54 protein-coding genes (1 of these 54 only partly in view) are annotated in these 56,265 nt (G+C 57.3%); 35 read left to right on the top strand and 19 right to left on the bottom strand.

All coding sequences use genetic code 11. The features are described 5' to 3' along the window. Window positions 1–1,028, top strand: the 3' portion of a protein-coding gene (locus ACK4FF_RS09600) for a hypothetical protein (protein ID WP_409708061.1). The gene continues 7 nt to the left of window position 1, outside the view; 1,028 of the gene's 1,035 nt are visible here — the last part of the coding sequence; its start codon lies off the left edge, out of view; its stop codon occupies window positions 1,026–1,028. Window positions 1,029–1,049: 21 nt separating this feature from the next. Here ACK4FF_RS09600 and ACK4FF_RS09595 read toward each other — a convergent pair whose 3' ends face one another. Next, the gene (locus ACK4FF_RS09595; RefSeq protein ID WP_409708058.1) at window positions 1,050–3,473 is read right to left on the bottom strand and encodes a neutral/alkaline non-lysosomal ceramidase N-terminal domain-containing protein; all 2,424 of its coding nucleotides are present in this window, start codon (window positions 3,471–3,473) and stop codon (window positions 1,050–1,052) included. Between the two features lie 228 nt (window positions 3,474–3,701). Between ACK4FF_RS09595 and ACK4FF_RS09590 the strand changes: the two genes are divergently transcribed. Beyond that, window positions 3,702–4,079 carry a hypothetical protein gene (locus tag ACK4FF_RS09590; RefSeq protein WP_409708056.1) on the top strand — a complete coding sequence of 126 codons (378 nt, stop codon included), beginning with the start codon at window positions 3,702–3,704 and terminating at the stop codon, window positions 4,077–4,079. Window positions 4,080–4,207: 128 nt separating this feature from the next. Here the strand turns inward: ACK4FF_RS09590 and ACK4FF_RS09585 are convergent, their stop codons facing one another. From ACK4FF_RS09585 to ACK4FF_RS09575, 3 genes are all read right to left on the bottom strand, one after another. Then, the gene (locus ACK4FF_RS09585) at window positions 4,208–5,209 is read right to left on the bottom strand and encodes a catalase family peroxidase (RefSeq protein ID WP_409708053.1); all 1,002 of its coding nucleotides are present in this window, start codon (window positions 5,207–5,209) and stop codon (window positions 4,208–4,210) included. Window positions 5,210–5,406: 197 nt separating this feature from the next. Then, window positions 5,407–5,766, bottom strand: a complete 360-nt coding sequence (locus ACK4FF_RS09580; RefSeq protein WP_409708050.1) for a hypothetical protein — start codon at window positions 5,764–5,766, stop codon at window positions 5,407–5,409. A gap of 115 nt (window positions 5,767–5,881) precedes the next feature. Further along, window positions 5,882–7,096, bottom strand: a complete 1,215-nt coding sequence (locus tag ACK4FF_RS09575; RefSeq protein WP_409708047.1) for an iron-containing alcohol dehydrogenase — start codon at window positions 7,094–7,096, stop codon at window positions 5,882–5,884. 250 nt (window positions 7,097–7,346) lie between these two features. Here ACK4FF_RS09575 and ACK4FF_RS09570 point away from each other — a divergent pair, with 250 nt between their 5' ends. From ACK4FF_RS09570 to ACK4FF_RS09545, 6 genes are all read left to right on the top strand, one after another. Continuing rightward, window positions 7,347–8,456, top strand: coding sequence for an alpha/beta fold hydrolase (locus tag ACK4FF_RS09570; protein ID WP_409708044.1), 1,110 nt, complete (start codon window positions 7,347–7,349; stop codon window positions 8,454–8,456). Between the two features lie 41 nt (window positions 8,457–8,497). Beyond that, window positions 8,498–9,139 (top strand): hypothetical protein, encoded by a 642-nt coding sequence (locus ACK4FF_RS09565; protein WP_409708041.1) that lies wholly within the window; start codon window positions 8,498–8,500, stop codon window positions 9,137–9,139. A 98-nt stretch (window positions 9,140–9,237) separates the two neighbouring features. Further along, entirely contained in the window at window positions 9,238–10,134 is an 897-nt protein-coding gene (locus tag ACK4FF_RS09560; RefSeq protein ID WP_409708038.1) for a dienelactone hydrolase family protein, read from the top strand. Window positions 10,135–10,188: 54 nt separating this feature from the next. After that, window positions 10,189–10,641: a MarR family winged helix-turn-helix transcriptional regulator gene (locus tag ACK4FF_RS09555; protein WP_409708035.1), complete on the top strand. Its 453-nt coding sequence runs from the start codon at window positions 10,189–10,191 to the stop codon at window positions 10,639–10,641. 127 nt (window positions 10,642–10,768) lie between these two features. Beyond that, window positions 10,769–11,191, top strand: coding sequence for an organic hydroperoxide resistance protein (locus tag ACK4FF_RS09550; protein ID WP_409708032.1), 423 nt, complete (start codon window positions 10,769–10,771; stop codon window positions 11,189–11,191). Window positions 11,192–11,260: 69 nt separating this feature from the next. Further along, window positions 11,261–11,698 (top strand): YqaA family protein, encoded by a 438-nt coding sequence (locus tag ACK4FF_RS09545; RefSeq protein ID WP_409708029.1) that lies wholly within the window; start codon window positions 11,261–11,263, stop codon window positions 11,696–11,698. Between the two features lie 23 nt (window positions 11,699–11,721). Here ACK4FF_RS09545 and ACK4FF_RS09540 read toward each other — a convergent pair whose 3' ends face one another. From ACK4FF_RS09540 to ACK4FF_RS09530, 3 genes are read right to left on the bottom strand one after another with little or no spacing between them, the layout of a single operon-like run. Further along, window positions 11,722–12,123 carry an ExbD/TolR family protein gene (locus ACK4FF_RS09540; protein ID WP_409708026.1) on the bottom strand — a complete coding sequence of 134 codons (402 nt, stop codon included), beginning with the start codon at window positions 12,121–12,123 and terminating at the stop codon, window positions 11,722–11,724. Window positions 12,124–12,137: 14 nt separating this feature from the next. Beyond that, entirely contained in the window at window positions 12,138–12,863 is a 726-nt protein-coding gene (locus ACK4FF_RS09535; RefSeq protein WP_409708023.1) for a MotA/TolQ/ExbB proton channel family protein, read from the bottom strand. Window positions 12,864–12,881: 18 nt separating this feature from the next. Next, window positions 12,882–13,571 (bottom strand): TonB family protein, encoded by a 690-nt coding sequence (locus tag ACK4FF_RS09530; RefSeq protein WP_409708020.1) that lies wholly within the window; start codon window positions 13,569–13,571, stop codon window positions 12,882–12,884. Window positions 13,572–13,988: 417 nt separating this feature from the next. On the opposite strand from ACK4FF_RS09530, the gene bfr reads away from it, so the two are divergent. The 3 genes from bfr (at window position 13,989) to ACK4FF_RS09515 (ending at window position 15,085) form a co-directional block, all read left to right on the top strand. Next, entirely contained in the window at window positions 13,989–14,459 is a 471-nt protein-coding gene (gene bfr, locus ACK4FF_RS09525; RefSeq protein ID WP_409708017.1) for a bacterioferritin, read from the top strand. A gap of 131 nt (window positions 14,460–14,590) precedes the next feature. After that, window positions 14,591–14,806 (top strand): bacterioferritin-associated ferredoxin, encoded by a 216-nt coding sequence (locus tag ACK4FF_RS09520; protein WP_409708015.1) that lies wholly within the window; start codon window positions 14,591–14,593, stop codon window positions 14,804–14,806. Window positions 14,807–14,917: 111 nt separating this feature from the next. Next, window positions 14,918–15,085, top strand: a complete 168-nt coding sequence (locus ACK4FF_RS09515; RefSeq protein ID WP_409708012.1) for a hypothetical protein — start codon at window positions 14,918–14,920, stop codon at window positions 15,083–15,085. Here ACK4FF_RS09515 and ACK4FF_RS09510 read toward each other — a convergent pair. Both ACK4FF_RS09510 and ACK4FF_RS09505 read right to left on the bottom strand, forming a co-directional pair. Next, complete coding sequence (locus ACK4FF_RS09510) at window positions 15,076–16,287, bottom strand: MFS transporter (RefSeq protein ID WP_409708010.1); 1,212 nt, start codon at window positions 16,285–16,287, stop codon at window positions 15,076–15,078. The genes ACK4FF_RS09515 and ACK4FF_RS09510 overlap by 10 nt on opposite strands. A gap of 64 nt (window positions 16,288–16,351) precedes the next feature. After that, the gene (locus ACK4FF_RS09505) at window positions 16,352–17,287 is read right to left on the bottom strand and encodes an AEC family transporter (protein ID WP_409708007.1); all 936 of its coding nucleotides are present in this window, start codon (window positions 17,285–17,287) and stop codon (window positions 16,352–16,354) included. Between the two features lie 294 nt (window positions 17,288–17,581). On the opposite strand from ACK4FF_RS09505, the gene ACK4FF_RS09500 reads away from it, so the two are divergent. From ACK4FF_RS09500 to ACK4FF_RS09490, 3 genes are read left to right on the top strand one after another with little or no spacing between them, the layout of a single operon-like run. Then, on the top strand, window positions 17,582–18,604 hold the full coding sequence (locus tag ACK4FF_RS09500; RefSeq protein ID WP_409708004.1) for a TRAP transporter substrate-binding protein: 1,023 nt from the start codon (window positions 17,582–17,584) through the stop codon (window positions 18,602–18,604). Between the two features lie 24 nt (window positions 18,605–18,628). Beyond that, on the top strand, window positions 18,629–19,246 hold the full coding sequence (locus ACK4FF_RS09495) for a TRAP transporter small permease (RefSeq protein ID WP_409708001.1): 618 nt from the start codon (window positions 18,629–18,631) through the stop codon (window positions 19,244–19,246). After that, window positions 19,243–20,526, top strand: coding sequence for a TRAP transporter large permease (locus tag ACK4FF_RS09490; RefSeq protein ID WP_409707998.1), 1,284 nt, complete (start codon window positions 19,243–19,245; stop codon window positions 20,524–20,526). Before ACK4FF_RS09495 ends, ACK4FF_RS09490 begins: the two co-directional genes overlap by 4 nt. Window positions 20,527–20,918: 392 nt before the next feature. Here ACK4FF_RS09490 and aroQ read toward each other — a convergent pair whose 3' ends face one another. Continuing rightward, complete coding sequence (gene aroQ / locus ACK4FF_RS09485; RefSeq protein ID WP_409707995.1) at window positions 20,919–21,350, bottom strand: type II 3-dehydroquinate dehydratase; 432 nt, start codon at window positions 21,348–21,350, stop codon at window positions 20,919–20,921. A 166-nt stretch (window positions 21,351–21,516) separates the two neighbouring features. On the opposite strand from aroQ, the gene ACK4FF_RS09480 reads away from it, so the two are divergent. The 3 genes from ACK4FF_RS09480 to ACK4FF_RS09470 all read left to right on the top strand — a co-directional run bounded on the left by ACK4FF_RS09480 (window position 21,517) and on the right by ACK4FF_RS09470 (window position 25,449). Then, window positions 21,517–22,290: a glutathione S-transferase N-terminal domain-containing protein gene (locus tag ACK4FF_RS09480; protein WP_409707992.1), complete on the top strand. Its 774-nt coding sequence runs from the start codon at window positions 21,517–21,519 to the stop codon at window positions 22,288–22,290. Between the two features lie 133 nt (window positions 22,291–22,423). Next, window positions 22,424–23,860 (top strand): DUF5666 domain-containing protein, encoded by a 1,437-nt coding sequence (locus ACK4FF_RS09475; RefSeq protein WP_409707989.1) that lies wholly within the window; start codon window positions 22,424–22,426, stop codon window positions 23,858–23,860. 14 nt (window positions 23,861–23,874) lie between these two features. After that, window positions 23,875–25,449 carry a phosphoethanolamine transferase gene (locus tag ACK4FF_RS09470; RefSeq protein ID WP_409707986.1) on the top strand — a complete coding sequence of 525 codons (1,575 nt, stop codon included), beginning with the start codon at window positions 23,875–23,877 and terminating at the stop codon, window positions 25,447–25,449. A 7-nt stretch (window positions 25,450–25,456) separates the two neighbouring features. On the opposite strand, the gene ACK4FF_RS09465 is transcribed toward ACK4FF_RS09470, so the two are convergent. The 3 genes from ACK4FF_RS09465 to ACK4FF_RS09455 are packed head-to-tail and all read right to left on the bottom strand — an operon-like array spanning window position 25,457 to window position 31,009. Continuing rightward, window positions 25,457–26,794 (bottom strand): TolC family protein, encoded by a 1,338-nt coding sequence (locus ACK4FF_RS09465; protein WP_409707983.1) that lies wholly within the window; start codon window positions 26,792–26,794, stop codon window positions 25,457–25,459. Further along, the gene (locus ACK4FF_RS09460; RefSeq protein ID WP_409707980.1) at window positions 26,791–29,862 is read right to left on the bottom strand and encodes an efflux RND transporter permease subunit; all 3,072 of its coding nucleotides are present in this window, start codon (window positions 29,860–29,862) and stop codon (window positions 26,791–26,793) included. The genes ACK4FF_RS09465 and ACK4FF_RS09460 overlap by 4 nt, the downstream gene beginning before the upstream one ends. 13 nt (window positions 29,863–29,875) lie before the next feature. After that, complete coding sequence (locus ACK4FF_RS09455; protein WP_409707977.1) at window positions 29,876–31,009, bottom strand: efflux RND transporter periplasmic adaptor subunit; 1,134 nt, start codon at window positions 31,007–31,009, stop codon at window positions 29,876–29,878. A gap of 124 nt (window positions 31,010–31,133) precedes the next feature. On the opposite strand from ACK4FF_RS09455, the gene ACK4FF_RS09450 reads away from it, so the two are divergent. Beyond that, the gene (locus tag ACK4FF_RS09450) at window positions 31,134–31,793 is read left to right on the top strand and encodes a response regulator (RefSeq protein ID WP_409707974.1); all 660 of its coding nucleotides are present in this window, start codon (window positions 31,134–31,136) and stop codon (window positions 31,791–31,793) included. Window positions 31,794–31,816: 23 nt separating this feature from the next. Then, entirely contained in the window at window positions 31,817–33,184 is a 1,368-nt protein-coding gene (locus tag ACK4FF_RS09445; RefSeq protein WP_409707972.1) for an ATP-binding protein, read from the top strand. A gap of 3 nt (window positions 33,185–33,187) precedes the next feature. Here ACK4FF_RS09445 and ACK4FF_RS09440 read toward each other — a convergent pair whose 3' ends face one another. From ACK4FF_RS09440 to ACK4FF_RS09425, 4 genes are all read right to left on the bottom strand, one after another. Then, window positions 33,188–34,312, bottom strand: a complete 1,125-nt coding sequence (locus ACK4FF_RS09440) for a beta-ketoacyl-ACP synthase III (protein ID WP_409707969.1) — start codon at window positions 34,310–34,312, stop codon at window positions 33,188–33,190. A 158-nt stretch (window positions 34,313–34,470) separates the two neighbouring features. After that, on the bottom strand, window positions 34,471–34,701 hold the full coding sequence (locus ACK4FF_RS09435; RefSeq protein ID WP_409707966.1) for a hypothetical protein: 231 nt from the start codon (window positions 34,699–34,701) through the stop codon (window positions 34,471–34,473). 284 nt (window positions 34,702–34,985) lie between these two features. Beyond that, window positions 34,986–35,765 carry a hypothetical protein gene (locus tag ACK4FF_RS09430; protein WP_409707963.1) on the bottom strand — a complete coding sequence of 260 codons (780 nt, stop codon included), beginning with the start codon at window positions 35,763–35,765 and terminating at the stop codon, window positions 34,986–34,988. Window positions 35,766–35,767: 2 nt separating this feature from the next. Then, window positions 35,768–35,980 (bottom strand): hypothetical protein, encoded by a 213-nt coding sequence (locus ACK4FF_RS09425; RefSeq protein WP_409707960.1) that lies wholly within the window; start codon window positions 35,978–35,980, stop codon window positions 35,768–35,770. Window positions 35,981–36,149: 169 nt separating this feature from the next. On the opposite strand from ACK4FF_RS09425, the gene ACK4FF_RS09420 reads away from it, so the two are divergent. Together ACK4FF_RS09420 and ACK4FF_RS09415 are read left to right on the top strand one after the other, a co-directional pair. After that, window positions 36,150–37,118 carry an alpha/beta fold hydrolase gene (locus tag ACK4FF_RS09420; RefSeq protein WP_409707957.1) on the top strand — a complete coding sequence of 323 codons (969 nt, stop codon included), beginning with the start codon at window positions 36,150–36,152 and terminating at the stop codon, window positions 37,116–37,118. A gap of 220 nt (window positions 37,119–37,338) precedes the next feature. Next, window positions 37,339–37,725, top strand: a complete 387-nt coding sequence (locus ACK4FF_RS09415) for a 5-carboxymethyl-2-hydroxymuconate Delta-isomerase (protein WP_409707954.1) — start codon at window positions 37,339–37,341, stop codon at window positions 37,723–37,725. A gap of 60 nt (window positions 37,726–37,785) precedes the next feature. Here the strand turns inward: ACK4FF_RS09415 and ACK4FF_RS09410 are convergent, their stop codons facing one another. Next, window positions 37,786–39,057, bottom strand: a complete 1,272-nt coding sequence (locus ACK4FF_RS09410) for an NAD(P)/FAD-dependent oxidoreductase (RefSeq protein ID WP_409707951.1) — start codon at window positions 39,055–39,057, stop codon at window positions 37,786–37,788. A gap of 12 nt (window positions 39,058–39,069) precedes the next feature. Next, window positions 39,070–39,414 carry a c-type cytochrome gene (locus ACK4FF_RS09405; RefSeq protein ID WP_409707948.1) on the bottom strand — a complete coding sequence of 115 codons (345 nt, stop codon included), beginning with the start codon at window positions 39,412–39,414 and terminating at the stop codon, window positions 39,070–39,072. Between the two features lie 211 nt (window positions 39,415–39,625). On the opposite strand from ACK4FF_RS09405, the gene ACK4FF_RS09400 reads away from it, so the two are divergent. From ACK4FF_RS09400 to ACK4FF_RS09335, 14 genes are all read left to right on the top strand, one after another. Beyond that, the gene (locus ACK4FF_RS09400; protein WP_409707945.1) at window positions 39,626–42,682 is read left to right on the top strand and encodes a parallel beta-helix domain-containing protein; all 3,057 of its coding nucleotides are present in this window, start codon (window positions 39,626–39,628) and stop codon (window positions 42,680–42,682) included. Between the two features lie 106 nt (window positions 42,683–42,788). Continuing rightward, window positions 42,789–43,343, top strand: coding sequence for a DUF2796 domain-containing protein (locus ACK4FF_RS09395; protein ID WP_409707942.1), 555 nt, complete (start codon window positions 42,789–42,791; stop codon window positions 43,341–43,343). 13 nt (window positions 43,344–43,356) lie between these two features. After that, window positions 43,357–44,055 (top strand): ABC transporter ATP-binding protein, encoded by a 699-nt coding sequence (locus ACK4FF_RS09390; RefSeq protein WP_409707939.1) that lies wholly within the window; start codon window positions 43,357–43,359, stop codon window positions 44,053–44,055. After that, window positions 44,052–45,347 carry an ABC transporter permease gene (locus ACK4FF_RS09385; RefSeq protein ID WP_409707936.1) on the top strand — a complete coding sequence of 432 codons (1,296 nt, stop codon included), beginning with the start codon at window positions 44,052–44,054 and terminating at the stop codon, window positions 45,345–45,347. The genes ACK4FF_RS09390 and ACK4FF_RS09385 overlap by 4 nt, the downstream gene beginning before the upstream one ends. Before the next feature lie 3 nt (window positions 45,348–45,350). Then, entirely contained in the window at window positions 45,351–46,052 is a 702-nt protein-coding gene (locus ACK4FF_RS09380; protein ID WP_409707933.1) for a DUF3299 domain-containing protein, read from the top strand. Window positions 46,053–46,232: 180 nt separating this feature from the next. Then, window positions 46,233–47,240: an alpha/beta fold hydrolase gene (locus ACK4FF_RS09375; RefSeq protein ID WP_409707930.1), complete on the top strand. Its 1,008-nt coding sequence runs from the start codon at window positions 46,233–46,235 to the stop codon at window positions 47,238–47,240. 377 nt (window positions 47,241–47,617) lie between these two features. Further along, a complete protein-coding gene (locus ACK4FF_RS09370) occupies window positions 47,618–48,799 on the top strand; it encodes a methyl-accepting chemotaxis protein (RefSeq protein ID WP_409707927.1) in 1,182 nt (393 codons plus the stop codon). A gap of 28 nt (window positions 48,800–48,827) precedes the next feature. Next, window positions 48,828–49,193 carry a response regulator gene (locus ACK4FF_RS09365; RefSeq protein WP_409707924.1) on the top strand — a complete coding sequence of 122 codons (366 nt, stop codon included), beginning with the start codon at window positions 48,828–48,830 and terminating at the stop codon, window positions 49,191–49,193. Window positions 49,194–49,218: 25 nt separating this feature from the next. Beyond that, window positions 49,219–49,569: a lipid asymmetry maintenance protein MlaB gene (locus tag ACK4FF_RS09360; protein WP_409707921.1), complete on the top strand. Its 351-nt coding sequence runs from the start codon at window positions 49,219–49,221 to the stop codon at window positions 49,567–49,569. Then, window positions 49,559–51,688, top strand: coding sequence for a chemotaxis protein CheA (locus tag ACK4FF_RS09355; protein WP_409707918.1), 2,130 nt, complete (start codon window positions 49,559–49,561; stop codon window positions 51,686–51,688). Before ACK4FF_RS09360 ends, ACK4FF_RS09355 begins: the two co-directional genes overlap by 11 nt. Window positions 51,689–51,715: 27 nt before the next feature. Next, window positions 51,716–53,905 carry a methyl-accepting chemotaxis protein gene (locus ACK4FF_RS09350; RefSeq protein WP_409707915.1) on the top strand — a complete coding sequence of 730 codons (2,190 nt, stop codon included), beginning with the start codon at window positions 51,716–51,718 and terminating at the stop codon, window positions 53,903–53,905. A 14-nt stretch (window positions 53,906–53,919) separates the two neighbouring features. Then, a complete protein-coding gene (locus tag ACK4FF_RS09345) occupies window positions 53,920–54,435 on the top strand; it encodes a chemotaxis protein CheW (RefSeq protein WP_409707912.1) in 516 nt (171 codons plus the stop codon). A gap of 208 nt (window positions 54,436–54,643) precedes the next feature. Continuing rightward, window positions 54,644–55,132, top strand: coding sequence for a hypothetical protein (locus tag ACK4FF_RS09340; protein ID WP_409707909.1), 489 nt, complete (start codon window positions 54,644–54,646; stop codon window positions 55,130–55,132). Between the two features lie 39 nt (window positions 55,133–55,171). Then, the coding region (locus ACK4FF_RS09335) for a HAMP domain-containing protein (RefSeq protein ID WP_409707906.1) at window positions 55,172–56,265 on the top strand (1,094 nt) is incomplete at its 3' end.

Here is a 56,265-nt window from a genome sequence, read left to right as displayed (position 1 = left end):
AAACCCGCCCTGATCCCCAAACCCTGGCCCAGCAACTCCTTGAAGCTGAAGTGGCTTTTTGGCTTGCCAACCTCAAAGGCAAAAAGCTGGAGAAGCTGGTGCGTGATGAGTTGCAAATTGTGGTTGAACGCCTGGACGAGGTCACGCTTGACCAAGCCGTGGCCCGCGAGAAGGTGAAAGCAACCGCGCGCCGCTACGCCGTGGACATGGAAATTGGCGGGGCCATTCCCGAATTGTTTGGCGAGATTGCCCGGGTCATTTTTGAATTCAGGGCCAGCACCAGCACTACTTTGGGCGAGGTGGTGCCGGACCAGGTGGCCACCGAATTTATCGAGAAGATTTTTGAACCGGACGGCATGCTTGCCCACGTGCTGGACAACCTGCGCAACAGCGACGCCTTTCAGCAGTTTCTGGGCGATGTGGTATTCACCGTACTGAAGGGCTATTTGCTGGAGCAGAACAACCTGATGAAATGGAACACCGTGGCCACAGGCACGCGGAAGGTTCGTCAATGGTTGAGCAGCAAGGCCCCCGAGTTGTCGGACACCCTTGAGGAACGGGCGCGTCAGTGGCTGGATTCCGGTGTGGCCAGCTCGCTGGCGATGGTCAATGAAGCGCTCGATCACGACCATTACCGCGAAACCGCGCTCAACAGCGCCTTGGCGTTCTGGGATGTGGCACGGCAATGGCCCTTGTCGCAGTACCGAAATTACCTCAGCGAACAGGACTTGCAGGAGTTCATGGTTATGGGGTACGAGTTCTGGTTGTCATTCCGTGACACCGATTACCTCAAGGCCTGTATCGACCTCGGTGTGGATTTCTTCTTCGACAAATACGGCCCCGTGTCCCTGCGTGAGTTGTTGGATGACCTCGGCGTCAGCGACGACATGATCATCGATGAGATTGAGCAGTACGCCCCTGACTTGGCTGGCCTGCTGACCCGTCTGGGCCTGACTGAAGCATTCCTGCGCAGGCACTTGGGGCGTTTTTACGCCAGCAAACCTGTGCTGACGATACTCTCAGCCTGAACCCGTCGTTCTTGCCCGCGTTCAGCGGGCGCAGGGCTGTCCGCCGCCACTGACGGTGAACGCATTGCTCACGGCCTCAAAGGGCGTGGCTGAGTTGCCAGTCACGGCCACCCCCCTGTGGCGGATTCGGTATTGGCCAGCCGGCGTGGTTTTTGGCACCGCCCATTCCACCAAGGCAGTGGACCTTAAGCCTGGCAAGGGCAGGGGGGTGTTGTACAGGGTGGCCTCGGGCGCCTGCCAGCGAACAATCAGTTCGGGCATGCGGTCATGGGTGTGTGCCACCCACTGCCCGGCGGTATTCAATTGCTCTACTTCGGCCAAGGCCAGTCCGCGTTCTGCCCGCAGGGTCATGTTTCGTGGGTGAGCGCTCAGAAACTGCGCGCTGGCGGTTTGCCCAGCCTGCACACTGCCTGCGGGTTGCGTCAGCACATCGCCAAACTGGCCGCCTCCTGCCAAGTCCAGGGGAATGTAAGGTGGGCGAGGAATCGGGTTGCTGGTCACTGTGCGTGGCGGGCCAGACGGGGGCGCTGACAGGCTGGCCAGTGATTTCGCCAACCGCCGGCTTTCCTGTTGAACGGCCGCCAGAGTCCATGGGCCAAACTGGGTCGAAGCCCCTTCGTACTGTTGGATGGAATACTCTTCGCGCGTGGTCAGGTAGTTCACATAGTCGTTGCTCAGCCCGCTGATGATGACTTGGTCCACACCCTGTGGGGCCAGCACCTCCAAAACGGTGTCGCGAATGCGGCGGCCCGCCATGGTGGTCACCTCCCAGGGCAGGCCCAGAATGGCCATGTTGCCGATGGTGAACAACTGGAAAGGCACCACATTGTTACTGAAGTTCAGGGGCGGGCCCAGCACAAACAGCACCGGTTTTTCAGCCTGACAACTCAGGTTGGTGCCCGCAGGCACCGGGTCAAAGGGCAGGTCGTTGAGGTTACACAGTACGGCTGAGGCCAGCACCTCGGGTGGAATCTTTCCGGCCTGTAGCGCGGCCAGGTCACGTTGTAATCGGCCAGGGTCTAGCCTGTTGGTGCATTTGGCCCCTTCCACGGTTGGCCCGGGCCCATCTTCGGCACCTGCACCAAATGAAACCCCCATGGCCGCCGTACAGGTTTTTTTCACCGCAGTGTCCAGTGCAGAAGGGTGCTTCAGGCTGGCCAGCACGGTGGGGTCGGTCACTGTCACCTCATCCATCTTCACGTGGAACTGGGCAAAATTCACGCCGCCGCGCAGGGGCGTGGTGGCATCCCGGTACAGGGTCAGCGCCTTGGCCAGTTGCTTGGAGCCATTGATGGCCACGGATTCAAGCTCATTCAGTGAGCCCCCGCGTTCTGCAAACGGCTTTTCCAGAAAGAATATGTTTGGGCTGCTGTCGCCTTCATCGGTTTGTGCAAACGCCGCCACGAATGTGTCTTCACCACTTTTGCCGCTGTAGTTGGTGCCCATGATGCGTTCGAACATCAGGCTGGCCCACCCTTTGTTGTCCGAGGACACCAAAGGATTGGTGTTGCCCGTGGTGGTGGGGTGTACGCCAAACCAGTTGATCTGGCCCACCGCTTTGCCATTGGCACGTTCAAGGCGCAACAGGCTCATCAGTTTGTTGACGTTCTGCTCCTGGCCTTTGGTGGTCAGGTATTGCTTGCGTTCTGCTTCCGTGTTCTGTGCATAGGCCACTGCCGACCGGTTGATGTTGGCATTCAGCAGTTCCCCTGCGTTGGCCAGAATGCGGCCAGGTTCCGGGTTGGCCACCAAGTTGGCGTGCGCTTTTGAGATGGCCAACACAATGCCCTCAACGATGTAGTTGTACACCTGCTCATCGTGCCCCAGCCGAAAGGCATTGAAAGCGGTGAAGTGGGCATAGCCCCCGGGCCCGGCGTGGGTGTGGGTGGCGTTAAGCATGATGTTTTGTTCGTTGTAGAACTTGGACAGCACCGGGTCGGCGGCCACCTTGTTCAACACGCCTTGCCGCACGGCGTGGAAGATCATACCCAGGTCGTTGCTGACATACACCACCCGCTTGCCGTTGCAGGGCGAACCGATGATGAAGGCCCGGGAATACTGGCGGGTGTGAAGCCCGCTGGAGGTGTGGGTCGGGGACTCATAGCCCATCATCACCGAACCGGCTGCCGGGCCGGTGATGTCCACCAGCGCGGTACCCAATTCAAAAGCGGTGCTGTTGGCGCAAGCCCCGCTGTTCAGGCCCGAAGCAGCGGGGCTGCTGTTGAAACGGGGCGCCAGTGTTTGGCTCGCGCTGTCCCGCCCCTCACCAATCTGAATCAAGGGGTCGTTCAGCGCGCATTGCGAGGCGTTGCTGTCGGTGAATTCAGTGGCGGTGGTGCGGCCATCGCCAGCCGTCAAGGCGGTGGTGCTGCCCGAGTTACAGGCGCTCAGGGCGACGGCGAACAGCATTACACACGCGGTGCGCAGGGTGGGGTGGTTGGGCATGGTGTCCTAGGCGCGGGGGTTCGTTGTTGTTGGGGCTCCTTCTGTATTACGCAGGGTTTGCACCGTTCGGATTCAGCAGCCCCGCAAACTGCGGTGCAGGGATTCTTTTTGGTCCGGCTTTTGATACATTGTGTGCAGGGCTGAGTTTGGCTGACCGTCAAAGCAGTCCTGCTGTGTTGGAGACGCACCGCTGAACTGTCAACGTATTGATTATTCTAAGGACACACCATGAAAAAACTCGCGATCATCGTGGCCCTCGCCTTTGGGCTGGCAGGCTGTTCTTCCGGGCCCGGCGATGCCGATGTGCAAACTGCTTTGCAAACCAAGTTGCGTGACCAGGTTCAGGAACAGATGAATGTGATGAACGCCCTGGGCGGTAAGTCAGCCACCGAGGCTGCACAGGCCCTGCTGGGGATGCCCAAGCCAGAGGACATCGAGATTCAGAACATGGATGTGGACGAAGCAACCAAGCAGGACAATGGCGACTATGTGGTGAAAGCCACCTTCAAAACCAAGGTTGGTGACAAAGTTGAGCCATCTGCGGCCCGCCTGACCCTGACCAAATTGAACAACGAGTGGAAAGTGGTTGCCATTGAAAAGTTGTAATCACCCTTGCATAAGGCTGTAGGGCTTTGTGCATCGAACCCAAAACAAAAGGGGCCCCGGTTGAGGCCCCTTTTGTTTTGCCAAACCCCTTGGGGCTTGGCGCACTTACCGTTGACCGGTTTGTGCAGTTACTTGCTCAGACGGCGTGACTGGGACACTGCGTAGGCACCGGGGCGGGCCAGCAGCACTGGGTCATCCGACGCTTCAATGCCCTTGGGCAACACCAGCGGGTTGAAGTTGATGCTGTTGCACACTTCGGCGGGTTCCACCGAGGTCACTTCCAGGTTACCCGCCACCACGGTTTTGCGTTCCGCAGGCCACAGCACTGTGGGGTTGTTGGTGGGGTCGCCTTTTTCAGCCAACTGGAACTTCAGGGTGAAGTTCACGGGAATTTGGCCCACACGGCCTTTCAACTCGTCGGCAAGGAACACTGTTGGGCGGTCAGCCGCAGTGGCCGCAGGCATCAGCTCTTCGCCACCCACGGGTTCATACACCCAGCGAACGAAATTGCTCTGGCCTTTCTTGTTGGTCACTTTGAATGCGTTAACACCCCAGTAATTCACCGCGCCATAGCTGGTGGGCACACCGCGGCCTTTCAGGAATTCAGGTTGGGCTTTCTGGTCAGGGTTGGCCGCAGTGGCGGCTGCCACTTTTGCGGGGTCTGCCTTGCCGGTGGCGGGGTCAATTTTGCGGGCGTCCAGGAAGGCTTGCATGCTCTCGGGGGTGGCCGCTGTGAACACAGGCGTGGAAATGTTGGCTTGCAGCCATTGCTCACCGCCGGGCAGGTCCAATTGAACAGCCAAGCCACGCACGCTGCTGACGTTTTCAGGCGCATTGGGGTTACCACCACCGACCGAGAAGCGCAGAATGGCGGGCACAGGCTTGCCACTGAAGGCGCTGGCTGAGCTGAGGGCAGCACCCTCTTTGGCGCCGGTGAATACGCCTTTGGCACAGACGCCCTTGGCGCCAGAACGGCGGAAACCGTCACGCTTGCCAAAAACACCTTCAAAAGCGTCTACCAGAGTTACTGCATTTACATCAGCCGCCTTGGGCGTGCCTTGGGCGTGCGCAGGTTGCGCAGCGATAGCGGCCACAGTGGCCAGTGTTGCCAAACCAATAGTCTTATTCATGAATAAACGTCCTCCCGTTACTGCGTGAAAATGGCCCCCTTCGCGCAAGGCCATAGCGATCCTAAAGGAACTTAGGTAATTCAGTCTATCGGTAAAGACGTGAAGCTGTGATGAAGTCTGCCCATGGGCCCATGACTTTCAGTCATAGTGGCCGCACTGGTTTCGGTCTGCTTGCTTGTTTGGGCGGGTTCAGCCCTTCAGCCCAGGTGCTCACGCAGCAGCCGAAGGTGTTCCTTGGCCTTGTCCAGGCTCTGGCTGCTTTCGTCCAGCAACAGGTGAATGTCGTGTTTCAAGGCGGGGTAATCCAACGCTTGGGCCAGCGCCTCGGTGTCTGGTTGTGCTTTGGCTTGGGCCAGTTCCTGTCGACAGGCTTCCAGCAGGGTCAGCAGGTCGTCCACATGGGCCCGCAGGTTGGCCATGTTGGCACTGGCAAAGCCCACCGGGTTACCCAACTGCTGAACCACCCGCTTGGCCAAAGAGTCCACCAAGGCCTGGTGTTCATGGTCGGCACGCGTGGCGCCGCTGGCCGTGCCTGGGGTGTCGGTGGAAAAATGCATGGTCGGTCTCTGCCTGTTGATAAGGCTTTAACGGCGACCTCGCCAGAAACTTGAGCGTGCTTTGCCCATAAAAAAAGCCCTCTGAAGAGGGCTTTTTGCGTGGGTTGGTGTGCCGTTAATTCGCGGGCAACATGTGGCGAATCACGCCCTTGGCCACATCAGTGTTCATGTAGCGGGGCACGGCGTAGGTGAAGCGTGCCTCGCCAATCGCAGCCTTTGCAATTTCGGGAATGTCCTCAGCCTTCAGGGCGGCCAGGGTTCGGGGAATGCCGAATTTGTCGTTCATGTCCCGAATGCGCTGCACAAAGGCTTGGGCCACATGCAGGTCGTCGCCGTTGGCTGGGCCAATGCCACAGTGGCGGGCCAGTTCGGCCAGGCGTGGTGCGCAGTTGGGCAGGGAATAATCCAGCACATAGGGCATCACAATCGCGTTCGCCAGCCCGTGTGGGGTGTGGTACAGCGCACCAAACTTGTGGGCGATGGCGTGCACATAACCCACACCCGCCTGCGTGAAGGCAATGCCAGCCAGGTGCGAGGCACGGGCCATTTTCTGGCGGGCTACGACATCACTGCCGTTGGTCACCGCCGTGTCCAGGTACTTCATGATCAGTTGGGTGGCTTCAATGCCCCGAACATCGGTCTTGTGCATCGCGTTGCGGGAAATGAACGCTTCCACGGCGTGGGTCAGTGCGTCCATGCCGGTGGCGGCGGTGATGTGGGGGGGCAGGCCGGTCATCAAGGCACCGTCCAGCGCGCAGGCGGTGGGCATCAGGCGCAGGTCCATCGCGGCCAGTTTTCGTTTGTTGGCAGTGTCAGTCACCACAGCCGCAATCGTACATTCCGAGCCAGTGCCAGCCGTAGTGGGCACCGCGTACAGAGGCAACATGCCTTTCCAGACGCGCAGCAGGCCGGTCATTTTAATGATGGGCTTTTTGTTTTTGGCCAGTGCACCAATCATTTTGGCGGCGTCGATGGGCGAGCCACCACCGATGGCCAGAATGGCTTCGCAGTTGTTCTGGCGCAATACCCCGTAACCGGCTTCAATCTGGGCGACTGTGGGGTTGGGTTCCACGCCGTCATACACCGCGTACGCCACGCCCAGTTTGTCCAGTTCAGCTTTCATGCGGTCAATCAGGCCCAGCTTCACCAGCACCGCGTCGGTGACAATCAGCACCCTTTTGTGGCCTTGCTGGGCCATGTGGCGCACCAGTTCGAGGGAAGAATCGGCCCCTTCAAACACTTTGGGCCATTTGAACGGCATCAAGAAAGTGACGACCTTGAAAATGGCCATGTAAATGCGCAAAAACAGCACTTCAAGTGCGTGCAGCATGTCTGTCTCCAGTCAGTGTGGTTGTAATGGTTTTATTCGATTGTACAAACAGGCGCAGGCCTAAACCAGCCTTCGCGGGTGGAATGTCCTAAAACCTGTGGAGGCGATCCTCCACAAAACCCAGATCATGTAACCCGTTGGTAACTTTAGAGCGCCCCCCCCATTGCCACAGCGAAAAATCTGCAACAATCAGTCCCCGTTAGCCTGGGCAAACCGCCCACGGCCTGTTTCCAAGTGCAGGTTACACAGCATGGCCAATTCACTCAGTCTTCGCCGCATCAGCACCATGTCCAGCAATGGCTGGGACCGTTTGTTCAAAACCAGCTCGATGGTTCGGGCCGGGTTGCAGCCTTACGACATCATTCACGATGCGGGCCTCTACTCAGTACGCCATTACCCGGCACTGACAGAGGACACCATTCAAGTGGGCGACGACACGGTTCAGGTGGCCAAACAACGCCACGCCATTCCCTTGGTGTTGATTGCGCCGCTGGCTGTGAACATGTATGTGTACGACCTGCTGCCCGAGCGCAGCTTTGTGCGTTACCTGCTGGCCCAGGGCTTTGATGTGTATCTGATTGATTGGGGCAAACCCACGCGCAAACACGCCGGGTTGAACCTGGAAGACTACATTGCCCGGTTTGTGCCCGAATGCCTGGAAGCGGTGCGCAATCACAGTGGTTCCAAAGCCTTGCATTTGCAGGGTTGGAGCATGGGTGGCGGCATGGCCCTGGCCTACACCGCCCTGAAGAAAGACGCCGACATTGCCAGCATCGTCACTTACGGCACGCCCATTGACGGCCACGCCAACGGTGCCATTGGCAAGCAGTACCAGAAGCTGGGCCACCTGCTGAAAACCGCACGCCTGAATTTCCGCAAAGTGCCTGCCAAATTGCTGTACACCCCCGGCTGGGCCAATGTGATTGGCTTCAAATTGCTGGACCCTGTTGGCAGCCTGAAAGGCTACTGGAACCTGTTCACCCAGTTGGACAACCGCGAGTACGTGACCCAGCACGCCAACCAGGCCGCGTTCATTGACAACCTGGAAGCCTACCCCGGTGGGGCCATCCGTGACTGGTTTTGCAGCATTTGGCTTGAAAACGAAACAGCCCGAGGCCAATTCAAAGTGGGCAAGCAGGTGGCACATTTCAGCGACATTCACTGCCCCGTGCTGGCCGTGGCCGGCAAGTCCGACAACCTGGCCAACGTACCCTGCTGCAAGGGTATTTTGAAGGTGCTTAAGCCAGAAACCACCGAGTTTTTCATCGGCCCGGGTGGCCATATTGCTATCATGAGCGGCAAAGACGCGCCCAACACCATTTGGGCCAAAACAGCGGGCTGGCTCAAAGCGCGCGGCTGACCATTCAGCCCCCAAGGGCCGCCTGAATTACAGGGGGCACCTTGCCAAAACACTGGTTATTCACGCTTGGGCTGGCCATTTGGCCGGCCCTTGCCTTACCCAACGGCTTTGAAGACTTCGAAGATGCCCGCTTGATCGACCATGTGGCAGGCTCTGTGGCCCGCGGCTATGCCCGCATGCACGGTTTCAAAGTCGAATTCAAAATGCTGCCCGAAAGCCAGCAACAGGCGTCTGCCTTGCTGGTGCAATACCACCCGGCCACGAGAACATGCACCTACCTGATCAACACGCGGGATGAGTCCTGGCACAGCTTTGAAAACTATCTGAAATTCTTCGAAGGCCTGCCCAAGAAGCTGGTGTACGAGGCATTTTTTGCCCATGAAACCGGGCACTGTGTGCAGCTCAAAGAGCAGATCGATTTTGGCCCCGAACGGCGCAACATGCACCAGGAACTGTTTGCTGATGTTTTTGCGCTTTCCCATGTTGAGCGTTATTACCCACCATACCGCCAACCGTTTCTGCGCGCGCTCATCAACATGCGCAAAGTCGAGCGGGGCACCAGCTACGCGTTCTCGGCGCAGCTTCAACGTTTGGCCTACAGCCCAGAACTGCTGACCGCCCTGAAAGTCAAAGACCCGCAAGAACGGGCATTTGCCATTGCCCATGCAGTTGACCGGCTTTAGCGCGGCTATTGCACGGCACACCGTCTGCGCCGTTCAAATTTTGTTATCGTAATTATGTTTTGGTTTGAGCAGTTCCACAACACAAAGGAGTAGTTGAGATGGACGACATGAAGTTTGGTTTGGTGAGTCTGGATGCACAGGGCGTGCCCTCAGGTGAGGTTCAAAAGGCCCCCACATTCAGCCGCCGCGGGTTTTTGCTGACCTCGATCGCCGGTGGTTTCGCCTTGGCGTCCGAGCCAGTGTTTGCCCAAGCCATCAAGACGGACGACAAGGGTTTGGTGGCTGGTCAGGTCAAGGTGCCAGTGAAAGACGGCCAGATTCCCGCCTATCGCGCACATCCTGCCAAAGGCAGCAACTTCCCCGTGGTGCTGGTCATTCAGGAAATTTTTGGCGTGCATGAGTACATTCAGGACATCTGCCGCCGACTGGCCAAAGCAGGCTATTACGCCATTGCCCCAGCCTTGTTCAGCCGGGAAGCCGATGTGTCCAACATGAGTCTGGAAGCGATTCTCAAAGACGTGGTGCCCGTGGTGCCTGATGCGCAGGTGTTCAGCGACATCGATGCCACCGTGGCATTCGCCAAAAGCACCGGCAAGGCCAACACTGGCCGCTTGGGCATTGTAGGTTACTGCTGGGGTGGCCGTACGGTGTGGCTGTATGCCAACCACAACCCCAAGGTGAAAGCCGGTGTGGCCTACTACGGCCTGCTGGCTGGCCTGAAGGGCGCCAACAAACCCGCTGACCCTGTGGATGTGGGCGCCAGCCTGAAGGTGCCCGTGCTGGGCCTGTACGCGGGTGAAGACTCCTTCGTGCCTGACGAGGTGGTTGACAAAATGAGGGCCGAGCTGGGCAAAGGCAGCAGTGGGTCGGAAATTGTGGTGTTCCCGGGTGTAAACCATGGGTTCCACGCTGATTACCGCCCAACCTACGACCGCCGTGCTGCCACCTACGCGTGGAAGCTGACCATGGACTGGTTCCGTGAACGGGGTGTTTAACCGTTGACCCCAATGGCCCGGCGGCTTGCCGGGCCAATTCAAGAGGCCGATTGCGTGAACCCGCAGCAGACTAACCCCTCCCACGACCCTTTGTCGCTGGACAATCAACTCTGTTTTGCCCTGTATTCCACCTCGTTGGCTTTGACCCAGTTCTACAAGCCGCTGCTGGAGCCACTGGGCCTGACTTACCCCCAGTACCTGATCATGATGGTTTTGTGGCGGGAAGACGGCATTAGTCTGATTGACATTGCCCGCCAGTTGGGCCAAAAGCCCGGGGCACTGGCTCCTGTTCTTAAGCGCATGGCCGATCAGGGTTTGCTCACCAAAGCCCGTAGCGCCAACGATGAGCGCCTGCTGGACATCCACCTGACCGCCCAAGGCCGCCAATTGCGCGAACAGGCTTTGACCGTCAGCCGCTGCATGTTCGAGCAGTGCGGGCTTGAGCCCCAGCAAATCATGCGCCTGAAAGGCGAGTTGGACGCGTTGCGTCAACGATTCCTCGCCTAAACCCGTTGTGAATTTCTAAAGCTATGACTCAGATTGATTAATTCAATAGTGCGATAACGATTATTGCGATAATATTCTTCTCAAGCCAAGACGGCCAGTCAATCATCAACACAGACAGAGGTGAATCATGCAAGTTGTTTACTCCACACAAGCCACATCCACCGGCGGCCGCGAAGGCAAATCCGCCACACCCGACGGGCGCTTGTCCGTTACCCTGAGCACGCCCAAGGAATTGGGCGGTGCAGGCGGCCCCGGCACCAACCCGGAGCAATTGTTTGCAGCAGGTTATTCCGCCTGTTTCATCGGCGCCCTGAAGTTTGTGGCAGGCCAGGAGAAAGTGAAGCTGCCCAGCGAGCCTGAAATCACGGGTATCGTCGGCATCGGTGCCAACCCCAAAGGCGTGGGTTTTGCCATCACCGCCGAACTGCAGATCAAGCTGGAAGGCCTGGACAAGGAAGTGGCCAAGGCGCTGGTTGAAAAGGCCCACCAAGTGTGCCCATACTCTAACGCCACACGCAACAACGTGGACGTGACGCTCACTCTGGTGTAATTTGCCGGCAGTGTCCGCCAAACGCCCAAGCGGCCACCCTCTGGGTGGCCGTTGTCGTTTCCAACCTGCATGATGAGTTACCTCGCCCTTTTTTTATCCGCCTTTGTGGCGGCCACGCTGGCCCCGATGGGGTCCGAAGCAGTGCTGTTTGCGCTGGTCCGTGCAGGCGAACCTGTGGTTTGGCTGGTTTTGGTGGCCAGCGTGGGCAATACCCTGGGTTCGGTGGTCAATTACGGGCTGGGGCGGGGGCTGTTGCGTCACCCGCGGGTTGAGCGCTGTTTACGCATCAAGCCCGAACAACTGTCGCGCATTGAACATTGGTTCGCCCGCTTTGGGCCCGTGGTGTTGGTGCTGGCGTGGTTGCCAGTGGTGGGCGACCCATTGACCTTGGTGGCCGGGGCCGCACGCGTGCGTTTCACAGTCTTTCTGTTTTGGGTGGCTTTGGGGAAAACCGCGCGTTATGCCGTGGTGGTGGGGTTGGCCCAGGGCAGTCAGGTGTTGTTCTGAACACTGCCCCAAGCTTGGCCCTTTTACTTGGGCTCGGTAATGAAGCCCAGTTTCTGAATGCCAGCGCGTTGCGCACTGGCCATCACCTGAACCACCTTTTCATACTCCACTTTGCGGTCGCCTTGAATCCGCAATTCGGGCTGTTTGCTTCGTGAAGCGGCCTCATCCAGCCGGGTACTCAGTGTTTCAGCGGTTACCGGGTCATCATTCCACATCAGTTGACCGTCCACCTTCACAGTCAGCGTCACCACATCCGGTTTGACTTCGGTTGGCTGTTGGCTGGCTTGAGGCAGGTCTACTTTCACGGAGTGGGTGATGACCGGTACGGTGATGATGAAGATGATCAACAGCACCAACATCACGTCCACCAGCGGAGTCATGTTGATTTCGCTGATTTCGTCATCGTCGTGGGCATTCATGGACATGAGAGAACCCCCGATCAGTTACCGCCGCGCTGCATCGACACGGCGCGCACGGCTGAATCTTTCTTCAATGGAGAGCCAGTCAGGAAATAAGCATGCAGTTGGCGTGAGAACCGGTTCAGCTTGCCCAGCACGCTTTTGTTGCTGCGCGTCAAGGCGTTGTAGCCCAACACGGCCGGAATAGCCACGGCCAAGCCAAAGGCCGTCATGATCAGCGCTTCACCCACAGGGCCAGCCACTTTGTCGATACTCGCCTGGCCGCTAACACCGATACCCACCAGCGCGTGATAAATGCCCCACACGGTGCCAAACAAACCCACAAACGGGGCGGTGGAACCCACCGAGGCCAGCACAGACAAGCCGCTTTGCAATTTTTCGGCAGCATCGTCGCGTGCGCCGCGCAGTGCCTCGCTCAGCCAGTCCGCCAGGTTCATCTGGCCGTGCAGGTCGTCTTTGGCGGTGGCGTGGTGGTTGACGGCGGCCTGGCCTTCAATGGCCATGTGGTGAAACGGGCTGCCGCCATCGGTGCCCAGCACTTTCAGGCCTTCGGCGAAGCTGTGGGTGTGCCAGAACTGATCGGCTTGGGCTGCATCACGCTTGAGCTGAATCAGTCTCAGGCTTTTCAGAATGATCACAGTCCACGATGCCACAGACATCACCAGCAGCAACAAGGCCACAGACCGGGTGACCCAATCGCCTTGTGCCCACATTGCGGCCATGCCGTAAGGGTTTTGCTCAACCATGGTAATCAACGCTCCACATCAATTTTGATTCAGTACAAAAGACACCGGCTGCACATACCAGAATGCAATCGGTTGGCCCCCGCGTTTGGCGGGTACATATTTCCATTTGCGAACCGCAGCCATGGCGGATTCATCCAGCCTCGTAAAGCCGCTGCTGGTTTTCAGTTTCAGTTCGCCCACTGAGCCATCGGGCAGGATGTACACGTCCAGCATGACCCGGCCTTGTTCGCCCAAGCGGCGAGACATGGGCGGGTAGGCCGGTGGCGGGTTGTTCAGGTGCGAAGCATCCGTGCGAGGCGGCGTCACCGGCAAAGGCTCAGCCACCGGGGCTGTGGCCTGAACCGGCGCGGCCGGTGGCGGTGCGGCTGGCGCTGCAACAGGGGCCGGGGCCGGTGCTGGAATTGGACTAGGCGCAGGGGCCACTGGCACCGGAGCGGGCTGCGGCGTGGCCTTCACGGGTTCGGTTTTGGGTTGCGGTTTGGGCTGGGGTTTAACCACGGGCTTGACCACCGGTTCGGGCTTGGCCACTGGCTTGGGTTCAGGCGCGATCAGCACGCCGATCACGCTGGGCGGTGTGGTGGCCGGCTCGGTGATGTCGATGCTGTTGACAACCCAAACGAGGCCGACCACGTGCGCAAGAATGACAGCCGAGGTCACAACGGCTTTGTGCAGGGTGTGTTCGGCATTGAGCAGGGGTACGGCGGTCATTGCTTTGGAATCTCTGGCCTGGTCAGGCGTTTGCGTGTGCAGTGGCGGCAAAGGGTTAACTGTTGATTGTACAGCCGCCATCAGCGTGCAGGGGTGCGGCGAGTTGTCGCGCCTGCGGGCTTTGAAGTTGAAGGTGTTTTGTCAGGCTGTGCGGTCATGTCGTTCAAATCAGAATAAAGGTCTTCAGGCGGAACGACCCGGTGAGGCGTTTGAGGAGCCAACACTGTTGCGAAGTGGGGAGGTGCCCCACGCAGGTCGTTTGAGGCCCGCCTGAAGAAGTAAACGAAAATCATTATCAATAAAGATGAATCAAAAATCAAGTAATTTTTCCGGATAGGGCAACTCAGGTTGTTCCCAGCGTTCGGGCTGTTTACACTGAAGTCTTATAACCATTTCTGCTTCAGGGGTTTCAGTCACATGAAAGGTTCTGCACTCGTGATTGCGGCGCTCAACGCCCAACTCAAAAACGAATTGACCGCCATCAACCAGTACTTCCTGCATTCCCGCATTTTTGGGAACTGGGGCCTCCAGGTCTTGCGCAAGAAGGAATATGAGGAATCCATCGGTGAAATGAAGCACGCCGACAAGTTGATTGAGCGTATTCTGATGCTGGACGGTCTGCCTAACCTTCAGGACTTGGGCAAGCTGATGATCGGCGAGCACACCCGCGAGATTCTTGAAAGCGACCTGAAAATGGAAAGTGCAGCCCAGGTCACCATCAAAGACGGCATCATCACCGCAGAATCCGAAAAGGATTTCGTGTCCCGTGACTTGCTCAAGGAAATTCTGGAAGACACCGAGGAGCACATCGACTGGCTGGAAACCCAGCTTGGCTTGATTGACCGTCTCGGCATTCAGAACTACGAACAATCCATGCTGGGCGAGTAAGCGCCAAGCGGGAGGTCTGCTGCGCATGAGGCAGGGTTTGGACGCCACACTCTAGAAGGTGAGTGAAAATCACTTGCATAAACGAATGGGAATTATTATCATTAATTCAACCATTCGGACGGAGTGTGTCCATGATCATCTGTATTTGTGCCAACGTAAGCGACCGCGCCATTGCCCAAGCAGTGCGCGAGGGTGCCGCCAGCGTTGAAGACATCACCATGCGCACCGGCGCTTGCTCGGGCTGCGGCCAATGCCGTGGCCATTGTAAGGCCGAGTTGGCTGCTCAAGACGCTGTGCGCATGGCCAGCCAGTCCAGCGCTTCAGTGCCTTCCTCAGTGCCCGCTTGATGGGGAGCGCCCATCGGGGCGCTGTCACAAAAACATCACCAATTTGTCATCAAAACCAGCCCTGTCAGCCTGTATATTTCGAAGCCACGCATCTTCGAAGTAACACTCATCATGGCTTTCAAGCACGAACTCGAACAGCTCAAAGACATCGAACACAAACTGGAAGAGTTGGCCAAATCCAAAGACCTGAAAGACAAACGGCCTTTGGAAGTCAAGGAAATCAAAGGCCTGCGTTTGTTGGTGTCATCGATGATCCGCCGCCTACAGTCTCACGCCTGAACTTTCACACGTCTGGCCGCCAGCAGCGCCAAGGCATTCATCCCCAGCGCGATAAAGGCGCACACCCAGTAATTGCCCAATGTGCCGTCAGCCTGGCTGACTACCACATGTCCGCCCAGCAAGGAGGCCAAGGCCATTGCGCTGGACTGAACCGCAGAATTCAAGGTCATGTAGGCCCCCCGAACCGCCGGATTGGCCGCGCTGGATGCCAGCGCCATGCCGGGAATCATTCGCCCACTGACCAGCACAAAAAATGCGGTACAGATGACCATCAAAGCCCACACGGGCAACCCCGCCGATACGGTAATGCCCATCAGGGGCAACACCGAGAGCAGGGTAATACGCCGCAGCGTCACCAACTTTCCAGCCTGGTCGGCCATGCGGCCAATCCAGGGCGCACTCACTAGGGTGGCCAGCCCGCCCAGCAGGTACATCAGGGGAACCTGTTGCGTGGTCATGCCTGCATTGTTGGTCATGTACAGCGTGATGTAGGGAATCACCGAGAAACCGGCAAACAAGAGGCAAAACGTCATGCTGTAGGCGGTGAGGTGATTGCGTACTTTCACAACCTGCATCAACCCGGCCCACACCGACGGGCGCTCCCCGGCTTGCTTCAGGTGGGTATTCATGACGGGCAACAGCCGCTGGCCCAACACCACCAACACTGCGCTGGCGCCCGCGATCACCACGAAGGGCACATGCCAGTTCCACTGGTCTGCAATCAACAGGCCCAAGGGAACGCCCATCACCGTCGAGGCCGAGAACGCCGTCATCAGGATGCCCATGGCTTTACCGCGTCGTTCAAAAGGCACCAGGTCAGCCACCATGGTGTGCACCAAGCCCGATTGAATGCCCCCGAAAATGCCAGCCAGGGTGCGGGCCACCAACAGCGCTTCATAGGACTGCGCCAAGCCACAGGCCAGTGTAGACAGGCCAAACAGGCCATACAGCGCCAGAAACAGTGACTTGCGTTCAAAGCGGTCAATGAACAGGGCGGCCAATAAGCCGGATGCGCCTGCTGCAAGGGTGTAAGCCGACACCAGAAGCCCGAATTGACTGACGCTGAGGTTGAAGCTGCGCGTGAGATGCGGCCCCAGCGGCATCATGATCATGAAGTCGAGTATGTGGGTGAACTGGATGGCCGCCAGGGTTAGCAGCAGCGAACGCTCTGCCTTGGCAGAAAGTGGAGTAGCTTGATTCATGAGGACTGCGCAGGCTCGCCCGGTTCAGTGCCGGGCCAATTGATCAGGGTCAGCCAGTGTGCACTCAATGCCCCAGCGCCCGCAACACCATCAAACCCCCTGTGACGGAAAAGAGCGAAATGAAGGTGCTCATGGCGATGATGTTGGCCGCCAGACGGGCATCGCTGCCCGCACCCATGGCCATTGAAAAGCTGCCTGCAGCGGTAGGGCTGGCCAGGAACATCCACAGCAACAACAAGTCTCTGCCTTCGAAACCGAACAACCAGGCCAGCGTGCAGCCGCCAACGGGCAACAGCCCGATTTTGATGAGGCTGGCCTGCAGCGCTGCCCGACCAGACTCTTTCACGGCCAGCACTGACAGAGTGGCCCCGACGCAGATCAAGGCCAGGGGCAGGGTGAGGTTGGCCAGGTACTCGGCTGATTTGGTGATCCACACCGGCAGTGTGAGCCCGTACCAACTGGCGGCGATGCCCAACAGCACCGAGAGTACCAAGGGGTTGGTGCCCAAGTCTTTAAGCACCTGCCTGATGTTGAAGGTGAGGGTTGGGCTGTAGAACGAGAGCACCAGCACCGCCAAGATGTTGAATATCAGGATGGTGAAGCCTGCAAGCACGCCACCCACGGATGAACCGTAATCCCCGAAGTAGCTGGCCGCCAGCGCAAAACTGAGTACGCCACAATTGCCCCGGAAGCTGCCCTGAACGAACACCCCCCGTGACACCGGGGGCAGGGTGCGCACTGCCCAGGCCCAACTGCCTGCAAAACCCAGCAGCGTGGCTGCGGCAAACATCAGGATGAGTGAGGGATGCAGCGAATGCTGAATGTCGGCGCGCCACAGTGACAGAAAGAACAGCACCGGCATGGTGACGCGAAAAGTCAGGTTGGAGGCGGTTTGGATGAAGGGGTCATCAATCAGCTTCCAGCGGCGCAGGGCCATGCCCACAGCAACCATGGCAAAGACCGGGGCGGTGACCGCCAGGATTGGGGACATCACATTCATGGGACAACTGGGCGGCTTGTTGGTTGAATCAGGTGTGTCTCAACGGTATTTGTCGGGGCCGGCAGTGTCAATTGTGGGAACCCCCGTGGTTGTACCTCGCAAGGGTGATATTTCCTTGTGCAGAAGGGATGTTCAACGACTCTGGCTTTTTTCTTGGGAATCCCTTTGTTCAAGCGCCTTTCGGCCGGGTGACAACAAGCCACTTGTGGAAAGACACAGTGAGGCGCGGTGTTACGCGCTGTCTAAGCTGCCCCTTCGCTGTACGGTCCAAAAAAATCCAACAAGGAGCAATGCATGAAGCGCAATACTATCCTGTGCACCGCCATCACCGGCGCCGCCGTGGCCCTGTCGTTCGCTGTCGGGGCTGTCCAAGCCCAGCAGCCCATCGTCATCAAGTTTTCCCACGTGGTGGCGCAAGACACTCCCAAAGGCTTGGCCGCCGAGTTCTTCGCCAAAAAGGCGGCAGAACTGACCAAGGGCAAAGTCAAAGTCGAGGTGTACGCCAACTCCACCCTGTACAAAGACAAGGAGGAAATGGAAGCCCTGCAAGTGGGCGCAGTCCAGATGCTGGCCCCCTCATTGGCCAAGTTTGGCCCCTTGGGCGTGAAAGAATTCGAAGTGTTCGACTTGCCTTACATCTTTGACAATTATGCAGAGCTGCATGCGGTCACCACCGGCAAGGTAGGGCAGAACCTGATGGCCAAACTTGAGCCGCGTGGCATCAAAGGCCTGGCCTTTTGGGACAACGGTTTCAAAGCGTTTTCCGCCAACACCCCCATCAAAACCCCCGATGACTTGAAAGGCAAGAAAATGCGGATTCAGTCTTCCAAAGTGTTGGAAGAAGAAATGCGCGCCTTGAATGCCTTGCCCCAATCCATGGCATTCTCCGAGGTGTATCAGGCCCTGCAAACGGGCGTAGTGGATGGCACTGAGAACCCCATCTCCAACTTTTACACCCAGAAAATGCACGAGGTTCAAAAGCACCTGAGCCTGACCAACCACGGCTACCTGGGCTATGCAGTGATCGTGAACAAGAAGTTCTGGGACGGCCTGCCTGCGGATGTGCGTGGCCAATTGGAAGAGGCGATGAAGCAGTCCACCAAGTACGCCAACGACATTGCCAAGCAAAAAAATGACGAAGACTTGAAGTCGGTTCAGGCCTCTGGCAAGACCGTCATCTACAACCCCACAGACGCCGAAAAGCTGGCTTTCAAAAAGGCCTTGGTGTCCGTACACAAAAAGATGGAATCCCGGATTGGTGCTGACATCATCAACGAAGTGTATTCCGTCACCAAGTTCGACCCCACCAAACTGTAATCAACCCGAGAAACGGAGCTCGCAATGCTTTCCAAGGTCATCGACCATTTGGAAGAAGCCTTGATCACGTTTCTGATGGCCGCCGCCACGTTAATTATTTTCGTGTCGGTGGTCCATCGCTACCTGTCGGGTTATTCCATTCCAGGGCTGCAGGATTTCCTGCTGTCCGTCAACCTGAGCTGGGCTCAGGAGCTTTGCATCATCATGTTCGTTTGGATGGCCAAGTTCGGCGCGGCCTATGGCGTGCGCACGGGCATCCACGTGGGTGTTGATGTGCTGATCAACAAGCTTAACCCCGCCAACCGTGCGCGTTGTGTGGTGTTCGGTCTGCTGTCTGGCGCCGTGTTCACCGGCACCATCGGTACGCTGGGTGCCCTCTTCGTGTGGGACAACGGCGCTCACTATTTCTTCTTCAAGCTGTTTGGCATTGTGCAGGAAGGCATTTACGAAGGGCCGACAACGCCCGACCTGGAGCTGCCAACCTGGATGGTGTACAGCGCCATTCCTTTGGGCTCCTACCTCATGTGCGCCCGGTTCCTGCAAGTGGCTGTTCAGTTCATCCGCACTGGTGAATTGCCGCACCATGACCACGGACATGTGGATGGCCTTGATGAAGACGAGAACGAGGTGAAACCCGCATGAACGCCGCTGTTATTTTTACATTGCTGCTGGTGCTCATGCTCACCGGCATGCCCATCTCCATTTCTTTGGGCCTGACTGTACTCACATTCCTGTTCACCATGACCGAAGTGCCACTGGAAGCAGTGGCTCTGAAGCTGTTCACCGGGATTGAGAAGTTCGAGATTATGGCCATCCCGTTCTTTATTCTGGCGGGTAACTTCCTCACGCATGGTGGGGTGGCGCGACGGATGATCCGCTTTGCAACCGCAATGGTGGGTCATTTGCACGGTGGTCTGGGCTTGGGTGGCGTGTTGGCCTGTGCTTTGTTTGCTGCCGTGTCGGGCTCTTCGCCGGCCACGGTGGTGGCCATCGGCTCCATCCTGTTGCCAGCCATGGTCAAAGCCGGCTTTCCACCGCGCTTTGGTGCGGGGGTCATTACCACCTCGGGTGCGTTGGGTATTTTGATCCCGCCGTCCATCGTGATGGTGATGTACTCGGTGGCCACCAACACCTCCGTGGGCGCTTTGTTCATGGCTGGCGTGGTGCCCGGGCTGTGTTTGGCCTTCCTGTTGGGCCTGACCACCTGGTATCGTGCCTGGAAAGGCAACTACCCACGCCAGCCGAAAGCCACGCTGCGGGAACGTTTCGTGGCCTTCCGCGAGGCATTCTGGGGGCTGATGCTGATTGTGGTGGTCATGGGCGGTATTTACAGCGGCCTGTTCACCCCGACCGAAGCCGCGGCCATGAGTGCGGTGTATGCCTTCTTCATCGCAGTCTTTGTCTACAAGGACCTGACCCTCAAGCAGATCCCCAAGATTCTGATGAGTTCGGCCAACATGTCAGCCATGTTGTTGTACATCATCACCAACGCTGTGCTGTTCAGTTTTGTGATGACCAACGAGAACATTCCTCAAGCGTTGGCGGATGTGATCGTGGGCAGCGGCCTGGGTGTGATCGGCTTCCTGCTGGCGGTCAACATCATTCTGTTGGTGGCCGGTAACTTCATGGAACCGTCATCGATTGTTCTGATTTTTGCGCCCATCATGTTCCCGATTGCCATGCAATTGGGCATCGACCCGGTGCATTTTGGGATTTTGATGGTGGTGAACATGGAAGTGGGGATGTGCCATCCACCGGTTGGGCTGAACCTGTATGTGGCCTCGGGCATTACCAAAATGGGCATCACTGAATTGACCATTGCGGTATGGCCCTGGTTGCTCACCATGCTGGGCTTCCTCGTGGTGGTCACGTATTGGCCAGCACTGTCCCTGGCTTTGCCACGGTACCTGGGTATGATCTAAACCGACCCGGCGAGGGCTAAAGAAGCCACGGTGCAGTCATGCATCGTGGCTTTTTTTTTTGGATGAATGGATTCGATACTGGTTTGCAAAGAGGTTCATGGCTCAGCCGGCAGAGTTTGTCTTCAACCCCCAGCGAATCCATTCCAAACGAATCCAGTGCTCTTGGAGCTGCCGCGGATTCGCACCCCGCACGCATCAGCGGATACAACGGGAAGGCCCTGCCGAGTGGGGCTGTTTGAGCGCGGCTTTGCCGGGCGAGTTGCCCCCGAGGTGGCCAGACCGAGTGGTCCGCGCGTGCAGGGCGTGCGTAGCGGCAGGCCCATGGGCAATGGATCCAGACAACCGATCACAGGCGTGTGCAGCCGCTGGCCCATGTGCGGTGGATTCCGATCTTACTTCGAATTCAGATGCTTCAAGGCGTAGGAATACCCCAGCCAGCCCATCCCGCAAATCACTCCCTCCGCAATGTCGGACAGGTAAGAGTGGTGACGGAACGGTTCACGTCTGTGGATGTTCGACAAGTGCACTTCCACAAAAGGAATGGCCACAGCGGCCAAAGCGTCCCGCAGGGCAATGCTGGTGTGGGTGTAACCGCCGGGGTTGATCACAATACCCGCCACATCGTCTACTTTGGCTTTGTGTACGCGGTCAATCAAATGCCCTTCGTGGTTACTTTGGAAAGTCAGCAGCTCAAACCCTTCAAGGCTCGCCTGTTGCTGCAGGGCTTTTTCAATGTCCAGCAAGGTCATGTGGCCATACACACCGGGTTCGCGGGTACCCAGCAGGTTCAGGTTTGGGCCATTGATCAGCAGCAGTTTCTTCAACGTTGTTCTCCGTAACTGGGGGGTGTTACATGCACTTCCCAAAGTTTAGATGGTTTCCTTCATTCTAGGGCAAGGACGCTTTCGGCTACACTGCCGGTTGTTAATGCGCAACCATGTCCCGGACAGGGGGCAGCAAGCAATTCCAACAATAAACTGGGGACTAAGAATGAGTACACAGATCGACGCAGTCATCAATCTGGTGGCGGTTACCCTGCGGGGCGCCCGTGGCGTGATGGTGAGGGGGCGTGCCCGCAAGGCACCGGAAAAACTGCTGAAGCTTTACGACATCGAGGTCAGCCCCTATTGCCGTTTGGTGCGCGAGGCCCTGTGTGAAATGGACCTGGACGTGATGATTTTGCCTTGCCCGGCTGGTGGAACCCGTTTCCGCCCTGAGGCCAAGGCCATCAAGCCGGGAACACGCTTTCCCTTGCTGGTGGATGACAATACAGGCGTCATCATCAATGAGTCTGCTGACATCATCGATTACCTGGCCAAAACCTACGAGGGGAAGGTTCGCGCCCAACGTGGCTTGGGCCGTCAACTGGCGGTGGCCACTTCCATGGCTGCCAGCGTGACTGCCTATCGCCCCGGTGGGTTCAAAGGCATGAAGGCCAAGCCGTCCACCTTGCCGGAGCAACCCCTCACTTTGTACTCATTTGAAGGAAGCCCGTTCAGCAAGCCTGTGCGTGAGCGCCTGTGCGAACTGGAGTTGCCTTACGTGCTCAAGAACACGCCCAAGGGCCGTATGTCGGACATGGGGCCTCCCGTGTTCCGCGACAAAATCTTCAAAGGCCCCTTGGCCACCACCCGCAACCGCGCTTGGCTGGCTGAACAAACCGGCAAGGTGCAGGTGCCTTATCTGGTCGACCCGAACACAGGCGTGGCCATGTACGAGTCTGCTGACATCATTCGGTATCTCGACCGTACCTACGGCGTTTAAGGCCGCATGACCTGTGGCTCCTGCTCAAAAGGGCAGGGGCCTTGGCGCTAGCCTAGCGGTTGAATTCATTAATGCCCACTTAAGTTTTGCCAGTCAAGATGCGCCCGGTTAAACACATTTTCCGGAGCGAATCATGAGCATTGCCCAACATACCCCCCGCCTGTTGCCACTGATGCTGGCCATTGCCCTGTCGGCCTGTGGCGGCGGCGGTGGTGGTGCGTCCATCGGCGGTACTGGCGTTAGCCAAGCGTCTGCCAGCGGCACGGTGCAGGGGTTTGGTTCGGTGTTGGTCAATGGCTGCCGGTGGTCCACCTTGGGTGCTTCGGTGCACGACGACCTGGGGCGCACCCTCAGCGCATCCGACCTGAGCCTGGGCATGCAGGTTCAGATCGACGGCAGCAGCGATGCAGCAGGTGCGGATTGTTCTGCCACCGACATTGAGGTGACGCGCGAATACGCCGGCTCTGTCAGTGCTGTCACCGGCAGTACATTCACGGTGTTGTCCCATGTGTTCACAGCTGACGCAACCACGGTATTCAAGGGTTTTTCAGGCGCCACCTTGGCCAGCATGGCAGTGGGCGACGCCGTCGAGGTGTATGGGCTGAAAAAGGCTGACGGCAGCATATTGGCCAGCTTGGTGGAGAAGAAGGCCAATACCTCGGCCTTGAGCGCAGGCCTTGAAGCCAGGGGTGTGGTCAGCAACTTGGATACCACCAACAAAACGTTCAAGATTGATGCCTTGACTGTGAATTACACGGGGGTATCGTCAGTGCCTGCCGCATTGGCCAACGGCATTGTCGTGAAAGCAACTGGCACGGGCATGACGGGCAACACCTTGAATGCCACTGCCCTGTACACCCGCACACGTACCCAAAGCTATGCCAATGGCAAGGTGGAGATCAAAGGTTACGTGCAGGATGACGCTGCTGATTCCAATGCCAACACCTTCACTGTCAATGGCGTGGTTGTGGATGTCAGCCAAGCCAGTTTCAAGGGCCTGACCGGTATGTCGGTCGGCGCATTCGTGGAGGTGAATGGTCAGTTGAGCGGTGGTGTGTTGATGGCCTCGCAGGTCGAAACCGAACAGGAGCGCTCGCGTGTAAAAGGGGGCAGTTACGAGTTTTACGGTGTGGCCTCCGACGGTCAACTGGCAGCGGGTGTGTTGAGCTTTACTTTGCAAGGGCAAACAGTGCGTTACAGCACGGCCAGCGATGTGTGCGGTATCGCTGTCAGTGGCGCTACGCCTTACGTGGAAGTTAAAGGCAGCTTAAGCAACGGTGTAATTACAGCCAGCAAGCTGGAATGCCCTTCGGCTCAATCGAGTACAACATCCAGCGGGAACTATTCGGGCAATCGATTTGAAACCAGCGGTGCGGTACAAAGCCTGGACACGGCGGCGATGACTTTCAAGCTTGGCGGTTTGAACGTGAAGTATCAAAATGCCCAATTTGAAAAAGGCAATTCAACCCAGTTGGCCAATGGCAAGCGGCTGGAAGTGAAGGGCAAGATGGATGCCAATCAGCAGTTCATGCTGGCGGACAAAATTGAGTTTGATGACGACAGAAAGTAATGCTGAATTTCAGAATGTCTGACTTGCACAAGCGGATTGTGCTCATTGCCGGATTCATGACTTTGTTCATGAATCTGGCTTTTTTCCGTGCCTTGAACCGGGTCTACCCTTGGGCGGACTTTCCAGTTTTCTTCGTGGCGGTGGGGCTGTTTTTCACGGCGCTGCATGTGTTGCTGATCGCTCTGTTGGCGCATGGCCGATTTGCGCGCTGGTGGGTCGCCTTGGTGGCTTTGGCGACACCCGCATCAGCCTATTTCATGGACAGTTACGGCACTGTGATTGATTCCACCATGTTGGACAACATGGTGCAAACCAACGTGGCCGAAGCGGGCGATTTGATGAGCCCGGCCATGGCGCTTTATGCCTTGGCGGCCTTGGTGATGGTGGGTTTTGCCTTGCGGGCTTTGCCCTCAAGCACGCCATGGAAGCCGCATCTGAAGTCATTGGGTGTGACGTTCTTGGCCTCGCTGTTGGTGATTGTGGGCAGTGTTGCGCCGGTGTCCAGCCAATTCGCCAGTTTCCTGCGCGAGCACAAGGCGGTGCGCTATTACGCCAACCCCGGGTATCCGATCACTTCCGTGGTCAAGTTTCTGGGCAACAGTTTTGAACAGGCCACCGCAGGCCCCCTGATCGACATTGACCCAGGCGCCAAGATTGATGAGCCCCCTTCACACAAGGAGTTGGTGATTGTGGTGGTTGGGGAAACCGCAAGGGCAGACCATTTTTCCTTGAACGGCTATGGTCGACAAACCAACCCGGAGTTGGCCAAGCGGGGCGTGGTGAGCTTCTCGAATGTGTCCTCCTGTGGAACATCCACAGCGGTGTCTGTGCCTTGCATGTTTTCAGGCCTGGGCATGGACGAGTTCACGGTGAAAGACGGGCTGAAGCACACCAATCTGCTGGACATGCTGAGCAGCGCGGGTGTGCAGGTGCTGTGGCGCGACAACAATTCCGACTCCAAAGGCGTGGCCTTGCGTGTGGACTATGAGGATTTCAAAACCCCGGACAAGAACCCGGTGTGTGATGAGGAATGCCGTGACGAAGGCATGCTGGTGGGGTTGGAGAAGTACATTGACAGGTACAAGGACAACGATGTGCTGATTGTGCTGCACCAAATGGGTAACCATGGCCCTGCCTACTACAAGCGCTACCCCAAGGCTTTTGAGAAATTCACGCCGGTGTGCATGACCAATGAGTTGTCCAAATGCTCCACGCAGGAAATTGTGAATGCCTATGACAATGCCATTTTGTACACCGACCATTTTCTGGGCAAGGTGATTGACCTGCTGAAGCGTTACGACACCACCCGCGAGGCTGCCATGCTGTACGTGAGTGACCATGGCGAAAGCCTGGGTGAGTATGGCGTGTACTTGCATGGTGCGCCTCGGGCATTTGCCCCAAAAGCCCAGATTCATGTACCGGCTGTTGTGTGGACTGGGCCACTGTTTGAGTATCAGCGTTCAGACCTGATGAAATACAAAGACGAAGCCCTCAGTCACGACCAATTGTTTTGTGCTGTAGCGGTGGCCTTTGAAGTGTCGTCACCGCTGTGCACCCGGACTTATCAGTCGACTGCGGCGGGGCGTTAATCGGGGTTCAGTGGTCGTTGTCCATCTGCAGCAGCAGGTGGGCATCGATCATCATCAGGACTGCGTGGGTCTCCAGCGCATTCACAGCCTCAGCCTGTTGTTGGCGGGCCTGCATCAAGGCTTGGCGGGTCAGGTTGAGTTCCGTGTGGGTCACTTCCCCCAAGCGGTAAGCTTTGAGCAGCCGCTGGTATTGGTCTTCCTGTTGGGCAAGCTGTTGCTGTGCCTGTTGGGCCTTGTCCAGTTTCGCCGTGTATTGCGTCACTGTCAGCGCGGCCTGTTGGTTCACCAAGCGCCGGGTCTGGGTTAATTCAATTTGCAACTGTGTGCTTCGTGCGCTGGCCACAGCCGTTTTGGCCTCACGCACCGTGCCGCCCAGCGGAATGGAGACATGCAGCCCGGCAATGCGTTCGGCGTTGTTTTGTTCAGTGGCCAAGGTAAGGCCCAATGTAGGGTCTGCGCGTTGGTCCATGCGTTGGCGCGTTGCGTCCATGGACGCTATCTGAGCGCGTTGCTCCAGCAACCTTAGGCCGTGGTGTTCGGTGACCAGCCGGTTGCGCAGCATTGTCATGTCAGGCTCGCCAAGCGTCGCCCATGGGCTGTGGGTGGCCAGGCCCGGTCCGCAGCCCGAGTCCGCATAGGCGGACAATGCAGGGTATTGGGTATTCAAGGCCAGTTGGGCTGCTTGAAGGTCCATGAGGGCCTGTCGCCGTTGCTGGGCGATGAGCTTGAGTTCAATCTGGCTTTGAATCAAGGCCACTTCGGCGATGTCTCCCAAGCGGAAGCGCCGGGTTTGTTGCTCCACAAAGGCCGTTTGTTCAGCTTCATTGCGGGTGTGCACATTCAACACGGCGTACCTGAGTCGGCATTGGCCCACCGCATCGGCGAGGTTACGGCTGGCTTCGTGCCAACTGTCCTCAAGCAAGGTGTCCGCCAGCGCTGTTTGCTGGCCTGCAATTTGTTGATCGAGGTTGGCTTTGCCGGGCCAACGCAGGGCCCGGGACAAACCCAGTTCATAATCCTGCCGGCTCACACCTTCATCGCGAAACCTGCGGTTGCGCATGGCGCTGCTGACAATCCACTCATGGTCCCCGGCCTTCCGAATACGCGCTTCTGCGCGCTGAATGGCGGACTCCTGAATGCCCTGTTGGTGGATCAGACTGTCCTCGATACTTTGGCGGCCCAAGTCGGGTTGGGGCAAGGTTTGCGCGGCCATGGCATTCAAGGCATTCAGGCTTGCAGGCAGCTCGGTGTCGGCGTGTGCCCGTGGCCCTTGAATAAACAGGCAGGCCAGGCTGAAGGCGAGCAGCGCGGGTTTGAATGCAGGGCGCGTGGTGTGAATAGTCATGATCGGTATTCGGGGGGTGTGCCAAAGCGTTGGAACAGGCTGGGCATGAGGACCAGGGTGAGTGCCGTGGCGGACAGCAGCCCGCCAATCACCACAATGGCCAGTGGTTTCTGGATTTCCGAGCCCGGCCCGGTGGCAAACAACAGGGGCAGCAGCCCCAATGCCGCGATGCTGGCGGTCATCAACACGGGGCGCAAACGGCGCACAGCGCCTTGATGCACAACCTCGCTCAGGCTGACGCCTGTGGCCAGCAAGCGATTGAATTCGGTGAGCAGCACAAGCCCGTTCAGCACCGCAATGCCCATGAGGGCGATGAAGCCCACGGTGGCGGGCACCGACAGGTATTGGCCGGTGATGAACAGGGCAAACACGCCACCCACCATGGCAAAGGGCACATTGCACAGCACCAGCACCGCTTGGCGAACATTGCCCAAAGTGAAATAGAGCATCAACAGAATCAGCCCCAAAGCCACCGGGGTGACCAGCCCCAGCCGTTTTGCAGCCCGTTGCTGGTTTTCAAATTGGCCACCCCAACTGACCCTGTAGCCCGCAGGCAAGGGCAGTTCGCTGGCCAATTTGGCCTTGGCTTCGTTCACAAAACCCACCAAGTCGCGCCCGCGCACATTGCTGCGCACCACACTCATGCGCGATGCGTTTTCGCGGTCGATTCGCACCGGGCCAGTGGCTTCGGTAACGCTGGCCAACGCACCCAAAGGCACCAACTCCCCATGGGCATTGGGCAGGCGCAAGGCGGCGAGGTCGTCCGGGCTTAAGCCAGCGGAGCGAATCACGATGGGCACACGTTGGTTGTTCTGGATGGCTTCGCCCACTTTACCGCCGTCAATCAATTGCCGAAGTGCACCCTGCACCCGGCTGGCATCGAAGCCTGCGTGCCCCAAAGCCACCGGGTTCAGGTTCAGTTGCAGGTACTCCACGCCATCGGCTTGATTGGTGATGACATCTTCGGCGCCCGGAATGGTTTCGAGAATTTTGACGGTTTTTTCACTCAGGCTGTTCAGGGTGTGCAGGTCGGGGCCGTAGAACTTGATGGCGAGGTCGCCCCTGACACCGGACAGCATTTCACTGGTCCGCATTTCGATGGGCTGTGTGAATGTGAGGTTCAGGCCGGGCACATCGGCCACTGCGGCGCGTATGGCGTCGATCAGTTCTTCTTTGGAGGAGAAGCGCCATTCACCGCGCGGCGCCAGCTCCATGAACGTGTCGGTTTCGTTCAGGCCCATGGGGTCCAGCCCAAGTTCATCTGAGCCGACACGGGCAACGATGCGTTTCACCTCGGGTACTTGTTCGCGAATGGCCTTTTGCAGCATCAAGTCAATGCGTACAGATTCGTTCAAGGCGATCGACGGAATTTTTTCCACCTGCATGATGATGTCGCCTTCATCCAGCGTGGGAATGAAGCTTTTGCCGATGCCGGTGAGGGCCAGCGCTGCCAGTGCCAGCGAAGCCAAAGCGGCAGCCACCAAGCGGCGCGGGTAGGCCAGCGCGCGGGTCAGCAAGCGGCTGTAGGTGTGTTCCAGCCACAGCACGACGCGGGGCGTGCCATGGTGGCCCTGCTTCAACGCCAGTGTGGCCAGCACTGGAATAACGGTCAACGACAACAGCAGCGAGCCGCCCAGGGCAAACACAATGGTCAGCGCAACGGGGGCGAACAGTTTGCCCTCCAGGCCCTGCAGGGTGAGCAATGGCAGGAACACGGTCATGATGATGGCCATGCCAGCGGTGATGGGCACAGCCACCTCGGACGTGGCGTGCCGCACGGTGTCCAGAAATGACGGGGCTTGGCCTGACGGGCTGCTGGCGGCGCCACTGCCTTGGGCTTCAATGTTTTCAACCACCACCACGGCTGCGTCCACCAGCATGCCAATGGCAATGGCCAGCCCACCCAGCGACATCAGGTTGGCTGACAATCCGAATGCCCGCATCAGCAGAAAAGTGCTCAAGGCGGACAGGGGAAGAATGACGGCCACCACCAACGCTGCGCGCACATTGCCCAGGAAAATCACCAACAAGGCCAGCACCAGCACAATGGCTTCCATGAGGGCTTTGTTGACGGTGCCAACAGCCCGTTCCACCAAAGCACCACGGTTGTAAAAGGGCACGATGGTCACGCCCTCGGGCATGGTTTTCTGGATTTCGTCCAGCCGCTCGGCCACATGTGCCACCAGTTGGCGGGCATTGGCCCCACGCAAACCCAGCACCAAGCCTTCGACGGTTTCCTGTTCGCCGTTTTCGCTGACTGCGCCGTACCGGGTCAGCCCATCGACTTGCACGGTGGCCACATCGGACACCCGCACAATGGCCGAGCCGTGTCGGCCCACCACCAGTGCGGCCAATTGCTCGGGGCTTTGCACACGGGATTCGCTGCGCACCAACAAGGCATCTGGCCCGCGTTGCACTCGGCCTGCACCATCATTCTGGTTGTTCGACTCGATGGCCTGCGCCAAGTGTTCCAGGGTCAGCCCCCGCGCACCCAGTGCGTTCAAGTCGGGTTGAACCACGAAGCTGCGCACAAAGCCTCCCAGCGAGTTCACATCGGCCACGCCTTCGATGTTGCGCAGTTGGGGGCGAATCACACGGTCCAGCAAATAACGCCGCTCGCTCAAACTTTGCGGCCCATCGACCGTGAACATGAACATTTCACTCAGCGGCGTGGTGATGGGTGCCAACCCGCCTTGAATGTCTTTGGGCAGATTGTCGGTCACACCGCTGAGTCGTTCTGTGACTTGCTGGCGTGCCCAGTAGATGTCGGTGCCTTCGGCAAAGTCAATCGTGATGTCTGCAATGGCGTATTTGGATTGTGAGCGCAGCATCACTTGATGCGGAATACCCAGCATTTCCTGCTCGACAAGGCTGGTGACGCGGGACTCAACCTCGGTGGGGGTCAGCCCCGGCGCCTTCAGAATGATTTTGACCTGTGTGCTGGACACATCAGGAAATGCATCAATGGGAAGGCCCTGAAAAGCCCACACGCCTGCAAGCGTCAAACCCAGTGTGAATACGGCCACCAGCAAACGCTGGGACAAAGCCAGTCCAATCCAGTGTGTCATGTGCGCCAGCCCTTTACTCAGCGCCCAGCCCGCGCCAAGCCCCTTTGATGAAGGCCAAGCCGCGTGTAGCCACCAGTTGTTCGCCCAAGTTCAAGCGGTTGTCTTTGGGGGCAATGCTGGCCAACTCGGTTGTTTGGCTGAACACCTGAACTTCCACCGGCTCGAAACCGTCGGGCCGTTGCACGAACACCCAGCGTTTGCCGCCGGTGCTGAGCACCGCAGATGCGGGCACTTGGAGGCCCTTTTGGGTGGATTTGGCATTGACTGTGGCCTGAACCACCTGGTTCAAGGGCAGGCAGTTGGAGGATTTGTCATTCAAGGTGACACGGATATCGACGGCCTGGGTTTCAGCATTCAGGCCCTGGCCCACCCCTTGAACGGTGCCTTGGCTTTTACAACCGGGCACTTCCACGGTGTCGCCGATGTGCACCCGCGCCGCTTGTTGGGCTGAGGCATTCAGCCAAAGCTCGGCATTGCCTTGGCCTTGAACTTGAAAGAGCAGTTGGCCCGCCATCACACGTTGCCCGGCTGTGGCATTCAAGCTGTTCACCTGGCCAGCGGCTGGGGCCGACAATTCCGCCCATGGCTTAACCACGCCCTGCTTTTCAAGGCTTTGGATGGCCCCGGCGGACAGGCCCATGCCCAGCAGGGTTTGTCGGGCCGATTGAAGCCCCAATTGCGCCACCTGGTCGCGGGCCTGGGTTTCCAGCACGCGTTTTTGTGGAATCAGGCCGTCGGCCAGAAGGGCTTGATCGCGCTGCAGGTTTTGGCGTTCCAAGCGGGCATTGGCCGCCTGACTCAACAATTGCTGCTGCGCATTGATGAGCGCAGCGCTGTTGACACGCACCACGGCGTCACCTTTCTTGATTTGGGACAGATTGGGTTTGATCACCTGAACGACCGTCAGGTCTTCCGTTGCGTTGACGGCTACCACGCTGCCGCTGGCACTGCGAACCACACCGGACACGCTGACCGCTTGCACACCGCTGTCGCTGCTTTGTACGGGGCTTGTGAGCACCCCCGCAGCCTGAATCTGCTTGCTGCTCATGACAATGGTTTCGGCGTGGCTTGGGTTTGCCGCGCAAACCGCTGCGATGGCCAAAGCCCTCATCAATGTTCGCAAGGGGCGAACGGGAAATACAGTCACAGTGTCTCCGCCTGGGGTGAATTGTTGTGTGAAGAATACGAAATGAAAATTAAGGTGCTCTTAAGACAAGGATTCTAAAGTAGCCCATTCGCATTTGACGAACTCTTTCTGATCAGGTTGGGCAATGAGGATTTTGCTGGTTGAGGATGACAATTTGCTGGGGCGTGCCGTGAAGCGCGGCTTGGAGGCTGAAGGCATGACCGTGGATTGGGTGACCGAAGGCGGCCAAACCTTGACTGCCATTCAGACTCACCATTACGCCGTGATGTTGCTGGACTTGGGTTTGCCCGACATGGACGGTCATGAGTTGCTCAAGCGTGTGCGGGCCAAGGGCCTGAATCTGCCCGTGTTGATCATCACGGCAAGGGGCGACCTGTCGGACCGCTTGGCCAACCTGGATGCGGGCGCGGATGACTTCATCATCAAGCCATTCGATTTGCATGAACTGGCAGCACGCGTAAGGGTGTGCACCCGCCGCGCGCTGGGCCGCAGTGAAAACACACTCAGCCATGGTGCGCTGGTGCTGTTTCCGGAGCGCCAGTCGGTTACTTTGCATGGCGAACGCATACAACTGACCAACCGCGAATTCAAAATTCTTCAGGCCCTGATGCAGTCGTCCACCGAGGTGGTGTCCAAAGACCGTCTTGAGCAAGCCACCTATGGTTGGGGCGAAGAGGTGGGCAGTAATTCACTGGAAGTGCACATTCACCACTTGCGCAAAAAACTGGGGCGATTCGCCATCGAGACCGTGCATGGCCTGGGTTACCGCATGGGTGTGTTGTGAGGGCGTGGTCACTGCGGCGGCGTTTGACTGCATTGGTGTGTGGGCTGGTGGCCCTGCTGTGGGTGTGCAGCGCACTGTTCATTTACGAGGCTGCCCGCAAAGAAAGCCAGGAACTGTTTGATGCGTCGATTGCAGAGACGGCGGCGCTGTTGCTGTATTTCTCGGAGCATGAACTGGAGGAAATGGGGCCAACCACAGTGATGTCGGATGACCAGCCCATGGTGTCGGGTCGTATCTCTTACCTGTCGTTCCAGTTGTTCGAAAGTTCTGGAAAGTTGCGTTACCGCAGTGCCTCCGCATCAGAACAACCCATGTCTCCACTGGGTACCAAGGGGTTCTCCTGGCAGAACCTGCCTGAAGGGCCGGTGCGTGTTTACAACCTTCGTGACGCAGATGGCCGTTATGAAATCATCGTGGGCGAGCCCATGGTGCACCGCGCAGAAATTACTACGGACTTTGTGCACAATTTGCTGGCCTTTTCTGCGCTGCTCTTGCCCTTGGCCTTCGTGGCATTGAGGGTGATTGTGTTTCGCGCTTTTGACCCGGTGAATGCCGCAGTCAGGCAACTGAACCGCATTGACAGCCAGCAGTTGACCGAATTGAATGCGCCGGGCTTGCCGATGGAAATTCAGCCCTTGGTCGATGAACTGAATGAGGCGCTGGCCCGCATTCGGTCGGGGGTGGAGCGGGAACGCCGTTTCACCGCCGATGCCGCCCACGAGTTAAGAACACCTCTGGCAGGGCTGAAGGCGAATGTTCAGTTGATGCAGCGATACGCCACCTTTCACGATGACAGCGGCCCAGAGGTGTTGGCGGACATGTTGACTGCAGTCAACCGGTGCGCGCACTTGATTGCACAATTGCTCAACCTGTCCCGAAGTGAGTCCGCTCAACTGGCCCAGTTGCCGATGCAGCCTGTGAATCTTTCAACCTTGTTGCAAGGGTTGGTGCATGAGGCCGAAGAGTTGGGTCGAACCCGTTCCATCTCGGTGGGGCTGGCTGCTGAGGGCGCCCCAGCTGCTGGGTTTGAAGTGATGGGCCAGAAAGACCAGTTGTGGATCCTGTTTCGCAACCTGATTCACAATGCTGTGCACTATAACCACGAAGGCGGGCGGGTGACGTGTCGCGTTCAGTCAGTGGGGGACTTTCAGGTTCGGGTGTCGGTGATCGACAATGGACCGGGGGTTCCCGAGGCCCTGAAGGCCCGGGTGTTCGAACGCTTCTTCCGCGGGGCGGGGCAAACGCTTTCGGGGTCGGGCTTGGGGCTGTCCATCTGCGCTCAAATTGCAGCGCTGCATGGCGGCAAGGTTGAATTGTCGGATGGCCCAGAGGGGCAGGGTAGCTGTTTCAGTGTGGTACTGACACGCGCCAACACCACACCTCAAAACTAGGCCTTAATGCTTGCGAACCACCACGCTACCGATGGAATAGCCGGCACCAAATGAGCAGATGACGCCCACATCGCCTGCTTTCAAGTCTTTGTTGTGACGGTGGAAGGCAATGATGGAACCTGCGGATGCGGTGTTGGCAAACTCATCAAGAATGATGGGTGCCACATCGGCCGAAAATTCTTTACTGCCCAGCAGTTTTTTGGCGATCAACTGGTTCATGCTCAGGTTGGCTTGGTGCAGCCAGTAGCGGCGCACGTCATTGGCCGAGTTCAGGCCCAGGCTTTCAAGGTGTGTGCTCATGTGCGCTGCGGCCATGGGGCAAACTTCCTTGAACACCTTGCGGCCTTCCTGCATAAACAGCTTGTCGCGGCCTTCGGGGGCTGCATCTTCGGAGCGGTTCATGAAGCCAAAGTTGTTTCGAATGTTGTTGGAGAATACCGTGGCCAGCTTGGTGCCGAGCACTTCCCAACTGCCGGGCTTGGCCTTGTCCATGCGTTCAACCAGTACAGCAGTGCAGACGTCACCAAAAATGAAGTGACAGTCACGGTCAAGCCAGGCCTGATGGGCTGAGGTAATTTCCGGGTTGATCACCAGCACTGAGCGGGCTGTTCCGCTGCGAATCGCGTTCACGGCTTGCTCAATGCCAAAGGTGGCTGACGAGCAGGCAACGTTCATGTCAAACCCAAAACCCTCAATACCCAAAGCCGACTGAATTTCAACTGCCATGGCTGGGTAGGCGCGCTGCATATTGGACGCAGAGCAAATGACGCCATCTACATCGGCGGGGGTTTTGCCTGCATCAGCCAGTGCTTTGCGTGCAGCATCCACCGCAATTTCCGCCATCAGCGACAGGCTGTCATTGGGGCGTTCTTGAAGGTAGGGGTGAAGGCGCTTGGGGTTCAGGATGCCTTCTTTCTCGATCACATACCGTTGCTTGATGCCGGATGCGCTTTCGATGAAGGCTGCGTTGGAATGGGGCAGTGGCTCGCGTTGACCGCTGGCAATCGCCGCTTCGTGTTCTGCGTTGTACAGGTCAGCGTACGCGTTGTAAGACTCCACCAGCTCTTCATTGGTGATGATGTGGGGTGGAATGTAGAGACCGCTGCCGGTGATGGCCACTGTGTGCATGTTCAAGCCCTTGCTTTGTCATTCGGTATTGTGCTGACAATGATAAGGGCAAAGTGAATGGCAGGGGTTGGTTTTCCGGTCATTTTCGGCCAGGCTGACAGGCAATCAGCCTGTCAGTGGCGCTGAGGGGGCATCAGTGTGTGCATCAGTGCGGCCAATCAAACGCCGATGGCGGTTTGTTTGTGCTGCTGTGCAAGTTTGCGCGCCTGATGAACCACAACCATGGTGATTTGACCGACCACCAAGCAGGCCGCCGCCAGCAAGTTGGGGCCTTCCAGGTTGGTGGCATGCAGGTATTGCACGCCGGCATTGACGGTAAAGCCTGCACCCAAAACGCCCATGGTGAGAACGCCGGGAGTGCGAACGATGGTGTCGATGAACTTGTTCATGATCTGATCCCTTTTGATGGTGCGGTGTGTTGTTCAGGCCCGCCGCTTCTTGCCTCGCACACTGTGTTTGCTGTGTGTGAATTCATTGTGTACAACTGTGCACTTAAGTGCAACTGTTTTTTGTATGATTGGGCTAGTGTAGTTATTCTAGATCTATTAAGTTATTGATATAAAACAATTAAATTATTTGGTGGTTTTGTGTACAAAGCGAACAAACAATAAAAAAGCGCCCGAAGGCGCTTTGTTTGCAACGGTGAAGGCAAGGCCAAGGGCCAAGCCAGCACTCAAGCCGAGAAATAAGCTTCCAGACGGTTGGCATAACCCATTTCTTCCGCTTTGGCCTTGGCTTTGGCGCGGTAGGTTTTGTTCACCTTGTCCGTCAGTTTGGCCATGCGCTGCTGGGCTTTGGTGTCCATCTCAGCGGTGATCAGGCCCACTTCCACCAACAGCTGGTCGTCACTGAAGGCGGCTGCGATCAGTTCAACCAAGCGTTCGTCATTCAGCAGGGCAGCCATTTTGCCAATGCGGTCTTTGCGTTGTGCGTAAAACGAAATGTGCAGGTTGGCGGCCGGGTCTTTGATCACTTCCATGATCTCAATGGCTTTTTGCTCCGGAATGTAATCCGTAAAGCCACCCAACACATGGTAGTCGCCGTATTCCACCAGCTTGGCGGTGACGCGCTTCAGTTGCTCCACCGGCAGGCCGGCCAGCATGTCCACCGCCTTTTCCGGAATTTGTTCACGCGCCACTTCCGCCATGAATTCTTCATCAAACAGCTTGCACAGGCTGATGGCCTTGTTCATGGGGGTGAAATAGGACATGTTGGCTGTAATGGTGGGGCCAAACACTTTGGTGCAGAGGGTGGCTGAAATGGCGTCAGGCGCCAGTTTGCCCGCATTGGCAATTTTCTCGAACACCGGGCCGAACTTGTTCAGCAGGGAGTTCTGAAAGCTGATGCGCACTTTCTGAAGGGCAAGGCCATCCAGCGCATCAAGGTAAGCCAAGTCTTCAGGCTTTTTGTGCAGGGCCTGGGCCAGTCGTCGAAGTTCAGTGTTGCGATCCATGATTAAAGCCCCAGAATTTTTTTGACTGCGCCGCGCAGCAGGAATGGAATGTGGCTGAGGGCGTCATCCATGCTTTTTTTCAGCACAGCGTCGTGTTGCTTGTGGGCTTGGTTCAGGTCGGCTGCGAGTTTTTTTTGATCGGCTGCGCTGAGCGCGTCCAGTTCGGGAATGGCTTGGCCCAAGGCTTGCGCCAGGGCGGGGTCCTGTTTGGGCATGTGTGTCTCCGTGCCATGGATTGTTGTTGTGACTTGTCGTTGCAGTGTAACGTTGAATTGCTGTTGGGCCGCCAAGGGAATTTCGAGTCTGTGCACCAATTTGCAGGGTGGATACCCGGGTTCTGGTGTAGAGTTTGCCGGTCTATGAACCAGCGCCCAGAGCACGGCCGTGAACGATTCAAACCAACAAGCCCAACCTTGCCCACCCGTCTACATCACCAAGTGGCCCGCTGAATCGGCCACGCTCGACCTGCGCGGACTGACAGCCCACACCTTGAGTTGGGGCCCAAGCCATGCGCCTTTGGTGGTGATGGTGCACGGCTGGATGGACATCGCAGCCAGTTTTCAGTTTGTCGTCGATGAATTGCTTGACCTCACGGGTGGGGCTTACCGCATCGTGTCCATGGATTGGCGTGGCTTTGGTTTGACCGACTGGCCGGTGGGCAGCGGCAGCCCCGGGGTGCGCTCCTACTGGTTTGCCGACTACCTGGCCGACTTGGACGCCTTGCTGGACACCCTGAGCCCTGAGCAACCCGTGCACCTGGTGGGGCACAGCATGGGCGGAAACCTGGCGCTGATGTATTCCGGCATACGGCCAGACCGCATTCGCAGTGTGGTGAATCTGGAAGGGTTTGGCATGAACGATGCCGAGCCCGACAAAGCGCCTGGCCGTTATGCCAAATGGCTCGACGAGTTGAAAACCCCCCATCGGCTGAAGCCCTACGCGGACTTGGCTGCCGTGGCCAAGCGCCTTCAAACCACCAATTTTCGGCTGCCCAATGACAAAGCGGCTTATTTGGCCCAACATTGGGCACGCAAGGACGAGGACGGTTTTCGCTTGCTTGGCGACCCTGCCCACAAGATCATGAACCCGATCGGCTACAGGCTGGCTGAAGCCCAGGCCATCTGGCGGGCCATCAAGGCGCCAGTGTTGCATGTGGAGGCTGCGCAAACTGAAGCCGGGCTTTGGTTGAGCAAGCCCGGGCAGCCTGTGGATTTCGATGAATTCAGAACCCGTTTTCACTGTATCGCCAACTGGCGTTTTCAAATGGTTGAGCAGGCCGGGCATATGCTGCATCATGACCAGCCGGCCCAAGTGGCCAGTTTGATTGCCGGCCACCTGGCGGCGGCCGCCTGACGGTGAGGTGGGGTCAGGCAAAAAAAGCAAAAAAAAACCGGCTTTTGTTGAAAGCCGGTTTAACCTTTCTCACAAGAGGAGAAGAGGAGACATGAGGTTGAGCACTGAACCAGCGCTCAATGTCGACATTGTCACTCTCACACTGCATTGCAGCAAGTTGTTTTGTAGGTAATTCCTACTAGAGCCCAGTTGAACTTTTACACCGTGGTGTCATACACGCATGCCCCAAGTCACAATTCAAACCAGCGGTAATTTGCGCCGCCTCGATCCAGATTGGTTGATGTTGCAAGTCAACCGGACCTTGCTGAACTCGGGCTTGTTCGTGGAAGCTGACTTAAAAATACGGGTGTTGCGTTGCGATGAGTTTCGCATAGGGGCTGACCAGTTCGACCCGGCGTTTCATGGCTTTGTGGCCGTCACCGTGGCGGTGCTCAGCGGGCGGGACTTCACGGTACGCGAACGTTTGGGCCAGATGGTGCAGCGCACGGTTGAGCGGTGTGTGCAGGAATGTGCCCAGTCCATGCAGGTTCAGGTCACCACCGAGGTGGTGGAGATTCAGCCTGAGATGTATTTCAAAACAGTGTTGGGTGGTTCGTCCCCTGCATAAAAAAACCGCTGGGCCCAAGTGCTGGGCGCCAGCGGTTTCAGTAGCCGCTATGGCTGTGTATCACACCAGGCTGTCGGCCCAGATGTTTTGAGCCCAACTCCAGGCGTAATGGCCTTCCAGCTCGGTTGGCCCGGTGGACACACCGCCTGACCCTTCCACGGTGAGGTAAGTTTTCTTCTCATCGTTGTAGAGGTGCACGCTGGCCACGTGAATCACTTCTGTGCTGTTGATGTAGCTGTAGCAGGTGTTGTTCAGCAGGGGTTGGGGGTTGGGTTCCCAACCACTGAGCTGAGACACGATGGCTGCCGCAGCCACTTTGCCGTGGTTGTTTGCCATGTGACCGCTTTTGGGCATCAACGGGGCAACCTGAATGGAATCGCCAATCACGAACACATTGGGCGCAACCTTGGACTCAAAGGTTTGGTAATTGATGTCTGCCCAGCGGCCGTTCAGGTTGGCGATGCCGGAATCCACGGCCAGTTTGCCCGCACGCATGTCCGGCAGAATGTTCAGGACATCGCCTTTGACCGGTTCGTCGAATTCAAACTTGACGGTTTTGGTGGCGCCATCGACAGCCACTACTTTCTGGTTGGGGCGGTATTCGAGGATGCCTTTGTACTGGCTTTCCCACACGCCTTTGAACAGTTTGCCCTTGGAGATGACGTCCGCATTGGCGTCCAGCACCAACACTTTGGACTTGGGCTTGTGCTGCTTGAAGTAGTTGGCCACCAGGCTGGCACGCTCGTAAGGCCCTGGGGGGCAACGGTAGGGGGCCAGCGGAATGCTCAGCACATAGGTGCCGCCGTCTTGAATGGCTTCCAGTTGTTTGCGAAGCAACAGGGTTTCCGGGCCTGCTTTCCAGGCTTGAACCGTCGCTTGACTGGCGTTGGCTGCCGCCAGGCCTTCAATTTTGTCGTGCATGAGGTCGATACCCGGTGACAGCACCAGCTTGTCGTAGGGCAGGGACTTGCCGGATTTCAACTTCACCGTGCGCTTGGCCACGTCGATGGACTCAACATAGTCCTTCACCACTTTCACGCCATGGTTTTTGGCCAAACCGGTGTAGGGGGTGGTGATTTCTTCGATTTTGCGAACGCCACCCACCACCAGGTTGGACATGGGGCAGGAAATGAAGCTGGCGTTGGGCTCAACCAAGGTGACCTCAACACGGCCTTTGGACAACAAGCGGATGTATTTGGCGGCTGTGGCACCACCGTACCCACCACCCACAATCACCACCTTGCCTTTGGCTGAGCCGGCGATGGCGGACAGGGGCATCGCGCCCATCAGGGACGCAATGGCGCTGCCCTGCAGAAATTCACGTCTTTGCATGGTGCGCTCCCCTCAGTCTTTTTTGCCAAGGTAATTGGCAATCAGGTCAATCTGTTCGTCGGTGTAGCCTTTGGCCAGTTGATGCATGACCGTGGCGGGGCGCTCGCCGGTCTTGAACCAGCGCATATTGGTCTTGATGTAGTCAACCGACAGGTTGGACAGGCCGCTGACGGCTGAACCGTTGACATTTTTGCCCTCGGTGCCGTGGCAGCCAGCGCAGGTGGCCGACAGTTGGGCGGCTTTCAGTTGGTCAGGACCGTTTTTATGGTCGTTGGCCAAGACGGATTGGGTGCACAGCAGCCCGAGGGCCATGCAGGCGCCAACGGACAGGCGCTTGGCGCTTGCCTTGTAAAACATAGGAAATCTCCCTTCTCTCATTGCGATGGTCTGGTCTGGTGCCAGATGAGCCCTGAATATGAGTGATCTCTCACATGGTGTCAATTGTCGTCTAGCTGACATTTAGGCACATCCGAACCCTGACCAGACTGGTACGACAGTATAGGCGAGCAGTATGGCCAGACAAACCAACAAAACTGAATAACAAAATACGGTAATGCAGAGGTTGAACATGCTGAATAGGAATGCGCTGAAGGTCGGCTCGCTGGCCCTGATGATGGCCCTTTTGCACGGGTGTCTGTCGTCCGGAGGAGACTCCGCGTCTGGCTCGGTCACCGACAGTGGTGGGGGCGGGGTAGTCACCCCAGCCGAATCCAATGGCCGGGTTTTTCTGATCAAGCCCGGGCCCAACGCCACCAAAGAGATGACCAGCGCCATGGTTCAGCTCAAGCCCAAAGACGTTTTGCGCTTTGATTGCGGCTTTTTCGACCTGAAAGACGGTATTTCAATCACTGCCACGGAGGACGTGACCATCGAGGGTTGCGGCATTAACGAGACTTTCCTCTCGTTCCGGGACAGTGTGGCCCAAGAGGGCTTTTTGGCCTCCAACGTGATGGGTGTGACGGTGAAAGACCTCACCGTGGGCGATTCGCCCGGTGACGCGTTCAAAATGAAGGGGGTGAACCACGGCAAATTGATCCGTGTCCGCGCCATTTGGAGTAGTGGCCGCAAAACGCCTCAGGAAGTACCGATTACCGCAGCCAACTTCAAACAGGCCGTGAAGGTGAAGTGTACCGACCCAGCGCGCCACAACCCGAGCAACCCCAACCCTCTGGAGCGTGACCACACCTCCCCAGACTACACCGTGTCCACGGCCTCGGGCCGCTATGGCATTTACCCGGTGCAGTCCCGCAATATTTTGGTGGAAGAGTCAGAGTCGATTGGTGCGTCCGACGCCGGCATTTATGTGGGCCAGACCAACATTGCGAAAATCCGCAAAAGCCGTGCGGCTTTCAACGTGTTCGGCTTCGAGATTGAAAACGTGCAGGACGGCGAGTATTCCGAGAACGTGGCCGAGTGCAACTCCGGCGGCTTCTTGGTATACGACCTGGACAACCTGACTCAGTATGGTTCCCGTTCGCGCGTGTACAAGAACATTGCCCGCAACAACAATACCTACAACTTTGCGGTGCCCGGTTCGATTGTGGCCAACGTGCCCCGGGGTTCTGGCCTGATTACCCTGGCCTACGACAAAATCGACATTTATGACAACGTGTTCGAGAACAACGGCACCGCAGGGATCATCCTGACCAGCTACGACATGCTGGGTGACCCGGGCGACCGCCGCATGGACGTGTATTCCGAAGCCGTCAATATTTTCAACAACACCTTCACCAACAACGGGAATGACTTGCCACAGCCCGATTTCGCCACCATCCTGGCCACCCAGGGTGCGCAGATCAGCAGTGCGTTCCCCATGATTGTGGGCTTGAAGAGCGCAGCTGGCGGTGGTGGTTACAGGGGTGCCCACGTGGTGTGGGATGGTTACCAGGACAAGCAGAACAAGAACTGCAAGCTGCCGCTGGACAAAAACGGCAAGCCTGTGGCGGTGGATGCCGATGGCAAACCCGTGCAGGGCAACAGCAACCCCAACCCGGACTGCCGTTACAACGCCTACAAATTTGACGCTGCGGGCAAGCGCAAGGTGCCAGCCTGGTGGTTCAGTTGTATCAACCCCAACAACAAGTTCGGCACGGACAGCCAGGCCTTTGCCAATTTCCACGGCACCCGTGGGCTTGACGCCTTGGTCAACCTGAACACCAATGACCCGACCAAGAACCTGTCTGTGGAATACATCAGCTCGATTGCTTCGGGCATTCCTTTGTTCCCGTCAAGTTTTGACCTCAAACCGCATGACTGTGCAACCGCCTATGGGGCTGACCTGCCACGCCTGCCGGACTTTGAATTTGAACCCTTCAAACCCAGTGGCCAGTTTGCGGCAGAACCTTCTGCTGAGGCTGTGAAGGCGCTGTGTGAGGTGCCCTTGAAAGCGGGTGTGGTGAACGAGGCTGCGTATGCGGTGAATTGCCCTGACTTGGCGCAATACAACCTGTTTGACAATGCGCAGGACCCGACCAGCAAGCCGAACGGGCAGGGTATGCCGTACGTGTTGAACAGCAAGCTGTTCACCGATTACTCCATCAAGCACCGGGTTATTTTCATTCCGAATGGCAAGAGCGCGCGTTTCCTGGCCGATGAAAGCCGCCGCGTTACCTCGACCATTGAATTCCCGGTAGGCACCATCATCGCCAAAACCTTCACCTTTGTGGACCAGCCCGCCAAACGGGAAACGCCCATGGAGACCCGTTTGTTGATTAAACGCCAGCGTACCGATGGACAGGTGTATTGGGAGTCGCTGGAGTACATGTGGCAAGACACCGGTGATGGCAAGCGCAAAGCCAGCTTGAACCAGGCCGGCGGCTTGGGCACTGCGTCTTGGGACTATGTGGATGTGGACTCTGGCCGCAGGCTCAAGGGTTCGACCAACGCTTACCTGTTCCCCAACAACAGCCAATGCGTGATCTGCCACGCCAACAACGACAAGGAGCCGGGTTCTTCACCCATCGGGCCCAAGCCACGCAACATGAACCGGGCGTACTTGAACGAGTCGCCCTTGGCGACCGGCCAGGCACAGCACCCAGTGACGGGCAAGAACCAGTTGAAGTTCATGTGCGATACCGGTTTGATGACCGGTTGCCCAAGCAGCTTCAATCTGGATGACCGGCAAGTGGCCAAAAACGTGAATCACATTCCCAAGTTTGACAAGCCGGGCGATTCAGGGTTTGCAGCCAACTCCAAGGCGGACATTGAAAGCCGGGCCAGGGCTTACCTTGAAGTGAACTGTGCCCACTGCCACAACGAGAATGGGCAGGCGTCCAACACGGGCTTCTATGTCGATGTGTTCCGCGCGGTGGACAGCACCTTCGGTATCTGCAAAAAGCCCACAGCCAGTGGCTCGGAAGGCCGTGGAAACCGCCTGTATGACATCCACCCCGGTGTGGCCAATGACTCCATCGTGCCTTATCGCATCGGGCCTGAGGCTACGACCTTGGCCGCCAAAATGCCACCGATTGGCCGCAGTGTGGTGCAGGAAGAGGCGGTGGCCTTGATCACCCAGTGGATCAACACCGTGGTGGACAGTTCCTACAAAAATGCGGACGCCTGTCAGGCTGCGCAGCAATCCAGCGGAGGGTTGCCCATTGTAGGCAAGTTGCCCCTGTTACCATAAGCGGGGGTGAAGAAGCGTTAGAAGTCTCCCCTTGCGGGAACCTCATCGCTTCTTCACGGTCAACTCGGTTTGGGCTTGTGCCCAGGCCATGAACGTGCAGAAGACGATGACGACACACCGCAAGGCTCTTTTTGTTCTGTTGACGGCATTCGCCGGTTCAGCATTGGCCCATTCGGGCGCCAAACACAAACACCAACACAACCACGATGCCCATGTGCATGGCGTTGCTCAGCTTGACGTGCTGGGGCAGGGCAACCGCGTGTCCGTCAGCCTTGAGTCGCCGTTGTTCAACCTGTTGGGTTTTGAACGCACGCCCAAAACTCAGGCTGAGAAGCTGTTGGCCAAACGGGCGGTAAGCAACCTGAGAAGTGACAACAATGTGCAGTTCAACCCGCAGGCGGGCTGCAAGATGGTAGACGCTGTCTTGAATTCGGCTGAACTCAACCCAAGCCAGGGCGACGAACCCAGTGATGACGGACATGCCGAATTCTGGATGCGTTGGGAGTTTGAATGCGACAACCCCAAGGCACTGGAGGCCCTGGAAGTCAAACTGTTCAAACAGTTCCCCAGGTTCACCGAACTGCGTGCTCAGTTGGTGCTGGACGGCCGCCAGGCGGGTGCCCGCTTGACCCCATCCAACCCAATTTTCAAGCTGCGCTGAGCGCATTGTCCCAATGACAGGCCCTGCCGTACTTGAGGTTCAAGACCTTCGGTTTGCCTACTCGGCCAATCCACGGGGCTGGTGTATCCAAAGCTTGCGCTTAAACCCCGGGGAAACGCTGTTCCTCCACGGCGAGAGTGGCAGTGGCAAAAGCACCGTGCTGAACCTGCTGGCTGGGGTATTGCGGCCAGATTCAGGGCAGATCGCTGTGTGTGGCCATGCCCTTGAGGGGTTGAGCGGAAGGGCTTGTGACCAATTGCGGGTCAATCACATGGGGTTTGTGTTCCAGCAGTTCAATTTGCTGGGTTACCTGACTGTACGGGCCAATGTGGAATTGCCCTGCCGGTTTTCCAATCAACGCCGTTTGGCCGCCGAGCAAGCCCATGGCAGTGTAGAACAAGCCACTTTGGCCCTGCTGGGCCGTTTGGGCATGGCGGAATACGCGGGCAGGCTGGCATCACGATTGTCGGTAGGTCAACAACAACGGGTGGCCTTGGCCCGAGCCTTGATTGGTTCACCCGCACTGATTTTGGCCGACGAGCCCACCAGTGCACTGGATGAAGGACACCAAAGCCGTTTCATGGACCTGCTGTTGCAGCAGGCCCGCCAGCAGGGCACAGCGGTGGTGTTTGTCAGCCACGACCAGCGTTTGAGGCAGGCCTTTGACCGGGCTCAAGCCATGAGCCTGTGGCAGGCCGGGGGTGCCGCATGAGGCTGATTGCCCAATTGGCGTGGCGCAGCGCTTGGTCGCGCCGTGGCAGCCTAGCCTTGCTGGTGTTGAGCATTGCCACCAGCACCGTGTTGTTTCTGGGGCTGGACCTGATCCGCCAAAGTACCCGCAGCAGTTTTGCCAATGCAGTGTCGGGCACCGACTTGATAGTAGGGGCCCAAAACAGTGGTGTGTCCTTGTTGCTATACAGCGTGTTCAGGCTGGGCGAGGCAGCGCCCAACATGCCGGTCGAGGTGATCACCGAACTGCGCAAAGACCCTCGGGTGGCCTCGGTTATTCCGATTGCCTTGGGCGATTCCTTCCAGGGGTTTCCGGTGGTGGGCACTGAAGCAGTTTATTTTGAGGCTTTTCGGTTTGGTCAGGGGCAAGGGCTGAGTTTCGCCAAAGGCCAGGCGTTTTCAGATTACAAGCCCGGTATGCCCGCCGGCGCCCTGTTTGATGCGGTAGTAGGTTCTGAAGTGGCCCGGCGTTTGAACCTCGGCTTGGGCGATTCATTGGCCTTGACCCACGGCGTGAGCCTGGAAGGGCTCAGCCATGCCGACAAGCCTTTTCAGGTCGCAGGCGTACTGGCCCCCACTGGCACCCCTGTAGACCGAAGTGTGCACATCAGCCTGCAAGGCATGGACGCCATTCATTTGGATTGGGCAGCGGGTGTGCCCGTGAAAGGGGCTGCCATACCCGCAGAGCTGTCGACTCGTTTTGACGTGCAGCCCAAATCAGTGACAGCCGCCTTGGTGTCGTTGAAAAGCCGGGCCCTGGTATTTCGGGTTCAGCGCAGCCTTGAGAACCACCCTGATTTTTCATTGACAGCACTGCTGCCGGGTGTAGCCCTGTCCACCCTGTGGGACACGGTGGGCCAAATGGAGCGGCTGTTGGCGGGGGTTTCTGCCCTGGTGGCGATGGTCAGTGTGCTGGGGTTGACCAGCGTGATGCTGGTGACCTTGGGGCAGCGCCGCCGTGAACTCGCCGTGTTGCGCTCAGTGGGTGCCGGGCCTGGCCTGATTGTGGCGCTGTTGCAGATGGAGGTGGCTTTGGTGATGCTGACCGGCTTGGGGGGTGGGATACTGCTCACGCTGGGCTTGACCACCGCAACAGCTCCTTGGGTGCAAGGTTGGGCGGGCGTACAGTGGGTGGGCTTTGCCCAGTTGCACCTGGCGTGGTGGATGCTGGCTGGCTTTTTGGCCACAGGGCTTCTCTTGGGTTTGCTGCCCGCGTGGCTGGCTTATCGACGACAATTACAAGATGGTTTGAGCCCCGGTGCGGGCGGAGTGTGAGGGATGAACAACAAAGAAATGATCAAACAGATTGTGATCGGCGTTTTGCTGATGGCCCTGGGGTACGGTGTCACCACCTGGATGATCGGCGGCTTTTCCAGCAAAACCAGCAGCGCCAGCCCGGAGCTGGACAAAGCGCTGGCAGCCCTGTCCAGGGGCGATGTACCCAACACCGACCCCAACTACCAAGTGGGTCAGCAAGTGGGCGAGGGTAATACCGGGGCAATAAACCCGCCCCCCAGCATCGACGCTGCGTTCAAGAGTGTGGAATGGGATGCGCTGATTCCCGAGAAATGGGACCCAATGTCTGCGTTTCGGGGCATGAACTTCGCTGACCTCAAGGATAACGACCCCAAAGCCCAAGAGGCCTTGAACGCCATGCGCAAAGCGTGGAATGAAGCCCCCATCAACCCGACCATGAATGGTCGCAAAGTGAGTATTCCTGGGTTTGCCATTCCTGTGGAGCAAAGCGACAAAGGCGTGTCCGAGTTTCTTCTGGTGCCTTATTTCGGGGCTTGTATTCACACGCCGCCTCCGCCAGCCAATCAAATCATCCATGTGAAACTGGCCAAGCCTGAACCGGCCATTGGGTCCATGCAGCCTTACTGGGTGTGGGGCGAGCTGCGCACCCAGCGGGTGAGCAATGAGCTGGGCGACGCAGCCTATCAAATCGTCGCGCAAGGCCTGCTGCCTTACGGCAACTAAGGCCAATCGCGCACCCTGTCACGGGGCTTACACAAATTAGGGAAAACCTTCGGAAAATAGTGGTTGACGAACGCACTGCAACATCACTACCTTTACATCGCTCAATGATACATTGATGTAACCAAACAAACGTTTGACCAAATTCAGGTCGGCAGTGAGGAGTTGTAGATGGGCAGTTCGATGAATCAGTCACAGTGGTCTGGCGTGCAGCATCATCTGGAACGTGCGTTCTTGGAAGATGTCGGCCCCAAGTACCTGCTCAATGCCCGGCCACCGCATGGCCTGAAAATCCGTCAATGGCGGCCCAAGTCCACAGTCCACCTCATCAATCACCTGCACAGCGGGGTGTCCGGCCTGAAGCGCCGCAGCGCCCGTGTGGGCGACCACAAGCTGGTGTGGCTGGAAGGCGGTGTGGGCCATGGTGCTCCGGTCGTGTTGTTGCACGGCTTTGCCTCCAACAAGGAAAACTGGCTGTCACTGGTTCCCTTTTTGGTAAAAACCCACCGCTTGTTTATTCTGGATTTGCCCGGTTGGGGTGAAAGCGAATTCAACGCCAATCTGTCTTATAGCCTGGATGAGCAGGTCAGCCGGGTGGCGCAATGGATTGCAATGCACGTGGGGCAACCGGCCCATGTGGTGGGCAACTCTGTCGGCGGCTTGATCACCGCCCTAATGGCTGGCCGCCACCCAGACCTCTTTTTGTCCGCTTGCCTGATGAACCCGGCCGGGGGCAAAGGTGTGGGCCACACCCGGTTTGAACTGGGCCTGACCCGTGGACGCAACCCCATGATTGTGGAAAGCCTGGCCGGTGCCCATGGCTTGATGCGTTTGGCCATTCACAACCGGGCCATTGCCCTGGCCTTGGCGCCCATCATGGCCCGCGATCTGATTCACCGTCGCCACGTGAACCGTCACCTGTTTCACCAAATGCTGATCAACCCACCCAGCACAGAATTGCCTGGCATGGCGGCCAATACCAAGCCAACGCTGATCATGTGGGGCAAGGAAGACGGGCTGGTGCATTTCACGGGTGCCTTCACTTACCAGACCATCGTGCCCCATGCCCAACTGGTGCTGTTTGACGATGTGGGCCACCTTCCCATGGTTGAGGTCCCCCTCAAAACCGCACGGGCCTTGAACGTGTTTTGGGCTCAGGCCATGGATACAGCCAAGGCTGGTGCGGCCTGAAGTTGTCGTCTTACCCCCTGTATTGATTAACAAATACAGGGGGAATTTGCCCTTCTATTCCCCCAATTCCTAAGCGGTTAATTGACCGACACTGATTCAAACGCCCGATACGGGCCCTTGAACCAGTGGAGCGTCAACCGTGAATCACCGGAATTCTTCTTCTGACAAGCTGACAAGCCAATGGTGGTTTGTTGGCTTGCACTCGCCTTTGGTTTGGCTGTGGAGCTGGACTGTCAATGCTTTCGAATCAGGTTGGTATGAGGCCTTGGAGTCTTCAGCCTGCAACACTGAGCGGCCAGGGTGCCCAGTGTTGAAGTTGGCCCAACAGTGTAAGGAGGGCATTGCAGAGCGCGATCAATCAACGGAGGCCTTGGCCCATGAACGGACCCGTTGAACATCGGCCCCAATGGCCTCTTCAAGTGTTGACGGGGGGGCTCGCGGCAGGGGCTGCGGCTTCGGTCATGATCAACCAGAGCGACTGGATCACTGCGGTGGGTGTGACCGTGAGTGGACTGGCCGCTTTCGGCCTGGGCTTCTTGCTTCGTAAACGCCCCGAACCAGCCAAGGCCGAGCTGACACTGTCTGGTGCTGTACATGATGGTTTTGATGCGGACAGTGTGAGCGGTCTGCCCGTCCAGTTTCAAAGCATGTCCCGTGACTGGTTGCCAACTCTGAACGTTCAACTCACCACTGCAAACCGGCAGATGGAAGACGGCATCGTCTGTTTGACCGAAGCTTTTGGCGGCTTGCATCAGCAGCTCAATGGCATTGTGAGTCAAGCGTCAGAAGCGGTGAATGTACTTGGTGGAACGACCCATCACGAAGGTGGATTGGCGGTCAGCGTGTCGCGCGAGCTGGACAACATGCTCACGCAGATTCGTTCCTCCATGCAGGACAAACTCAGCCTCATGAACGAGGTGAGGGGCTTCATCAACTCAACCGATGAACTGGCCCGCATGGCTGAATCGGTGGAAAAGCTGGCTGCGAAAACCAACCTTCTGGCTTTGAATGCGGCCATTGAAGCGGCCCGCGCCGGCGAGAACGGACGGGGCTTTTCCATTGTGGCCGACGAGGTGCGCAAGCTGTCGATGTTGTCTGCAGACACGGGTGTGCGTATTCGCGAACGAGTGCAAGCCATCTCGCAGGCCGCCAAGAATGCCAGTGATGGTGCCGGGCGTATCCAAGCGAGTGATGAAAGCCTCTTGGGGAATGCTGAGCACACTGTGGAACGTGTAGTGCAGCAGTTCGATTTGGCCGCCAAGCCCTTAAAAAAGGTCAGCGAAGACATTGTGGCCAGCACTCGCAGGGTGTCAGGCAGCCTGAATGATGCCGTGGTGCATTTCCAGTTTCAGGACCGAGTCTCACAGATTCTGGGCCATGTACAAACCAGCCTTGGCGTGCTCAAAACCCAACTGGAGCAAGGCCCCCAATTCCTGAATGCCTCGGTTCTGCTTGAGGAACTTCGAAGAAATTACACCATGGCGGAAGAACGGATCAACCATGGGCAAGCCGAGTCTGAGGGCAGTGCCAAAGCCAGCGACGATTTGACCTTTTTTTGAACACCGTAGTGGGTGAAGCGAGAGAACAATGAGCAAAACTGTATTGATCGTGGATGACTCCACCTCCTTGCGCCAAGTGGTTGCCATGACCCTGAAAAGCCAGGGCTTTGATGTGCTGGAAGGCTGTGATGGCAAAGACGCGTTGACCAAACTCGACGGTCGAAAAATCAGCCTGATTGTCAGCGACCTGAATATGCCCAACATGGACGGTCTGACCTTTGTGCGTGAGGTGAAAAAACTGGCCAACTACAAGTTTGTGCCCATCATCATGCTGACCACAGAGACAGATGACAAACTCAAACAGGAAGGGCAGGCCGCTGGCCTGAAAGCCTGGATGGTTAAGCCTTTCAAACCTGAACAGATGTTGGCTGCGGTCAACAAACTGGTGGCTTGAGCCACAGCGAACGCAGGAGAACCCAATGACGGATTTCCTCTCTCCCGATGCCTTGCAGAATGAGCAGGCTGGTGCGGAACAACCCCACCGCTTGCTGCTTGAGGGCTTGACCATTGCTCAGTGTGCACACCTGCACGAACAAATCCGCAATGTGATTGTGTTGGGCAGTGAAGTGGTATTGGACCTGACCCAATGTGAAGACGTGGACACAGCAGGGCTTCAGCTGTTGCTGGCTATCCAGAACGACCCTGAGGTGTCCCTGAAGGTGCATTGGACTGGATGGAGTGCAACCCTGGCCGCCAAGGCGGAACGTCTTGGGATGACTTCGTGGCTCAATGCAGGCCGACTGCTGGAGGAAACCCACCATGACCTTTGAGTTGGATCTGGCGTCTGCCCGTGGTGTCTTTTTCACTGAAGCACGGCAATTGTTGTCTGAAGTCGAAAGCTATGTACTTGAGCTTGAGCAAAATCCGACTGATCACGATGTTTTGAATGCGGCCTTCCGTGCAGCGCACACCATCAAGGGCAGTGCAGGTGTGTTCGGCTTGCAGGTGATCACGCATTTTGTACACACTTTGGAAACAGTGCTGGACCGTGTGCGCAATGGTGAAATTGTCTTCGATGCCACCATGAGTACCCTGGTGCTGGAGTGTCGGGACCATATTGCTGAACTGGTAGACTCAATTGAGGCAGGCGCAGACCCCGAGCGGGTTGACGATTCCCTGGCTGGCCCTGAGCAGGCATTGACCCGCAGGCTGCAGGCCTACTTGCCGGACGAGCACGGAGTGACCACAGCTTCACAGCCTGCCAGTGCCCCGTCTGTGAGTGTTGCTCAGCATACTCCTCAACGTTGGCGCTTGGAATTGAGCCTTGGCCGAACCACCCTCATGGACGGGTTTGACCCATTGCCCATCCTGAACTACCTGTCAGCTTACTGCGTGCTTGAGCGGGTTGAGCCATTGCTGGAGCAACTGCCTCCATTCTCGGACATGGACCCCGAGGCCTGCTATTTGGGTCTGCGGATTGAGTTGACCTCGGAAAAAACAAGAGAAGAGATTCTCGATGCCTTCGAGTTCATGTCCGAAGACAGCCGTGTGGACCTTAAGCCCGTGCAACAGCACACCGACGAAAAGTCTGACATCGCGCCCCTGGGCAATGCCCTTGCGGAAACATCGTCGCCTGCACTAGTTCCAGCTGCGGGTCCAGTGCCCTCAACCCAGGCCAACAAGGCCCGAACAGGCAACCGTATTCCAGCCAGCAGCCCCTTCATTCGAGTCCCGTCCGACAAGTTGGATGCGCTGATCAATCTGGTGGGCGAACTGGTGATTGCCAACGCTGGCACGGTTGAACAGGCCAAGCAATTACACAACAGCTCCATGTTGGAGGCCACCAGTGCGGTGGCCAGCCTCATTGAGGAAATACGCGATGGGGCCTTGGGCCTGCGCATGGTGCAGATTGGTGAAACCTTCCAGCGCTTCCAGCGTGTGGTGCGCGACACCTCCATGGAGCTGGGCAAGCAAATTCAGCTTGAAATCACCGGCGAAGACACCGAGTTGGACAAGTCGGTGGTCGAGAAAATTGGCGACCCGTTAATGCATTTGGTCCGCAATGCCTTGGACCACGGCCTTGAAACCCCGGAAGTTCGTCAGGCTGCAGGCAAGTCGCCCACAGGCAAACTGGGTTTGCATGCCTACCACGACAGTGGTCACATTGTGATTGAGGTGTCGGACGATGGCCGTGGCTTGGTGCGCGAGAAAATTGTTCGCAAAGCCATTGAAAAGGGCATCATCACCAGCGAGCAAACTCTCAGCGACGCGGAAGTGAACATGCTCATTTTCGCGCCGGGTTTCTCCACTGCGGACAAGGTCACAGACATTTCAGGCCGCGGTGTGGGCATGGACGTGGTGAAGAAAAACATCGAGGCCTTGCGCGGCTCTGTGCAAGTACGCTCCAAGCCCGGCCAAGGCTGTGTGTTCGAGATTCGCCTGCCCCTGACCTTGGCCATCATCGATGGTTTCATGATCGGTGTTGGCGGTGCGGTGTATGTGATTCCGCTGTCGTTTGTCCGCGAGTGCCTTGAACTTCCTCCGGGTGCCTTGGGCGATGACGACCGCATGGACATTCATTACGACCTTCGGGGTGAGTTTCTTCCCTGTGTTCGTTTGCGCAAAGTGTTTCAGTGCAACAGCCCGAGGCCGCGCCGTGAAAACATCATTGTGGTCAGCTTTGGCGGTATCAAGGCGGGGATTGTGGCCGACCAATTGCTCGGTGAATCACAAACCGTGATCAAGCCCTTGGGCAACCTGTTCGAGGTGAACCGGGCCATCAGCGGAGCCACAATTCGCGGCAATGGTGATGTGGCCTTGATCATCGACATTCCCAAGCTGATTACCGAGGTCAGCTCAATTACCACCCAGCTTCAAGCTGAGCGAAACAACCCCAACTCATCCTGTCTTTCATCTGCTGGCCCTGCGAAGGGCGTGGTGCCAGCCTGACCCTATACGTTAAAGGAAAACTACAACATGGGTGCATTCGATTTTCTGAAAAGCGGTCAACTCACCACGCTGGCTGATCAACTGGACACCATTTTGTCCACCTTGCGAACCGGTCAGGAAGGCCAGGTTCAACCTCTGCCCGTGCAGTCGTTGAGCGGTGATGTGCTGGCTGTGGTGAACAAAATCAACGAGATGATCGCCAGCGTGAATGAACGCAGTCGTCAGGTTGAAGACCATGTCACCAAAAGCCTTCACCAGCTCTGGAAGAAAGACACCCTTAAAGGGGCCAGTGATGCGCTGTCTGCCCCGCTGCGGGATGCATTCCGAAAACTGGAGGCTGAAAATACTTTTGCCCAGCGGCAAGTGCAGGCCTTGGACAGTGTGGCCACCAATGTGATGATTGCCGACGCAGACTACAACATTGTGTATGTCAACAATTCACTGGCCAAAATGCTGGTGGAAGCAGAAACCGACATCAAGAAAGATTTGCCTCAGTTCGATGCCCGAAAAATTCTGGGCGCCAACATTGATGTGTTCCACAAAGTGCCCAGTCATCAGCGTGGCATGTTGGCCCGCCTGCGCGATGCTTACAGCACCAACCTGGCCATCGGCTCTCGCCACTTCAACCTCTTGGTCACCCCCGTGTTTGATGCCTCTGGCATCCGAGTGGGCACAGTGGTGGAGTGGAAAGACCGCACCGCCGAAGTTCAACTTGAGCAGCGCGAACGTGAGCGCGCTGCCATGGAACGCCAAGCGGCACTGGAAAACCTGTCCATCCGCATTGCGCTGGACTCGGTGACTACCAACGTAATGATTGCCAACAACGATGGCGTGATCACTTACCTGAACAACTCTTTGAATTCGATGTTGACGCGCAATGAAGAGATGATTCGCAAGAATCTGCCCAACTTCAATGTGCGCAAACTGATCGGCGCCAACATCGACGTATTCCACAAGAATCCGTCCCACCAGCGCAACCTGTTGGCCGGTTTGACTTCCTCGTTCCGTACGGCCATCAAGGTCGGTGAGCTCAGCTTCCGGCTGATTGCCTCCCCTGTGGTGAATGAAGAAGGCGAACGCCTAGGCACTGTGGTGGAATGGAGCGACCGTACTGCTGAAGTGGCCATTGAAAATGAAATCTCCGGCATTGTGGGTAAAGCCTCGGAAGGCGATTTCTCCGAACGCATCCGCGAAGACGACAAGGACGGCTTTTTGAAGGCGCTCGCCTTGAATGTCAACAACCTGCTGGGTACTACTGCAGTGGGCCTTGAGGATGTAGGCCGTGTACTGAAGTTGTTGGCCCGTGGGGACATGACCCAGAAAATCACTGCCAACTACAAAGGCTTGTTTGGTGAAGTGAAAGACGACGTCAACATGACCATTGACCGCCTTCGTGATGTGATTGAAGAGGTGCGCGGCAATGCCGATTCGCTGACCAACGCCGCCCGTGAGATTTCAAAAACCTCACAAAGCCTGTCGCAGGGCGCCAGCAGCCAGGCTGCAGGGGTTGAAGAGGTCAGCGCCAGCATTGAGCAGATGGCCGGTTCCATCAAACAGAACAGCGACAACAGCCGAGTGACTGACCAAATTGCCACCAAGGCCGCTGACGAGGCCAAGGAAGGCGGGCGTGCAGTGACTGAGACCGTCAATGCCATGAAGGCGATTGCGGACAAGATCGGTATCGTCGATGACATCGCTTACCAAACCAACCTGTTGGCGCTGAACGCGGCCATTGAAGCGGCCCGAGCCGGTGAACATGGCAAAGGGTTTGCTGTGGTGGCTGCCGAAGTGCGAAAACTCGCTGAACGCAGCCAGGTGGCCGCCCAGGAAATTGGTGACTTGGCCGGCAGCAGTGTGAAACAGGCAGAGCGGGCAGGGGACTTGCTCGAGGAAATGGTTCCAGCCATCAACCGTACCTCGGACCTTGTGCAGGAAATTACCGCAGCCAGCAATGAGCAAACCAACGGCGTCGCCCAGATCAACCAAGCCATGATGAGCCTGAACCAACAGACCCAGCAAAATGCCGCCGCGTCTGAAGAATTGGCGGCCACAGCCGAGGAAATGAGCAACCAGGCGGGTATGTTGATCAAGGCAATGAGTTTCTTTGACACCGGCACCGTGTTGACTTCAGCCAGGGGCCATGTCAACCGGGCACCGACCGGTGTTAGGGCTGCCACTGGCCGCACCGATGGTTTCGATCAGTTTGATGAATTTTGAAGGCGGAGGCTTTTATGCAGAATGTACAGGCTCAACTTGAACAGGCCTTGATGACTGACAGTGCCAGTCATCAGTACTTGACTTTTCAGGTCAAGGATCAGCGGCTGGCAGTAGAGATTCTTCGGATCAAGGAAATCATTGAATTTGGCCGAATCACCGTAGTACCGATGATGCAGCAATGCATCAGTGGTGTGATCAACCTCAGGGGGTCAGTGGTGCCTGTCGTGGACCTCAGTGCCCGATTCAATCAGGGTGTGACTCAGGCCAATCGCCGCACGTGTATCGTCATCCTTGAAAGCCAGCTTAACGAGGAGACGCAAGTGGTTGGCTTCATGGTGGATGCAGTCAATGCCGTGGTGGATATTCCTGAGGATTCAGTGGCCCCGCCACCGCAGTTCGGGGCTGGCATTCGCACCGATTTCCTGCGCGGAATCGGCAAAGTTGATGATGAATTCGTGCTGGTGTTGCATGTAGAACGCCTGCTGGATTTCGACATCCCCAGCGAGCTGGAGGAAGCTGCTGCTGTCTAGGTGATTGTTGAAGTAGGACCCCGCCAAAAGGTGAATCTGTGCTGGACAGATTCACCTTTTTTTATTGGTGAGCCTCAAGGCTTGTGGTGGAGGTATTCGACAAAATGTAAAAGGGTTTTTTTGCCTCATTTCAAGCATTGGACTAGCCCTAAAGGGTGACAAGCTAGTGGCATGGTTTTTCAGCCGATTACTGTCGCGGAGCTTGCACATGAAACTGTTTAAATTTCAATCGGATCAGCAGTTTGTACGACTGGGTCATGCAGTCGATTCACTGTTGAGCGGTGAGGGGGGCAACCTGGATGAACTTATCCAAGGCATGCCTGAGATGGTTCGCCCGATGTTGGCGAAAATTCAGGATCGCCTGCGCGCTGAAGAAGCCGCCGCCCAAATCGAGCGGCAGCGCTTCAAAACATTGATTGAGCAACTCGGTAAGGATGATGCCCAATGGCGCACCGATTGCCCTGAAGCCTTGTTGGCCCCTGTCGAAAGTCTGGCTGAAAAAATCAAGGTGTTGAGAACGCGCGATGCAGCCTTGAACCTGGTGGACAGCAAAATCATGATTGCTGACAACAACCGGGTATTGAACTATTGCAACCAGTCGGCGAACCGCCTGTTGGAAGAATCCAAGTCCGAACTCACCAAACGCCTGGGCAACTTCCGATTGGAAGAAATGATGGGCGGCTCGATTGACCGATAACACAAAAACCCCCAGCAAACCGCCGACATTTTGCGCCAGATGACTGGCCCGAAAGAGGTGACTCTGCGGTTCGGCGACAAGGATTTCCGCCTGCGCGTTCAGCAATTGGCGGACCCCAGTGGTCAGCGCCTTGGCATGATGGCCGAGTGGGTTGATATCACCGAAGAGCGCACCGCCACCCAGGAAATCACTGATCTCGTTGAGAGCATCCGACAAGGGGTTCTGACCCGGCGTATTGATCTGGAAGGCAAATCGGGCCTGTTGCAGTTGTTGGGTGGTCAGATCAACGCCGCGCTTGACGCAGTGATCAGCCCTTTGCGTGTGGCCGCCAATTACGTGGAAAGAATTTCCAGAGGTGACATTCCTCAGCCAATCACCGATGACTACAGCGGCGACTTCAATGACATCAAGAACAACCTGAACGCCCTGATCAGCAATCTGAACGTGTTTGTGGCCTCACAGATTGAGATGAAGGAGCGTCATGATGCAGGTGACATTGACCACATCATCAATGTTCAACAGTTCCAAGGCGTCTATGGGCACATGGCCAATATGGTCAATGAACTGGTTCAAAGCCACATCAAGGTGAAAATGCATGTGGTGGATGTGGTGTCCCAATTTGCCCTGGGTAATTTCGACATTGACATTGACCGATTGCCCGGCAAGAAGGCCCAGATTACCGCCGCCATCGACAAGGTGAAAGCCAGTTTGCAATCCATCGCCGTGGAGGTCATGAAGCTTTCAGAGGCCGCAGCCCGGGGCGAGCTGAGCTACCGCGCCGATACAAGTCAGTTCTCCTTCATGTTCAAGAAGATGATTGAAGGGGTCAACCAGACGATCGACTCTATCGTCGGCCCACTGAACGTGGCAGCGAACTACGTAGACCGTATTTCCAAGGGTGACATTCCCGAAAAGATCACGGACAACTACAACGGCGACTTCAACACCATCAAGAACAACTTGAACCGTGCGATTGACGCGGTGAACAAGATGATTGCGGATGCGAACATGTTGAGCAAAGCTGCGGTGGATGGACTGTTGTCCACCCGTGCAGACGCCAGCCAGCACGAAGGCGACTTCCGCAAGATTGTGCAGGGCGTTAACGAAACCCTGGACGCGGTGATCAACCCGCT

Source organism: Limnobacter sp. (assembly GCF_046297615.1).
GTDB lineage: Bacteria > Pseudomonadota > Gammaproteobacteria > Burkholderiales > Burkholderiaceae_B > Limnobacter.
The sequence above is the reverse complement of the archived record's forward strand: the minus strand, read 5'-3'. Positions and strand labels throughout refer to the sequence as shown.

Coding starts and splice junctions, on each gene's coding strand:
- ACK4FF_RS09595 (WP_409708058.1), bottom strand. CDS start 3,473: ATGCCCAACCACCCCACCCTGCGCACCGCGTGTGTAATGCTGTTCGCC.
- ACK4FF_RS09590 (WP_409708056.1), top strand. CDS start 3,702: ATGAAAAAACTCGCGATCATCGTGGCCCTCGCCTTTGGGCTGGCAGGC.
- ACK4FF_RS09585 (WP_409708053.1), bottom strand. CDS start 5,209: ATGAATAAGACTATTGGTTTGGCAACACTGGCCACTGTGGCCGCTATC.
- ACK4FF_RS09580 (WP_409708050.1), bottom strand. CDS start 5,766: ATGCATTTTTCCACCGACACCCCAGGCACGGCCAGCGGCGCCACGCGT.
- ACK4FF_RS09575 (WP_409708047.1), bottom strand. CDS start 7,096: ATGCTGCACGCACTTGAAGTGCTGTTTTTGCGCATTTACATGGCCATT.
- ACK4FF_RS09570 (WP_409708044.1), top strand. CDS start 7,347: ATGGCCAATTCACTCAGTCTTCGCCGCATCAGCACCATGTCCAGCAAT.
- ACK4FF_RS09560 (WP_409708038.1), top strand. CDS start 9,238: ATGGACGACATGAAGTTTGGTTTGGTGAGTCTGGATGCACAGGGCGTG.
- ACK4FF_RS09550 (WP_409708032.1), top strand. CDS start 10,769: ATGCAAGTTGTTTACTCCACACAAGCCACATCCACCGGCGGCCGCGAA.
- ACK4FF_RS09545 (WP_409708029.1), top strand. CDS start 11,261: ATGATGAGTTACCTCGCCCTTTTTTTATCCGCCTTTGTGGCGGCCACG.
- ACK4FF_RS09540 (WP_409708026.1), bottom strand. CDS start 12,123: ATGTCCATGAATGCCCACGACGATGACGAAATCAGCGAAATCAACATG.
- ACK4FF_RS09535 (WP_409708023.1), bottom strand. CDS start 12,863: ATGGTTGAGCAAAACCCTTACGGCATGGCCGCAATGTGGGCACAAGGC.
- ACK4FF_RS09530 (WP_409708020.1), bottom strand. CDS start 13,571: ATGACCGCCGTACCCCTGCTCAATGCCGAACACACCCTGCACAAAGCC.
- bfr (WP_409708017.1), top strand. CDS start 13,989: ATGAAAGGTTCTGCACTCGTGATTGCGGCGCTCAACGCCCAACTCAAA.
- ACK4FF_RS09520 (WP_409708015.1), top strand. CDS start 14,591: ATGATCATCTGTATTTGTGCCAACGTAAGCGACCGCGCCATTGCCCAA.
- ACK4FF_RS09515 (WP_409708012.1), top strand. CDS start 14,918: ATGGCTTTCAAGCACGAACTCGAACAGCTCAAAGACATCGAACACAAA.
- ACK4FF_RS09510 (WP_409708010.1), bottom strand. CDS start 16,287: ATGAATCAAGCTACTCCACTTTCTGCCAAGGCAGAGCGTTCGCTGCTG.
- ACK4FF_RS09505 (WP_409708007.1), bottom strand. CDS start 17,287: ATGAATGTGATGTCCCCAATCCTGGCGGTCACCGCCCCGGTCTTTGCC.
- ACK4FF_RS09500 (WP_409708004.1), top strand. CDS start 17,582: ATGAAGCGCAATACTATCCTGTGCACCGCCATCACCGGCGCCGCCGTG.
- ACK4FF_RS09495 (WP_409708001.1), top strand. CDS start 18,629: ATGCTTTCCAAGGTCATCGACCATTTGGAAGAAGCCTTGATCACGTTT.
- ACK4FF_RS09490 (WP_409707998.1), top strand. CDS start 19,243: ATGAACGCCGCTGTTATTTTTACATTGCTGCTGGTGCTCATGCTCACC.
- ACK4FF_RS09480 (WP_409707992.1), top strand. CDS start 21,517: ATGAGTACACAGATCGACGCAGTCATCAATCTGGTGGCGGTTACCCTG.
- ACK4FF_RS09475 (WP_409707989.1), top strand. CDS start 22,424: ATGAGCATTGCCCAACATACCCCCCGCCTGTTGCCACTGATGCTGGCC.
- ACK4FF_RS09470 (WP_409707986.1), top strand. CDS start 23,875: ATGTCTGACTTGCACAAGCGGATTGTGCTCATTGCCGGATTCATGACT.
- ACK4FF_RS09465 (WP_409707983.1), bottom strand. CDS start 26,794: ATGACTATTCACACCACGCGCCCTGCATTCAAACCCGCGCTGCTCGCC.
- ACK4FF_RS09460 (WP_409707980.1), bottom strand. CDS start 29,862: ATGACACACTGGATTGGACTGGCTTTGTCCCAGCGTTTGCTGGTGGCC.
- ACK4FF_RS09450 (WP_409707974.1), top strand. CDS start 31,134: ATGAGGATTTTGCTGGTTGAGGATGACAATTTGCTGGGGCGTGCCGTG.
- ACK4FF_RS09440 (WP_409707969.1), bottom strand. CDS start 34,312: ATGCACACAGTGGCCATCACCGGCAGCGGTCTCTACATTCCACCCCAC.
- ACK4FF_RS09435 (WP_409707966.1), bottom strand. CDS start 34,701: ATGAACAAGTTCATCGACACCATCGTTCGCACTCCCGGCGTTCTCACC.
- ACK4FF_RS09430 (WP_409707963.1), bottom strand. CDS start 35,765: ATGGATCGCAACACTGAACTTCGACGACTGGCCCAGGCCCTGCACAAA.
- ACK4FF_RS09425 (WP_409707960.1), bottom strand. CDS start 35,980: ATGCCCAAACAGGACCCCGCCCTGGCGCAAGCCTTGGGCCAAGCCATT.
- ACK4FF_RS09415 (WP_409707954.1), top strand. CDS start 37,339: ATGCCCCAAGTCACAATTCAAACCAGCGGTAATTTGCGCCGCCTCGAT.
- ACK4FF_RS09410 (WP_409707951.1), bottom strand. CDS start 39,057: ATGCAAAGACGTGAATTTCTGCAGGGCAGCGCCATTGCGTCCCTGATG.
- ACK4FF_RS09405 (WP_409707948.1), bottom strand. CDS start 39,414: ATGTTTTACAAGGCAAGCGCCAAGCGCCTGTCCGTTGGCGCCTGCATG.
- ACK4FF_RS09400 (WP_409707945.1), top strand. CDS start 39,626: ATGCTGAATAGGAATGCGCTGAAGGTCGGCTCGCTGGCCCTGATGATG.
- ACK4FF_RS09395 (WP_409707942.1), top strand. CDS start 42,789: ATGACGACACACCGCAAGGCTCTTTTTGTTCTGTTGACGGCATTCGCC.
- ACK4FF_RS09390 (WP_409707939.1), top strand. CDS start 43,357: ATGACAGGCCCTGCCGTACTTGAGGTTCAAGACCTTCGGTTTGCCTAC.
- ACK4FF_RS09385 (WP_409707936.1), top strand. CDS start 44,052: ATGAGGCTGATTGCCCAATTGGCGTGGCGCAGCGCTTGGTCGCGCCGT.
- ACK4FF_RS09380 (WP_409707933.1), top strand. CDS start 45,351: ATGAACAACAAAGAAATGATCAAACAGATTGTGATCGGCGTTTTGCTG.
- ACK4FF_RS09375 (WP_409707930.1), top strand. CDS start 46,233: ATGAATCAGTCACAGTGGTCTGGCGTGCAGCATCATCTGGAACGTGCG.
- ACK4FF_RS09370 (WP_409707927.1), top strand. CDS start 47,618: ATGAACGGACCCGTTGAACATCGGCCCCAATGGCCTCTTCAAGTGTTG.
- ACK4FF_RS09365 (WP_409707924.1), top strand. CDS start 48,828: ATGAGCAAAACTGTATTGATCGTGGATGACTCCACCTCCTTGCGCCAA.
- ACK4FF_RS09360 (WP_409707921.1), top strand. CDS start 49,219: ATGACGGATTTCCTCTCTCCCGATGCCTTGCAGAATGAGCAGGCTGGT.
- ACK4FF_RS09355 (WP_409707918.1), top strand. CDS start 49,559: ATGACCTTTGAGTTGGATCTGGCGTCTGCCCGTGGTGTCTTTTTCACT.
- ACK4FF_RS09350 (WP_409707915.1), top strand. CDS start 51,716: ATGGGTGCATTCGATTTTCTGAAAAGCGGTCAACTCACCACGCTGGCT.
- ACK4FF_RS09345 (WP_409707912.1), top strand. CDS start 53,920: ATGCAGAATGTACAGGCTCAACTTGAACAGGCCTTGATGACTGACAGT.
- ACK4FF_RS09340 (WP_409707909.1), top strand. CDS start 54,644: ATGAAACTGTTTAAATTTCAATCGGATCAGCAGTTTGTACGACTGGGT.